Origin of the sequence: Pseudomonas sp. DrBHI1, from assembly GCF_002205115.1 — a bacterium.
Lineage (GTDB): Bacteria > Pseudomonadota > Gammaproteobacteria > Pseudomonadales > Pseudomonadaceae > Aquipseudomonas > Aquipseudomonas mosselii.
In genome coordinates, this window is record NZ_NIBE01000052.1 from 1 (window position 1) to 44,773 (window position 44,773).

A 44,773-nucleotide genomic window follows, 5' to 3' on the forward strand; every position below is an offset into this window, starting at 1 on the left:
GGGTAGGGCTTGTAGCGAGGGGTGGAGGCGGGGGCGTTGTCTGGCAGTTTTTCGTAGGAGGTCACGGCTGTTGCTACTCCGCCGCTGGGCTGAACACCCGCGGTGCGCTGTGTTTGGGCAGATGGATGAGGTTGAGGTTGTGCTTGCGCGCCCATTGCAGGGCCAGGCCCGTGGGTGCCGAGAGGCTGACCAGGGTCTGGATGCCGGCGCGAAGGACTTTCTGGATCAGCTCCAGGCTGCAGCGGCTGGTGACGATGGCCAGGCCGCCTGCGGTGTCGATGCGCTGGCGCAGCAGGGCGCCGATCAGTTTGTCCAGGGCGTTGTGCCGGCCGATGTCTTCGCGGCCCAGCAGCAACTGGCCTTCGCGGTCCATGAACAGCGCAGCGTGTACCGCGCCACAATGCTGGCCAAGGGGCTGGAAGGCATCGATGCGCTGGCGCAAGTCTTTCAGCCAGTGCGCGGGCGGCAGCGGCGCCCCGGGCAGCGCGTCCAGCTCGGGCAAAGCCTGCTCCAGGGCCTCGACGCCGCACAGGCCGCAGCCGCTGGTGCCGGCCAGTTGACGGCGCTGGTTCTTCAGGTTCCAGAAGGCACGGCTGGAGATCTCCAGGTCGGCATACAGCGCTGAACCGCTGCCGGAGAGCTTCACATCGTAGATTTCCTCGGTACCGGCGACGATGCCGCTGCCCACGCTGAAACCGACGGCGAAGTCTTCCAGGTCGGTCGGGCTGACCAGCATCACCGCCTGGTTCAGGCCGTTGTAGACGATGGCCAGCGCTACTTCCTCGGCCAGCGGGGTGCTGTCGTGGGCCGTGTCGGTTAGCTGGACGTAGTCATAGGTGTTGCTGGCGGCGGGCAGGGCAAGAGGCGTGGACGCCGCGCAGACCGGTGGCTTGCTGTTCATCGGGGCGAATACCGGCTGGCAGTTTGACCCCACAAGCCTAGGCCCCTGTGCCGATGGCGTCTAATCGCTAGCGTCTATGTCGTGATAGAGCGCGTCGATTGGTCGCAGCGGGGCGGGATGGATGATCCTGGCCTAGACTCCTGCTTCCATGGATTCACCATCAAAGGAGCGCCACATGAGCCTGTTCAGTTTCGTGAAGGAAGCCGGCGAGAAGTTGATCGACCTGCTGACGCCGGGCAATGCCAATGCCGAGGAACAGTTGAAGAAGCATGTCCAGGACGTGGGTCTGGGCAACCCGAACATCTCGGCCACTGTAGAGGGTGACAAGGTCATTCTCAAGGGTGAGGTTGCCAGCCAGGAGGAGAAGGAGAAGATCATCCTGGCTGCCGGCAATATCGCAGGGGTGGCCTCGGTGGATGACCAGATCACCGTCACCGGCCCGGTGGCCCAGGCTGCCCGGTTCGTTGAGGTCGAGAAAGGTGACACCCTCAGTGCCATTTCCAAGCGGGTCTATGGTGATGCCAACAAGTACCAGAAGATCTTCGAGGCGAACAAACCGATGCTGAAGGACCCCAACAAGATCTATCCGGGGCAGGTGCTGCGTATTCCTGATTGATCACATCTTGGGGCAAGCCCGCTCCCACGCTGGTGGGCGCGGGCCTATAGCCCCGCCAGCAACGCCCGATAGTCCTCAACAGCGGCAAACTCCTGTGTGTCCCTCGGCCCGGCCTGACTGTCAGGCTGGCGTACAGCCAGCAGGTGCCCAACACCAAATCGCCGGGCACTGCGCAGAATCGCCAAAGTGTCATCGATGAACAGGCTGCGCGCCGGTTCAAAACCGATGTCCGCCTGCAAGGCATCCCAGAACTGCGGACTCTCCTTCGGATAGCCGTAGTCATGTGAGCTGATCAGCCGTTCGAAATACGGCGCCAGTTCCACCCGCTCCAGTTTCAGCGACAGCGAGTCGCGGTGCGCATTGGTGATCATCACCACCCGCTTGCCCGCCTTGCGCACGGCTGCCAGGAAAGTGTCGGCATCCGGCTTGAGGGCGATGAGGTCGGCGATCTCCTGTTTCAGCTCGCGGATCGGCAGGCGCAGTTCACGGCTCCAGAAATCCAGGCAGTACCAGTTGAGCGTGCCGGCATGCCGCTCGAACAGCGGGTGCAGCTCGAGCTCGGCTATGGCCCGGCTCACGCCATGCAGCTCGGCGTAGCGCTGGGGCAGGTGGTCCAGCCAAAAGCGGTTGTCGTAGTGCAGGTCGAGCAGAGTACCGTCCATGTCCAGCAGGACGGTATCGATGGCGGACCAGGGAAGAACGGGCATGGGAAATTCTCGATCAGTCGGCTAGCCACGGTATAGTAACCCGTTCACGCCAAGGAGCCGCCCCATGCGCCAGAAACCCACCGTTCTCAGCCGCGAGATCGTCGCCAGCAGCCGCCTGTTCCGGGTCGAAGCCGTGCAGTTGCGCTTTTCCAACGGCACCGAGCGCACCTACGAGCGATTGGTCGGCCGTGGCAACGGTTATGGCGCGGTGATGATCGTGGCCATGCTCGATACCGAGCACGCGGTGCTGGTCGAGGAATATTGCGGCGGCACCGATGAGTACGAGCTGTCCCTGCCCAAGGGCCTGATCGAGCCGGGCGAGGACGTGCTGGCTGCCGCCGACCGGGAGCTCAAGGAAGAGGCTGGGTTCGGCGCGCGCCAGCTGGAGCACCTCACCGAGCTGTCGCTGTCGCCCGGCTACATGAGCCAGAAGATCCAGGTGGTGCTGGCCTCGGACCTGTACGAAGAGCGCCTGGAGGGCGACGAGCCCGAGCCGATGCGGGTCGACAAGGTCAACCTGCGTGAGCTTTCGGCGTTGGCCATGCACCCGCAGTTCACCGAAGGTCGGGCGCTGGCGGCGTTGTACCTGGCCCGCGACCTGCTGATCCAGCGTGGGGTATTGAGCGTATGAACGATCGGCAGTTGATGCAGGACGTGGTGGCGCTCGCCCGCTTGGCCGGCGAGGCGATCCTGCCGTTCTGGCGCGCCGATGTGGCGGTGACCAGCAAGGCCGACGATTCGCCGGTGACCGCTGCCGACCTGGCGGCTCATCGGGTGATCGCGGATGGTTTGCAAGCGCTGGCACCGCAGATACCGGTGCTGTCCGAGGAAGACTGCGAGATCCCGCTGGCCACCCGCCAAGGCTGGCAGCGCTGGTGGCTGGTCGACCCGCTGGATGGCACCAAGGAGTTCATCGCCGGTAGCGAGGAGTTCACCGTCAATATCGCGTTGATCGAGAACGGTGAGGTGGTATTCGGGGTGGTGGCAATGCCGACCAATGGCCGCTGCTATTTCGGTGGCCGCGACCTGGGGGCCTGGCGTATGGAGCGTGAGGGTGTCGCGCAGCCGATCCAGGTGCGCAACGCGCCGGCGCAGGGGGCGAAGTTCACCGTCGTCGCCAGCCGCCGGCATTCCAGCCCGCAACAGGAGGCCCTGCTGGCCGGGCTGAGTGGCGCAGTGGGTGAGCTGGAACTGGCCAATATCGGCAGTTCACTGAAGTTCTGCCTGCTGGCCGAAGGCAGCGCCGACTGTTATCCGCGCTTGGCGCCGACTTCTCAGTGGGATACCGCAGCTGCGCAGGGCGTGCTGGAAGGGGCCGGGGGCGAGGTGATCGGGCTGGATGGGTTGCCGTTCCGGTATCCGGCGCGGGAGTCGTTGCTCAATCCGTTTTTCCTGGCGTTGCCCAAGGCTGCCGGCTGGCGGCAGGCGCTGGTCGAGCTGGCAGGCGCGATCCGAGTTTGAGATAGCCGCGGGCTGCTTTGCAGCCCATCGCGACACAAGGCCGCTCCTACAGGGGATCACGTTTCCCTGTACGAGCGGCCTTGCCGAGGCGTCGGACCGGTCGGAAAGGGGTGTGAAGCGCTCCCAAGCCTTCAGCGATGCAAAACGTACTGGCCACTGAATTTCACGGCAGGCTCGTCGTTCCCCTCGTTGCTCACCACCGTCTCCAGTGTCAGCCGCGCCCGCCCGCGACGCTGGTACATCGTCAGGAACCGCGCCCAGGTTTTCTCGTCCGGCGCCGGGCACTGTGCCACCGCTGTGCCGGTCACCGGCAGCGGATAACTGATCTGCCCTTCCTGGATGACGATATGCCCGTCATCGATCCCCAGCTCGCGCAGGCGCAGGTGCAGCCAGCCCCAGCCGACCAGCACCGCGCCGCAGTACAAGCTGCCGCCGAACATGGTGCTCTTGTGGTTGACGTTGGGCGCCAGCGGCAGCTTCAGGCGCAGGCGGTGCTGTTGCCAATCGAGGACTTCCATCCCCATGTCGCGGGTCAACGGAATATCACTGTGCAATACCGTTTGCAGGTACTGGCTGTCGGTGCTCATGGACGGTTTTCCTCCTGGTCGTCGTGCCCGCCACCGCCGTCGAAGCTCAGGCCGTGCTTGCGCAGTTTGTCATGCAGGGTCTTGCGCGGGATGCCGAGGGCCTCGGCGAGGCTGCGCATCGAGTTGTGCGGTTGGCCCAGTTCGGCGGCGATCAGCGAGCGTTCGAACTGCTCGACCTGTTCGCTGAGATTGCCGGTCGGCACGGCCACCTGGATGTCAGGGGGCGCCATGGGCACCTGGCCATCGAGGGCCAGCTCCAGGCCCAGGGCGAAGCGTTCGGCGGCGTTCTGCAGTTCGCGCACATTGCCCGGCCAGTCGTGGCGCAGGAGCATGGCGCGCTGCGCCGGTTGCAGGCTGTGGGGCGGCAGGCCGTGGCGCTCGCTGGCGGCGTCGGCGAAGTGCTGGAACAGCACGAGGATGTCGTCGCCGCGCTCGCGCAACGCGGGGATGCGCAGCGGCGCGACATTGAGGCGGTAGTACAGGTCGGCGCGGAAGCGGCCCTGGTCGGCGGCCTGGCGCAGGTCTTCCTTGGTCGCGGCGATGATGCGGATATCCAGCGGGATCAGTTGGTTGCCGCCCAGGCGTTCGACCACCCGTTCCTGCAGCAGGCGCAGCAGCTTGACCTGCACGTCCAGGCTCATGCTCTCTATCTCGTCGAGGAACAGCGTGCCGCCGTTGGCGAACTCGAACTTGCCGATCCGGCGTTTCTGCGCGCCGGTGAACGCCCCGGGCTCGTGGCCGAACAGCTCGCTCTCGACCACAGACTCGGCCAGGGCGCCGGCGTTGATCGCCACGAACGGGCCGTCGCGGCGGCTCGACAGGTCGTGCAGGGCACGGGCCACCACCTCCTTGCCGGCGCCGGTCTCACCGAGGATCAACACGTCGGCGCGGGTGCCGGCGAGGGCGCCGATCTGCTCGCGCAGGCGCTGCATGCCCGGCGACTGGCCGACCAGGCGCGTGGCCAATTGCTGGCGGTCGCTCAGGGCCAGGCGCAGGCTGCGGTTGTCCAGCACCAGGCGGCGCAGGGCCAGGGCGCGGCGCACGCTGTCGAGCAGGGCGTCGCTGGCGAAGGGTTTTTCGAGGAAGTCGTAGGCCCCGGCGCGCATGGCCTGCACCGCCAGCGGCACATCGCCGTGGCCGGTGATCAGCAGCACCGGCAGTTCGCTGTCGCGGGCATGCAGTTGTTCCAGCAGTTGCAGGCCATCGATGCCGGGCATGCGGATATCGCTGACCACCACTCCCGGCCAGTCTTCCTCGATGCGCCCGGCCAGACCCTGGGCGTCGGCCAGGGCCACCACCTTGAGCCCGGCCAGGTCCAGGGTCTGGCTCAGCGCCTGGCGCAGGTGCGGGTCGTCGTCGACCAGGAGCACCTGGGCGCGGCTGTCGATCAGTGTCTCGGTCATGCCGAGGTGTCCTCCGAAGATTGCAGGTTGGCGCCAGGCTTGGCCACGCGCAGTTTCAGCGTCAGCAGGGCACCGCCTTCCGGGTGGTTGCCCAGCAGCAGCTCACCGCCCAGTGCATGCATCAGGCTTTCGCAGATGGCCAGCCCCAGCCCCAGGCCCTGGGTGCGGGTCTTGGTGGTGAAGAACGGCTCCTTGGCATGCTCCAGGGCCTGGCGGCTGAAACCGGGGCCGTTGTCGCGGATGTACAGGTAGACGCAGTCATCCTGGCGTGCGGCACTCAGCCACAGCCGGCGTGGGTTGGCCTTCTCGGTGAGGGCATCGAGGGCGTTGGCCAGCAGGTTGCCCAGCACCTGGCGCAGGCGTGTTTCGCCCGCTTGCACCCACAGAGTGGCTTCCGGCAGGTCGCGCACCAGCTCGACGGCCATGGCCCGGCGGCGCTTGGCCAGCAGCGCGAGGGCGTCGTCCAGGGCCGGTTGCAGGGCCACGCTTTCCGGTGCGTGCTGGTCGCGGCGGGCGAAGGCGCGCAGGTGGGCGATGATCGAGGCCATGCGCCCGGTCAGCTCGCCGATCAGCTTGAGGTTGCCGCGTACGTCCTCGGTGCGCTGATGATCGAGGAGGATCTCGGCATTCTCGGCGTAGCTGCGGATGGCCGCCAGCGGCTGGTTGAGCTCGTGGCTGATGCTCGCCGACATGGTGCCGAGCACCGACAGCTTACCGGCCTGGACCAGCTCGTCCTGGGCGCGTACCAGCTCCTGCTGGGCGTTTTCGCGTTCGAGCACCGCGCTCTTGAGCCGGGTGTTGAGGCCTTCGAGGTCGGCGGTACGTTCGATTACGCGGTGCTCCAGTTCCTGGCGGGCACGGGCCTCGAAGTCGATGCGGTCGATGTAGTGGCGGCGGCGCTGCATCACCAGGCCGGCCAGGAGCATGGTCACCAGCAGCGCGCCGCCGCCGATGGCCATGACCGTCTGCACCGAGCGATCGACCAGCAGGCGCGGGGCAAGGATGCTCACCTGCCAGCCGGTTTCCTTGATGTCGCGGGTCTGGATCAGCCAGGCGGCCTGGTCGAGGGTCAGCGGCTGTGGCGCCTGGGTCGGGTAGGGCTGGATGGCGACGATGGCCTGGCGCTCGGCCGCGGTCAGCTCGCGGGTGGCGCGGAACCGCCAGTCCGGGCGCGAGGTGAGCACCACCACGCCGTTCTGGTCGGTCAGCAGCAATTGTTCCGGGGTGCGGCCCCAGAGGGTCTCGGTGTGGTCGAGGTCGACCTTGACCACCAGCACGCCGATCACCTTGTCGCGGTCGTGCACGGCGGCAGCGAAGAAGTAGCCGCGCTTGGCCGAGGTGGTGCCCTGGCCGAAGAAGCGTCCCAGGTGGCCTTCCATTGCTTCGATGAAGTAGGGGCGGAACGAGAAATTGCGGCCGACGAAACTGTCCTGCTTGTCCCAGTTGGAGGCGGCCAGGGTGTTGCCGCTGACATCCATCAGGTACATCACCTCGGCGCCGGTCTGCTGGGTGATGTGCTTGAGCAGGCGGTTGGCGTTGGTCACCGCCTCGAGACGAAACGGGTCGGCCAGCACGCCACGCAGCGCTGGCAGGTCACCGAGGATTTGCGGCAGGGTCTCGTAGCGGTGCAGGGTGCCCAGCAGGTTGGCGACGTAGAGGTCGAGGGTCTGGCGGTTCTGCGACGCCAGTTCGTCCTGGTAGTAGCGCTCGGCCAGGTGGTGCAATGGCCACAGCAGCGGGGCCAGGCACAGCGCCAGCAGGGCCAGGCTGCGCCAGCGGGGGCGGCGGGGAGGCGTGGGTCTTGGGATCATTACGATAAGGGCGCCAGTAGGGTCTGGCGCAATTATGCGCTACTTGAGGCAGTCGATGAGTGCATCGTGCCAGTGCGGTTGGCTGACCTGCCATTCGCGGGCCAGACGCGAACAGTCCAGGCGTGAGTTGAGCGGTCGCTTTGCCGGTGTAGGGTAGTCGCGGGAAGGGATCGGCAGCAGTTCGGCGCAGGGCAGGCCGCGGGCCTTGAGCTGTTCGCCGATGGCCTGGGCGAAGCCGAACCAGGAGGTTTCACCCTGGGCGGTCAGGTGGTAAGTGCCCCAGGCGCCGGCCTGGCCGCTCTGCCAGCGCTCGATCAATGCACGCGTACTGGCGGCAATGGTGGCTGCCCAGGTCGGGGCGCCGACCTGGTCGTCCACCACTTTCAGTTGAGCGCGTTGCTGAAGCAGGCGCTGCATGGTCAGCAGGAAATTACGCCCATGCAGCGAATAGATCCAGCTGGTGCGCAGGATCAGGTGCTCCCCGGCGACAGCGGTGATGGCCAGTTCACCTGCCAGCTTGCTGCGGCCATAGACACTCAGCGGGCTGGGGGTGTCGTCTTCGTCGTAGGGGGCTGACTTGCTGCCGTCGAAGACATAGTCGGTGGAGTAGTGGATTAGCGGTGCGCCGAGCCGTGCGGCTTCTTCGGCCAGCACCCGGGGTGCTTCGGCGTTGATGGTGTAGGCTTGCCGCGTCTCGCTTTCAGCCTGGTCGACCGCGGTGTAGGCGGCGGCGTTGATGATCAGCGCCGGGGCAATCTGGCGCAGCGTGGCGCGCAGTTGTTCCGGGTGAGCCAGGTCGAGCCCGTCGCGACCGACCCGCTGCACATCACCCAGGCCGCTCAGGGCGTCCTGGAGTGCCAGCGCGACCTGGCCATGGCGGCCACAGACGAGGATCCTCATGGGAACAGCTGCGCATCGGCAAATGATGTGGCGGCCTGGTCCTTGGCCGACAGCAATGGTTGCAGGCCGTCCAGCTGCCAGTCGATGGCCAGTTGAGGGTCGTCCCAGCGAATGCTCTGCTCGGCGTCGGGGTTGTAGTAGTCGGTGGTCTTGTAGAGCACCTCGGCCGACTCGCCCAGAACCCGGAAGCCATGGGCGAAACCGGGTGGCAGCCACAGCTGGCGGTGGTTGTCGGCGGACAGCCTCACCGCTACCCACTGCCCTAGGGTCGGCGAGCGGCCGCGGATGTCCACCGCAACGTCCAGGATCTCGCCCTGCAGCACGCGGACCAGCTTGCCCTGGGCATTTTGCAACTGGTAGTGCAGGCCGCGCAGCACACCTTGACCTGAGCGGGAGTGGTTGTCCTGGACGAACGGCGTGTCGATGCCGGTTTGCAGGGCGAAGTCGCGGGCGTTGTAGCTTTCGTAGAAGAACCCTCGGCTGTCACCGAACACCTTGGGTTCGATGATCAGGACCTCCGGGAGCGCGGTGGCAATGATGTTCATGGGTACTCTTCGGCCAGCTGGCTCAGGTATTGGCCGTAGCCGGTTTTTTGTAGTTCGCAGGCCTTGGCCAGCACCTGCTCGCGGCTGATCCAGCCCTTCTGGAAAGCGATTTCTTCGAGGCAGGCCACCTTCAGCCCTTGGCGATGTTCGAGGGTCTGCACATACTGCGAGGCCTCAAGCAGGCTGTCGTGGGTGCCGGTGTCGAGCCAGGCGAAGCCACGACCAAAGCGTTCGACGCGCAGGTCGCCGCGTGCCAGGTAGGCATTGTTGATGTCGGTGATCTCCAGTTCGCCGCGGGCTGATGGACGAATGCCCTTGGCGATGTTCACCACGTCGTTGTCATAGAAGTACAGGCCGGTCACGACGTAGCTGGACTTGGGGTGTAGGGGTTTCTCCTCGATCGACAGCGCTCGGCCATCGGCGTCGAACTCAATCACGCCGAAGCGCTCCGGGTCCTTGACCCAATAGCCGAACACCGTGGCGCCCGAGGGCTGTTGCACCGCGCGCTGCAATTGTTCGCTGAAGCCCTGGCCGTGGAAGATGTTGTCACCGAGGATCAGGCACACGGCATCGTCGCCGATGAACGATTCACCGATCAGGAACGCCTGTGCCAGCCCGTCGGGTGAGGGTTGTTCGGCATAGCTGATGCGGATCCCGAACGGGTTGCCGTCGCCGAACAACTGGCGGTACTGCGGCAGGTCCTGAGGCGTGGAGATCAGCAGGATGTCGCGGATGCCGGCGAGCATCAGCACAGAGATCGGGTAGTAGATCATCGGCTTGTCGTAGATTGGCAGCAGCTGCTTGGAGACGCCGAGGGTGATGGGGTGCAGGCGGGTGCCGGTGCCGCCGGCCAGGACGATACCCTTGGTCATGCGATCAGGCCCTTGAAGTCGGCGTTGCCCAGGCGCTGGCCCCGATAGCTGCCGTCCTGGACCTGGCGGCACCACTCGAGGTTGGCCAGGTACCACTGCACGGTCTTGCGCAGACCCGAAGCGAAAGTCTCTTGGGGCATCCAGCCGAGATCGCGCTCGATCCTGCCGGCATCGATGGCGTAGCGCAGGTCATGGCCCGGGCGATCGCGGACGTGGGTGATCAGGTCGGCGTAGCGGGTCACGCCGGCCGGATGGTCGGGCGCCAACTCTTCCAGGAGGGTGCACAGGGCATGCACCACGTCGATGTTGCGCTGCTCGTTGTGGCCGCCGACGGTGTAGGTCTGGCCGACTTCACCCAGGGTCACGACCTGAAGCAGGGCGCGCACGTGATCCTCGACATACAGCCAGTCGCGGACCTGCCGGCCATCGCCGTACACCGCAAGCGGTTTTCCGGCCAGGGCATTGAGGATGGTCAACGGGATCAGCTTTTCGGGGAAGTGATACGGGCCGTAGTTGTTGGAACAGTTGCTGATCACTGTCGGCAGGCCATAGGTGCGGTGCCAGGCGCGCACCAGATGATCGGCTGCCGCCTTGCTCGCTGAGTAGGGGGAGCTGGGCGCGTACGGGGTGTTTTCATCGAACAGGTCGTGGGTGCCTTGCAGGTCGCCGAAGACCTCGTCGGTGGAGACATGATGGAAGCGGAACGCTCCGCGGGCCTGTTCGTTCAGTGTGCTCCAGTAGACGCGGGTGGCCTCCAGCAGGCTGTAGGTGCCGACGATGTTGGTCTGGATGAAGTCCGCAGAGTCGTAGATGGAGCGGTCGACATGCGACTCCGCGGCCAGGTGCATGATTGCGTCTGGCTGGAACCTGGCAAGCACGGCGCTGACACTCGCCTGGTCGGCGATATCGGCCTGGACGAATTCATAGCGGCTGTTGCCGGCGACTCGCAGCAGCGATTGCAAGTTGCCCGCGTAGGTCAACTTGTCGAGGTTGAGCACCTCATGATCGGTGTGATCGATCAGGTGACGAACCAGGGCCGAGCCGATGAAACCGGCGCCGCCGGTGACGAGAATGCGCATGTGCGGGTGCCTGTTTGGAAAGCGTAGTGCCAGGAGCGTAGCTTGTTGGCTGGCATCGCTTGTGGCAAGTCGTGAATGCAGGACGGCCTGTCGTCTGTGCAGGGATGCCACTTGCTTATCGGCAGCCGCGATGGCGATATAGGCGACAAAAAACGAGGTTCCCGTCCATGCCCCTGAGTACCCTGATCCAGCGTTCCAGCCAGCCCGGCCCCTCCCTCGGCGAGGCCCATGCTCATGCCTTGTTGCGCTCGCATTACGATCTGCAAGGCAGCCTGCAGGCGCTAGGCAGCCAGCAGGACCTCAATTTTCGCGTGGACAGCGATCAGGGGCGGTTCGTGCTCAAGGTCTGTCATGGCAGCTATGCGGCGATCGAACTGCAGGCGCAGCATGCGGCCCTGGCTTTTCTGCGCGGGCAAGGCGTGCCGGTGCCGGTGGTGCGCCCGGCGAACACGGGCGAGCTGCTGCTGGAACTCGAGATCGATGGCCAGCCATTGCGCGCCCGTCTGCTCGATTACATCGATGGTCAGCCTCTGACCCGCCTGGGACACCTGCCGGCGCGGGTGATGGCCGAGCTCGGCACGCTCTGCGCCGAGGTCGACAAGGCGCTGGCCGGCTTCGACCACCCGGGCCTTGAGCGTACCCTGCAGTGGGATCCACGGCACGCCTCGGTGCTGATCGAGCACCTGTTGCCGGTGTTGCAGGATATCCAGCGTCGCGAGCAGGTGGTACAGGTCGCACGGTTGGCGGCCGCTCGCCTGCAACCGCTGGTCGGGCAATTGCCGGTCCAGGCCGTGCACTTGGACATCACCGACGACAACGTGGTCTGGGCCCGCGACGACCAGCGCCAATGGCAGGTGCAGGGCGTCATCGACTTCGGCGACCTGCTGCGGACTTGGCGTATCGCCGATCTGTCGGTGACCTGCGCGGCCCTGCTGCACCACGCCGAGGGCGACCCGTTGCGCATCCTGCCGGCGATCAGCGCCTACCACGCGGCGAATCCGCTGCAGGAGGCGGAGCTGCGTGCCTTGTGGCCGCTGGTGCTGAACCGCGCCGCGGTGCTGGTGCTCAGCAGCGAACAGCAGCTGGCGGTCGATCCGGACAACCAGTACACCCGCGACAACATCGCCCATGAATGGGAGATCTTCGATACCGCCTGCTCCGTACCCGCCGCGTTGATGGAGGCGGCGATCCTGAACGCGGCGGGCCAGGTACCCGTGACGCCGGACATGAGCGGTTGCGTCGCGTTGCTGCCGAGCCTTGCCGGGCAGCCGGTCGCCCGGGTCGACCTGGGCGTGCTCAGCCCCCTCTGCGAAGCGGGCAACTGGGAGCAACCGGGCTTCGACCAGCGTATGCTCGCCGCCCAGCCGGGCCCTGCGTGCAGCCTCCATGGACAGTACCGCCTGTCTCAAACCCATATCGATCAGCCTGAAGAGCCGGCCACCTGTGCCCTGGGCGTGGAGCTGAACCTGTTGCCCGGCAGCCCGCTGCAAGCTCCCGAGGCCGGGGTCTGGCAACGCATCGGAGATGGCCGCGGTTGCCTGCGGACCGCGCACTGGAGCCTGTGGCTCGCCGGCCTGGAAGAGGCGCCGGCCGATGGCCAGGCGCTGCTCAAGGGGCAGGCGCTGGGTGCGACCTGCGGCTTCCTCAGTGTGCAGCTGTGCCTGGATGCCGATACCCGCCCACCGTTCTTTGCCACGCCGTCCCACGCCGCAGCCTGGCTGGCCTTGTGCCCGTCACCGCGCTCCCTGCTGGGCTTTGACTGCGATGCCGAACCACTGGCCGACCCACAGGCCCTGCTGGCCCGACGCGATGCCAGTTTCGCCCGCTCGCAGAAGCATTACTACGCCCAGCCGCCGCACATCGAGCGCGGCTGGCGCAACTACCTGATCGACATGCAGGGCCGTTCGTACCTGGATATGCTCAACAACGTCGCGGTGCTCGGCCATGGCCATCCGCGCATGGTCGCCGAGTCGGCGCGCCAGTGGTCGCTGGTCAACACCAACTCGCGCTTCCACTACGCGGCCATTGCCGAGTTCTCCGAGCGTCTGCTGGAAGTGGCTCCGGAAGGCTTCGACCGGGTATTCCTGGTCAACAGCGGCACCGAAGCCAACGACTTGGCGATCCGCCTGGCCTGGGCCTACAGCGGCGGGCGCGACCTGCTCAGCGTGCTGGAGGCCTACCACGGCTGGTCGGTGGCCACCGACGCGATCTCCACCTCCATCGCCGATAACCCCCAGGCCCTGGAGACCCGCCCGGACTGGGTGCACCCGGTGGAGGCGCCGAACACCTTCCGCGGGCGTTACCGGGGCGCTGGCAGTGCCGCTGACTACTTGCGCGATGTCGATGCCAAGCTGGCCGACCTCGACACCCGTGGCCGCCAGCTGGCCGGGATGATCTGTGAGCCGGTGTACGGCAACGCCGGGGGCATCTCGTTGCCGCCGGGCTACTTGCGCGAGGCCTATGCCAAAGTGCGACAGCGCGGCGGGGTGTGCATCGCCGACGAGGTGCAGGTCGGCTATGGGCGCCTGGGCGAGTACTTCTGGGGTTTCGAGGAGCAGGGCGTGGTACCGGATATCATCACCATGGCCAAGGGCATGGGCAACGGCCAGCCGCTGGGCGCGGTGATCACCCGGCGCGAGATCGCCGAGGCGTTGGAGGCCGAGGGCTACTTCTTCTCCTCGGCCGGGGGCAGCCCGGTCAGTTGCCGCATCGGCATGGCGGTGCTGGATGTGATGCGCGACGAAGGACTGTGGGACAACGCCCGTGACGTCGGCCGCCACTTCAAGGCACGCCTGCAGGCGTTGGTCGATAAATATCCGCTAGCTGGCGCCGCCCACGGTTCCGGGTTCTACCTGGGGCTGGAACTGGTGCGCGATCGCCAGACCCTGGAGCCGGCGACCGAGGAGACCATGATCCTGTGCGATCGCCTGCGCGACCTGGGGATCTTCATGCAGCCGACCGGCGACTACCTGAACATCCTCAAGATCAAGCCGCCGATGTGCACCACGCGGGCGAGCGTGGACTACTTTGTCGACTGCGTGGAGCGGATTCTAGGTGAGGGCTTATAAAATCGATTCTTATCGATTTTCAATGGCGCCTTATGCGAAAACGGTCTCGTGACTTGCTTTAAAAGTCGATATTTATCGGATATAAGTGTTCGCCATTGAACAGCCGGGACCGCTTTGCGGTCCTTTCGCGACGCAAGGCCGCTTCTACAGGGATAGCGTTCGACCTGTGGGAGCGGCCTTGCGTCGCGAAAGGCGCGCGTAGCGGGCCCCGGACCACCGACAGTTGCCATTAGAGGTCATCGATGAAAACGCTCAACTCGACCCCCCGCGCCGACGGTTTCCACATGCCCGCCGAGTGGGCCCCGCAAACCCAGGTGTGGATGGTCTGGCCGGAGCGCCCGGACAACTGGCGCCTGGGTGGCAAGCCGGCGCAGGCCGCGCACGTGACCCTGGCCAAGGCTATCGCCCGTTTCGAGCCGGTTACCGTGGCGGTGTCCGCCGGCCAGTACGCGAACGCCCGTCGCCAGCTCGACCTGCCGAACATCCGTGTGGTCGAGATCAGCAACGACGATGCTTGGGTGCGTGACACCGGTCCGACCTTCGTCATCAACGACCACGGCGAAGTGCGTGGCGTGGACTGGGGCTTCAACGCCTGGGGCGGCTTCGACGGTGGCCTGTACGCCCCCTGGAACCGCGACGAGGAGTTGGCTGCCAAGGTCATGGAAATGGAGCGTGTGCAGCGCTACCACACCGAGGGCTTCGTGCTCGAGGGCGGTTCGATCCATGTCGACGGCGAAGGCACCCTGATCACCACCGAGGAATGCCTGCTCAACCGCAACCGCAACCCGCACCTGAACCGCGAGCAGATCGAGGAGATCCTGCGCGAGCACCTGGCGGTGGAGACCATCGTCTGGCTGCCGGATGGCCTGTACAACGACGAAACCGATGGCCACGTCGACAACTTCTGCTGTTACGTCAGCCCCGGCGAAGTGTTACTGGCCTGGACCGATGATTCCAATGACCCCAACTACGCGCGTTGCCACGCCGCCTACGAGGTGCTGAAAAACACCCGTGACGCCAAGGGGCGCGAGTTCGTGGTGCACAAGATGCCGATCCCGGGCCCGCTGTATGCCACCCAGGCAGAATGCGACGGCGTCGATCACGTGGTGGGCAGCCAGGAGCGCGATCCTTCGGTACGCCTGGCCGGTTCCTATGTGAACTTCCTGATCGTCAACGGCGGCATCATCGCCCCGAGCTTCGACGACCCGGCCGATGCGCAGGCCAGAGCGATCCTGGCCAAGGTCTTCCCGGATCACGAAGTGGTGATGATCCCGGGGCGTGAGCTGCTGCTTGGCGGTGGCAATATCCACTGCCTGACCCAGCAGCAGCCGGCGCCGGTAAAACGTTGACCGGCCAATGAATGAAAAACCCGTCGAGCGACGGGTTTTTTTATGCTCGCGATAGTCGGTCGTGCGGCATGGCACAGCAATTGTATTGATTTTTCCTCGTGCTTCAGACGAATGGGCCTACGCCAATCTGTAACGCGTCTGAAGTAACTTAGCCGCTCACTAGGCCCGGGGAGTACGTGAGGAAATGAACGCAGCAAGTGAGTCGGCTTTGCCCGCAACGGCAGCCTGTCACCAATCGCTCAGAATCCTGGCTCAGTGGTTGAAACGTCATGGAGACAATCGGGTCAGGACGACCGACCCACGACGCCTGCTGGATGGGCGATACCCTCAAGGTCTGATCAGCGAGGAAGAGCTCGAAGCTCTGCTGGCTGTCTGGCATTGATCGGGAAGGAACCCGCCGCAGAAAAAAACGCCACCGCTTTTGCGGTGGCGTTTTCGTTTTGGGGCCCGAATGGCCTGATGGGCGCTGACGATCAGAAACTGTAGGTCCCGGTCACCACCAGGCTGCGCGGATCGCCCACCTGGATCTGCGCCGCGCTCGTGGCCGAGCTGTAGTAGGTCTTGTCGGTGATGTTGCTCAGCGCCGCACGCACGTCCCAGTCGTGGGTGCGATAGCCCGCCAGCGCGTCCCAACGGCCGTAGCCCGGCAGGATCACGGTGTTCTGGTTGTCGGCGTAGCGGTCGCCGACCAGGGTCAGGCCGGTTTCGGCGTACCAGCCAAGCTCCGGCTTCCAGGTGACGAACAGGCTGGCGTTGCGCTTGGCCACATCGTTGATGCGGTTGCCTTGCTGGCCGTTGTTGTCCTTGACGATGGTCGCGTCCTGCAGGCCGATGCCGCCGCGTACATACCAGTTGCCCACGACGTTGCCGGTGGCGGTCAGCTCGATGCCGCGCGAGCGTTGCAGGCCGCTGAGCTGGATCAGGTCCGGGATGATCGGGTCGCGGGTACGGCGGTTATACAGCTCCAGTTCGTAGATCGCGAGGGTGGTGCTCAGGCGCTGGTCGAACCATTCGCTCTTGACCCCGATCTCCTTCTGCCGGGTCTGTTCCGGGTCGGTCTGGTTGGTGTTGCCGGCAGCGCCTGGGGTGATGCCGATCAGGCCACCACCGACTGGAGAGTAGGTCTTGCTCCAGGAGGCATAGAAGGAGTGATCCTGCCAGGGCGTGTAGACCACGCCGATGCGTGGACTGAAGCTGTTGTCCTTCTGTTTTTCCGAGATGCCGCGCAGCTTGTTGGTGGTGTCCACTTCGAACTGGTCGAAGCGCACGCCGGCCAGCAGTTGCCACTGGTCGTTGAGGCGGATCTGGTCCTGCAGGTAGATACCGGTGCTCTCGACGTCGGTGTGGTTGTCGCTGAATACCCGCATCGTGCCGTTGTGCTGCTGGCTGGCTGTCGAGCCTTGCAGTGGCACCGAAGGCACACCAACGCCCTGGTGCAGCAGCGAGTTGCGGCGCTGCTCGCCCATTTCCAGGCCAACCAGCAGGGTGTGCTCAAGGCCGAAGGTCTCGACGTGGCCTTCCAGTTCGACGGTGTTGTACAGGTTACGGGTGCTCAGGTCCTGCTGCCAGCGCTGGCGGTCCACCAGCCCCGCGGCGGGGCGGTAGGCGGTCAGGTAGGTATTGTCGAAGTCGCTCTCCAGCGTGAACAGGCTGAAGGTATGGCGCAGTTGCCACTGGTCGTTCAGCTCGTAGTTCAGGCGCGAGCGCAGCGACTCGGCGCGGTCGTTGATGTAGTCGCGCTGGGTGTCGCCGTAAGTGGTCTTGCGGCTGACATCGGCCGGGCGCCCGGTCAGCGGATTGCCGGGGATGCCGCGATCGGGGGTACGGTCATAGCGGCTGTACTCGTACTGCACCAGCCAGTTCAGTTCGGGGGTGATCTGCCAGCTCATGGACGGGGCGAACAGCTGGCGGTGGTTGCCGTCGATGCCGTCGCGGAAGCTGTTCTTGTCCTCGTTGCCCAGGTTCAGGCGCAGGCTGAGGGTGTCGCTGGGGTCGGCGCTGAGGTCGGCGTACAGGCTGCGCAGGTCCTGGCTGCCGCCCTGGGCCTCGATGGTCGAGCGGCGGCCGTGCTCCGGCGCCTTGCTCACCCGGTTGACGATGCCGCCCTGGCTGCCACGGCCATAGAGCACCGCCGCCGGGCCCTTGAGCACCTCGACCCGCTCGATGTTGTGCAGGTCGCGGGTGTACTGGCTGTCGTCGCGGATGCCGTCCAGGTAGAAGTCGTTGCTGGCGTCGAAGCCGCGGATGCGCAGGCTGTCGAAGCGGGTGTCGGCGCCGCTGCTGACGTTGGGGATGCCTTCCAGTGCCTTGCCCAGGTTGCTGCTGCCGTAGTCCAGCACGTTGCGGGTCTTCACCGAATCGATGGCCTGCGGCACATAGCGCGCCGGGGTCGAGGTACGGGTCGCGGTGGTCACGTCCTTGACCCGCGGGTTGTCCTCTTCGCGGGTGCTGTCGGCGGTCACCGAGGTTTCCGGCAGGGTCGTGGTAGTGGCACTGGCCAGGCCGGCGCTGAACAGCAGCGACAGGCCCAGGGTCAGGGGGGAAAGGCGGCAGGGGGCAGGCATCGAAGGCGTCCAATGAATGGAGTGAGAAATTGGGCGCGAATGGTAATGCTTGCTATTTGCTATTGCATCGACATTTGTAAAGGGTTGTCTTTACAAATGTTTCAAAGTGTTGCCATTCATTTGAGTGTGTTGACTTCTGGATCGGCTGTCGCACGGATGTGTCAGGTGACGGGAAGCGGGAAGGGGCATGGGCGTATGACGTTTTTATGGATTTCGCCCGCTTTCCACAAAAGAGACAAATTTGCGCTGACCCACGGCATATATGCATGGAAATGCACCGGCGCCGACCTTGTTTTTGGTTATATCAACCTGTATTTCACGTTTTTTTGACATGTCTAAGCAGGCAGGGCTAGGATTCGGGCTCTACGCCTGCTGGCCATGATCTGGCCATGCGGCTGCAAGGCCCGTTGCAGACCATTGGCGGGCCTTTCGGCTTGGATCCGCATAGCGTCGAACCTACGAAGGGGCGTTGGTTCCTGGCGTTCTAATGCAGAGCGTTTTTGAATACGAAATAAGGAAAACAACATGTTGAAAACCAGGATCAGCCTGGTCGCCCTGGCGATGATCGCCGCGACCCAGGCACAGGCCAATGAGCAGGCCGAAAGCAAGGGCTTCATTGAGGACAGCCACGCCAACGTCCTGCTGCGCAACGCCTTCATCAACCGTGACAAAAAGCACGGCACCAACGACCAGTCCCAGTGGGGCCAGGGCGTCATTGCCAACTTCTCCTCCGGCTTCACCCAGGGCACCGTCGGTGTCGGTGTCGACGCGTTCGGTCTGTACGCCCTGCGCCTGGATGGCGGCAAAGGCCGCAACCAGGGTGGCGGTGTCGACTTCTTCAAGCGCTCGGACCCCTCCCGTCCTGATGAAAAAACCAACGCTTCGCACAACCTTGCCCGTGGTGGCGCTGCGGTGAAGTTCCGTGTTTCGAACACCGTGCTCAAGTACGGTGACCAGATGCCGGCTCTGCCGGTCCTGCAATACGACGACGGCCGCCTGCTGCCAGAAAGCTTCACCGGCACCATGATCACCTCCAAGGAGATCAAGGGCCTGGAAATCAACGCCGGCCGCTTCACCCAGGAAGCGCGCAAGAGCGCCGAGCGCCGAGATGGCGGCGGCCTGAAGTCGATCAACGTGCTCGGCGGCAGCTACAAGTTCACCGACAACTTCACCGCGTCGCTGTACACCGCCGACAACGAAGACGTGATGAAGAAGCACTACCTGGGCCTGAACTACGTCTTCCCGATCGCCAGCGACCAGTCCCTGACCCTGGACTTCAACGGCTACAAGTCGGATATCGACAACAAGTACGTGCGTGCCGCCAAGCTCAACGGCGACTCCAATACCATCTGGAGCCTGGCCGCCACCTACGCCTACGGCCCGCACTCGTTCACCCTGGCGCACCAGCGCAGCACCGGCAGCACCGGCTACAATTACGGCTGGTACCAGAACGAAGGTGGCGTGGGTGACGGTGGCTCGACCATCTACCTGGCCAACTCCTACTGGTCCGACTTCAACGCCGAGGACGAGCGCTCCTGGCAGCTGGGCTATGGTCTGGACTTTGGCGCCTTCGGCGTGCCGGGCCTGACCTACAAGTTCGCCTATGTGGTGGGTGACAACATCAATACCCGTACCGCCGGCAAACCGGAAGGATACGGTGAAGGTAAAGAGCGCGAGATCTTCAACCAGATCCGTTATGTGGTTCAGGAAGGTCCGGCCAAGGACCTGTCCGTCAAACTGCGTAGCTCGTTCGTGCGCACCAACACCGCTACCCGCCAGAGCGAATACAACGACGACGGCAACGAAGTCCGCGTATTCGTCGAGTACCCGATCAGCATCTTCTGATCCTGATCCCGCGTCACCCGCAGCCCCGGCCTATGCCGGGGCTGTTTCTTTCCGGCGCACGTTGACCGCCGCCGCCACCTCGATTTCACCCGTCTGCGGCGCGAAGCTGTCGCTGCGCGCCATCCGCCACATCCGTGCATAGAACTCGCTGTCGATCGCGCCGCTGAGCAGTTCGCCCGGCTTGAGGAAAGTGTGCAACTGCGAAAACAGGCTGATCTCGCTGGCGCTGATACGCCGCGCCAGGTGCTTGGGCTTGAGTTCAGAGGGGTGGTCCAGGCCGGCGGCGGCAAGCATCTCGGCCAGGGCATGCAAGGTATTGCGGTGGAAGCTGGCGACCCGCTCGGCTTTCTCCGGCACCACCAGCGCGCGCTGGCGCAGCGGGTCCTGGGTCGCCACCCCGGTCGGGCACTTGTTGGTGTGGCAGCTCTGCGACTGGATGCAGCCGATGGCGAACATGAAGCCCCGCGCCGAGTTCACCCAGTCCGCGCCGATGGCCAGCACGCTGGCGATGTCGAAGGCGCTGACCAGCTTGCCCGCCGCACCGATGCGGATGCGCTCGCGCAGGTTCAGCCCCACCAGGGTGTTGTGCACGAACATCAGGCCCTCGCGCAGGGGCACGCCCATGTTGTCGGAGAACTCCCGGGGCGCCGCGCCGGTGCCGCCCTCCTTGCCGTCGACGACGATGAAGTCCGGGGTGATGCCGGTGGCCAGCATGGCCTTGGCGATGCCCATGAATTCCCACGGGTGGCCCAGGCAGAACTTGAAACCCACCGGCTTGCCGCCAGACAGCTCGCGCAGCCGGGCGACGAACTGCAGCAACTCCCGTGGCGTGCTGAAGGCACTGTGGGCGGCCGGCGAGATGCAGTCCTCGCCTTCGCGCACGCCCCGGGTGGCGGCGATCTCGGCGCTGACCTTGTGCCCCGGCAGGATCCCGCCATGGCCCGGCTTTGCGCCCTGGCTGAGCTTGATCTCGATCATCTTCACCTGAGGCGAGCGTGCCTGTTCGGCGAAGCGATCAGGGTCGAAGTGGCCGTCTTCGGTACGGCAGCCGAAATAACCGCTGCCGATTTCCCAGATCAGGTCGCCGCCGTGTTCGCGGTGGTAGGGGCTGATGCTGCCCTCACCGGTGTCATGGGCGAAGCGGCCCAGGCGCGCGCCCTTGTTCAGCGCGGCGATGGCGTTGGCGCTGAGGGCGCCGAAGCTCATGGCCGAGATATTGAAGATCGACGCCGAGTACGGCTGACGGCACTGCGGGCCGCCGATGCGGATGCGGAACGAGGCCGGGTCGGGCATCGGCACTGGCAGCATCGAATGGCTGATGAACTCGAAGCCTGGTTTATAGGCGTCGTTGAGGGTGCCGAAGGCTTTCTCGGCGCTTTCGTTCTTGGCCCGGGCGTAGACCAGCGAACGCTGGGCGCGGGAGAACGGCAGCTTGTCGTCGTCGCCTTCGATCAGGTACTGGCGGATCTCCGGGCGGACGGTTTCGATCAGGTAGCGGATGTTGCCCAGGATCGGATAGTTGCGGCGCACCGCGTGGTGGCGTTGGCGCAGGTCGTTGAGGCCGACCAGGCTGAGCAGGGCGCTGATGACGGTGAAGGGCCAGAGCCCGTCGTGCCGGGCGAGGAAGGGTAGGCTGGCGAGGGTGAACAGCAGGCACAGGGTCAGGCAGGCGTAGCGGCTGGGGAGTGCGTCTTTCATGGGGCCATCGCAGACAGGGTGACCGGCCTAGGATAGGCAAAGCGCAGCACCGGAAAACCAGGGCGATTGGTAAAACACTATTACCTGGGTGGGACCAAAAGCTTGTCGGTTTCGGGCCCATCGCGGGGCAACTCCGCGATGAGGCCCTCGGTGTTACTGTTTGAACACCTGCTTCACCCGGCCGTCGATTTCGCCCTTGTCGCCCTGGCCCGAAGCCTTGGCCTGCGGACCGCCGCCCAGGTTCAGGTCGAGCTTGCCATCGGTATTGATGATCCCGTCCGCCGTTGCATGGATATTGAACTTGGCGCAGCTGATATTGATGGTGCCGTCGGACTTCAATTCGATCACGCTGTCGCCACAGACCAGGCGGATCTGGTCGCCGGCATCCATCACATAGTTGCCGTGCACACTGTCGCGCTTGTCGCCACCGACCAGCAGGATGTCGCGATGGCGCACCGAGCGCAGGCGGTCCTGGCCGATGGTCACGGTCTCGATCATGCCCACGGTCTTGACCCGGCTGATGCCCACCGACAACGTCTGGTTCTGCTCCACCACCGTGTCCATGTTGCGTTCGGCATGCACGTACAACTGCTCGGCGCCCTTCTTGTCCTCCATGCGGATTTCATTGAAGTTGGCCGGGCTGCCGCCCTTGCTCGAACGGCTCTTCATGCCGCTTTGCGTGGCGCTGCCGGGCAGGTCGTAGGGCACCGTCTGCTCGGCGTTGTAGACCCGCCCGGTGATGATCGGCCGGTCGGGGTCGCCTTCGAGAAAACTGACGATCACCTCCTGGCCGATCCGCGGCACCTGGATCGAGCCCCAGTTCTTGCCCGCCGTGGCTTGCGACACGCGGATCCAGCACGAGCTGTTCTCGTTGGACTGATCGTGGCGGTCCCAGTGGAAGTGCACCTTGACCCGGCCATACTGGTCGGTCCAGATCTCCTCGCCGGCAGGGCCGACCACCACGGCCGTCTGCGGGCCCTTGACGATCGGCCGCAGGGTGCTGCCCACCGGGCGGTAGCTTTGCTGCGCGTCGATGCAGCTGAGGTTGCTCTCGAACTGCGCCGCACCGCTGCCGCCACCGCTTTCCAGGCGCTCCTGATGCACGTAGTAGCGGGCGGCGACGATCAGGTACTCGCGGTTCTGGTCCTGGCGGCTGAAGTTGCTCAGGCTGAACAGATGGCCGCTGCCCAGGCCCCGGGCATTGCCGCGCAGCTCGATCCGCTCGTGCAGGCTCTGCAGCGACTCCAGGCGGGTGCGGGCGTAGTGCTCGCCGTCCTGGGTCTGCTCGTAGGCGCCGGGGTAGTCGTACAACGGGTAGTCGCCGGCCTGGTGCGGGCGCGGCATCGCCGAGCGCACGTCGATGCGCGCGCTGGGGCGCTGGAAGTCGTAGTCGTTGAGCTCCAGGGAGCCGGGCTGGACCTCCTGGGCCAGGTGCCAGTCGTTGATATGGTCGCGCTCGCGGTGCTGGCCGTCCGGCGGGTAGTAGGGCACGGTCTCGTAGCCGGGGGCCTTCTGGTGCGCGCCGTAGGCGTCGGCCAGCACCAGCACGTGGCGTTCCTGCTCGTGGCGGAAGAAGTAGTAGATGCCTTCCTCCTCCATCAGGCGGCTGACGAAGTCGAAGCTGGTCTCGCGGTACTGCACGCAGTACTCGCGCTCGCGGTAGTTGCGGCTGAGCAGGTCCTCGAAATCCGAGAAGCCCAGGTCGCGGAACACCTGCTTGATGATCTGCGGCGCGCTCAGGTGCTGGAAGATCCGGCAGTCGCTGGTGCGTGTCAGCAGCCACAGCCACGGACGCAAGGTGACGCGGTAGCTGGCGAACTGGCCCTGGTCCACCGACTGGCTGCAACGGGCGACGATGCCGTGGAAATGCCGCGAGCTGCCGACGCTCTGCTGCACGCTCAGGCTCATGGGCTTGCCCAGCAGCTGGTTGAGGTCGATGGCCGGGTCGTCGCTGGTCAGCTGCAGCTCGAAGTCGAACAGGCGGCCGAGTTCCTCGCTGCCGCCCATTTCGGCAAGGATCAGCTTGTCCGGCCCCAGGGGGCTGTTGATCTGCGCCAGGCGCGTGAACTGCTTGAACAGCATGGTCGGTCCTGTCAGTCGGCGGCGCCGAAGTCATAGTGCAAGTCGTTGTCACGACGGCTGATGCTGACGCTGGCCAGCGGCTTGCCCTCGAGCAGGCGGGTCAGGAACTCGCGGCTCATGTCCGGCAGCAGGCCGTTGGTGAGGATGGCGTCGATCATGCGGCCTCCGCTTTCGGTCTCGGTGCAGCGCGAGACGATCAGCTCGACCACGCCGTCGTCGTAGGCGAAGCCGACCTTGTGGGTGCCTTCCACGCGCTTGCGGATGCGCTCCAGCTGCAGGCGGGTGATGGCCTTGAGCATGGCGTCGCTGAGTGGGTAGTAGGGGATGGTCACCAGGCGGCCGAGCAGCGCCGGCGGGAAGATCTCCAGCAGCGGCTTGCGCAGCGAGGTGGCCACGGCCTCCGGGTCGGGCAGGGCCTGTGGGTCCTTGCAGATGTTGGCGATCAGCTCGGTGCCAGCGTTGGTGGTGAGCAGGATCAGGGTGTTGCGAAAATCGATCTGGCGGCCTTCGCCGTCTTCCATCACGCCCTTGTCGAACACCTGGAAGAAGATCTCGTGCACGTCGGGGTGGGCTTTCTCCACCTCGTCCAGCAGCACCACGCTGTACGGGCGACGGCGCACCGCCTCGGTCAGCACGCCGCCCTCGCCGTAGCCGACATAGCCGGGTGGGGCGCCCTTGAGGGTGGAGACGGTGTGGGCCTCCTGGAACTCGCTCATGTTGATGGTGATCAGGTTCTGCTCGCCGCCGTACATGGCCTCGGCCAGGGCCAGCGCGGTCTCGGTCTTGCCCACCCCGGAGGTGCCGGCGAGCATGAACACGCCGATGGGCTTGTTCGGGTTGTCGAGGCCGGCGCGGGAGGTCTGGATGCGCTTGGCGATCATCTTCAGCGCGTGGTCCTGGCCGATGATGCGCTTGGCCAGGTGGCTGTCGAGGTTGAGCACGGTCTCGATCTCGTTGCGCGCCATGCGGCCCACCGGGATGCCGGTCCAGTCGGCGACCACCGAGGCCACCGCCTGGTAGTCCACGGTCGGCAGGATCAGCGGGCTCTCGCCTTGCAGCTGGCTCAGACGCTGCTGCAGGTCGACGAGTTTTTCGCGCAGTTCATGGCTGCCCTGCACGTCCACTTCCTGATCGACCACGCCGACCTGTTCACGTAGTTGCGCGCGGGTGGCCAGCAGCTCGTCAACCAGGGCTTTCTCCTCCGCCCAGCGGCTTTCCAAGGCGGCCAGGCGCTCGCGCTCCTCGGCCAGCAGGCTGTCGGCCTGGGCTTGGCGCTGCTCGGTGCTGACGCCGATGGCGGCTTCGCGGGCAATGATCTGCAGTTCCACCTCCAGCGCCTCGATGCGCCGGCGGCTGTCGTCCACCTCGGCCGGCACCGCGTGCAGGCTGATGGCGACGCGGGCGCAGGCGGTGTCGAGCAGGCTCACCGACTTGTCCGGCAGCTGGCGTGCCGGAATGTAGCGGTGCGACAGCCTCACGGCGGCTTCCAGCGCTTCGTCGAGGATCTGCACCTGATGGTGCTTCTCCATGGTCGAGGCCACGCCGCGCATCATCAGCAGCGCCTTGGCTTCGCTTGGCTCGTCCACCTGGACCACCTGGAAACGCCGGGTCAAGGCCGGGTCCTTCTCGATATGCTTTTTGTATTCGGCCCAGGTGGTCGCGGCCACGGTGCGCAGGCTGCCACGGGCCAGGGCCGGCTTGAGCAGATTGGCGGCATCACCGGTGCCGGCCGCGCCGCCGGCACCGACCAGGGTATGGGCTTCGTCGATGAACAGGATGATCGGCTTGGGCGAGGCCTGCACGTCCTCGATCACCTGGCGCAGGCGCTGTTCGAACTCGCCCTTCATGCTGGCGCCGGCCTGCAGCAGGCCGACGTCCAGGCTGCGCAGTTCGACGTCCTTGAGTGCCGGCGGCACGTCGCCGGCGACGATGCGCAGGGCGAAGCCTTCGACCACCGCGGTCTTGCCGACGCCGGCCTCGCCGGTGAGGATCGGGTTGTTCTGGCGGCGGCGCATGAGGATGTCGACCAGCTGGCGGATCTCCTCGTCACGGCCGACGATGGGGTCGAGCTTGCCGCTGCGGGCCTGCTCGGTGAGGTCGACGGTGAAGCGCTTGAGCGCTTCCTGCTTGCCCATCGCCGCCGGGGCCACGGCGCCGCTGGCCTCGCCCGGCGCCGCGGCGCTGAAGCCGTCGCTGGCGGCCAGGTTGTTTTCCGGCGAGTCGCCGACGTACTCGTCGAAACGCTCGCTCAGCGCCTCGACCTTCAGTTTGGCGAACTCGCTGGACAGCCCCAGCAGCGCATTGCGCAGGCTCGGGGTCTTGAGGATGCCGACCAGCAGGTAGCCGGTGCGCACCTGGCTTTCGCCGAACATCAGGCTGCCGTAGACCCAGCCGCGCTCGACGGCCTCTTCCACCTGGGAGGACAGGTCGGTGATCGAGGTCGAGCCCCGTGGCAGGCGGTCCAGGGCATCGGTCAGGTCGCGGGCCAGGCGTGCCGGCTCGACGTTGAACTGGCGGATGATGCGGTGCAGGTCGCTGTCCTGCAGCTGCAGCAATTGGTGCAGCCAGTGCGCCAGCTCGACATAGGGGTTGCCCCGCAGCTTGCAGAACACCGTGGCGGCCTCGATGGCCTTGTAGGCGACGCTGTTGAGTTTGCCGAACAGCGCGGCGCGGCTGATTTCACCCATGGTCCTGACTCCTTGTGAGGGGCGCGGCGACCGGCTGGTCGGCGTAGTACCGGGCCAGCTTCAGGTCGCGTGCATCGTGCGAGGGGCGGCCGAGCCAGGTGTCGAACCCCAGGCGCTGACCGGCATTGAGTTGCAGCGCGGGCACCTGGCCCTGCGCGAGGATGAGGTTGAGGTCCCAGTCCAGTTCCTGGCCCAGGTACTCGGCGACCCAGGCCGCCAGCTCGACGAACGCCTGCCCACCGGGGAGCAGCGCGTGGTACTGGTCGAGGGTCAGCGGGCCCAGGCACAGGCGGAACTTGTGCTGGCGGTCCCAGACGTAGCGGCCCAGGCACAGGTCCATGCCCAGGCGGTTGGCGCGCACGCCGAGCTGGCTGCGCTCGGGCAGCTCCAGCCACTGGCCGACGTACTCCTCGAGCTGCACCGGCACGCCGAAATAGCTCGACAGGATGCTGCACAGGCCGTCCGGGTAGCGGGTCTGCGCCGCCAGGTGGCCGGACCAGTGCAGCTTGGCGGTGTCGGCCAGCGGCCCCTGGTCTTGCAGTTCCGGCTGGCCGCGGCCGCTGAGGGCGGCCAGGCGCGCGGCCCAGTAGTCGTCACCGGGGCGGTCGTGGCTGACGGTCGGCCGGGCCTCGGCCCAGGCGCGGTAGAACAGGCTCAGCAAGCGGTGGTGGAAGATGTCGAGGAAGCGTTTGCTGGTCGGGTCGGCGTGGTTGCGCTGGCGTTCGCGCATGTACTCGGTCAGGTGCAGCGGCAGCGGGCCGTTGGGGCCGCCGAGGCCGAAGAAGAACTGCTCCAGGCGCGCCGGCTGATCGTCGTTGGCCGTGACCGAGGCCAGCGTCGCCGGGGCGAAGCCGCAGTCCAGGCGCTGCCCCAGGCGCACCGGCTCGTCGGCCAGGCGCAGCGAATGGCCGAAGCGCGGCAGCTCGGGGTTTTCCGCCTCGAGGCGGCGCAGCGCCTGGAAGAAGTCGTACTCCCAGGGCTGCGCCTGCATGGCCTGTAGCGTGCTCACAGGGTCGGCCTGCGCCCGGGCTTGGCGTTCCAGCGCATGATCTCGCCACGTTCGCTGGTGCGCAGCACGGTTTCGGTGAAACTGTTGATCGACACGTAGCGGGTCAGGAAGCGCTCGAACACCGCGCCCAGGAGGAACACGCCGGTGCCGCGGAAGGCGTTTTCGTCGAACGTCAGGGTGATCTCCAGGCCGCGTCCGAAGACGATCGGCCCGGGCATCGGCAGGCGCCGGGTGCAGGGCTTGCAACTGACCTCGCGCAGGCCGTCGATCTGCAGTTGCAGGGCACTGTCCTGCTGGTCGCCGTACAGGCGCAGCAGTTCGCGCAGGGCGGCGGCGCCCTGGCCCTGTTCGGCCAGGGACAGGTAGTTCAGCGACAGTTGGCTGATCAGGCGCCAGGCCCGGTTGTCGTGGGCATGGCTGGCCTTCGGTCGGCTGGGGCCGGCCAGGCAGCGCACGGCGGACACCGGGGCGCTGTCGGCCAGGCTGAAGTCGCTGCGGCCGTCGCCGACGTTCATGAACAGCGGCAGGTCGCGGTTGCTGCACAGCGCGCTGATGCCCAGCTGGCGCAGGTCGTGGCGGTACGGTGCCTGGTGGCCGTCGACCAGGCTGACGAAGGTCTCGCTGCCCATGTAGCTGGAGCGCGTGCCGTTGCGTCGCTGCTCGCTGGACAGCACCCGAGGCTCGCGACGGACGATGTAGTAGGCCTGGTCACGGCCGTAGCGCGACGGGTCGCGCACGGCGTAGAACGGCAAAAACGCCTGGTCCGGCCCGGTGCCGTGGCCGGCGACCTGCTGCAGCGAGTGGATCTCGAAATCAGTGGGCCGGGTGCGGTCGGCGATCACATGGTGCTCGTGGACCCGGTCGGTCAGGTGGATGCGGTCGACCCGGCGCGGGAACAGGTTGATCGCCGGGGTGCAGAACGGCACGAACTGCGCGCTGCCCACGCTGCTCTCCAGCGTGGGGTCGAAGCGCTCGAACAGGACCAGCAGCTCCAGTTCCTGGCCGTCGCAACGTTTGACCGCGCGCTCCAGCCCGGCGAAATCGACGAACAGGAAACGCTGCGGCAGGGCGAAGTATTCCTGCAACAGGCGATAGCCCTGGAACGCCTGGGGCACCACCGGCAACGCCGCTTCGCGATCGTCGAAGCCGCACGGCAGCAAGGCCTGCTCGACCGGGATGCGCTCGACCCAGTCGGCCCCCGGCTGGCGCACGAACACCGCGCAGGCGCTGCCCAGCAGTTGCTCGTACAGGCGATAGGGCGTTTCATCGGCGCCATTGAGGTACAGCGGCAGGTGCGTCAGCGGCAGGCTGTTGAACGGGATTTCCGCGCCGCTGCGCAAGGTCAGGCGCAGGCCGGCACGGGCCTTCGGCTCGCTGGCGGCCAGGCGCCCGAGCACGGCGCCGGGGTTGCCGAAGTATTCGGCGCGGGCCACCTGCAGCGGCCACAGGGTGACGTCCTGGGTGCTGCGGAATTCGCACGGCGTCTGCGAGTTGCGGCCGAGGTTGGCGCGCAGCACGCTGTCGCGGGGCAGCTGGAAACCGGCGGCCAGCGAGCCCTCGTCGGGGTCGGTCTGCAGTTGCACCACGGTCATCGACGGGGTCGGCGCCAGGTAATGCGGGTAGGCGATTTCCAGCAGGTTGTGGGTGAAGGTCGGGTACTCGGCGTCGAGCTTGAGCTGCACCCGCGCGGTGAGGTAGGCGAAGCCTTCCAGCAGGCGCTCGACATAGGGGTCGGCGCATTCGATCCCGGACAGCGTCAGGCGCCCGGCGATCTTCGGGTATTCCTTGGCGAACTCGGCGGCACCCTCGCGGATATGCTGCAGTTCCTGGTTGTACAGTTCGAGCAGGCGCGGGTTCATGCGCGTCTCCGGCGGTCGGCGGGGGCCACGCGCACGTGCCCGGACTCCAGGTCCACGTCGGTCTGCAACAGCAGCGGCAGGGCCGCCGGCTGGGCCCACAGGTCGCCTTCGATTTCGAAGCTCAGGGCGTTGGCGTTCATCTCGCCGGGGGCGGCCTGGGCGCGCACCTTCAGGGTATGGGCAAGGATGCGCGGCTCGTAGGTGGCGATGGCCTGGTGGATGATACGTTCGAGCGCGTTGAGGTCGATGTTCGACGCGCTGTTGCCGGCCAGGGCCGGCAGGCCGTAGTTGATCACCGAGGCGCCTGCCGGGGAATTCAGCGTGGCGCCGGTGTCGAGCAGCGAGGTGGTGTTGAGCAGCCAGGCCAGGTCGCGCAGCACCGAGGCCTTGAGCTGCTGCAGGCTGAGCACGCGCTTGTCGGGGGCTTCCTGCGGGTTGCCCGGCTCGTCGTCGGTCAGGCGATCCAGCAGCGAGGGCTGCAGGCGGTCGCGGGTGGCGATCTCGGCTACCACTGGAACATCCCTGTGAACATTTTCTGGTCTTCGAAGCCGGTGTCGCAGGACGCGCTCGGCGTGGGCGTTGAGGCTTCCAGGCCGGCCGGGGTCAGGCGCACGGCGCGCGAGGTTTTCAGGCATTCGCCCTTGAGCGTCGGGTGGGGTTGCACGTGGGTCACCAGCACGATCGGCACGCCGTCGAACTGCTCGACCCGGGCCTTGCCGGCGCGGTCGGGGCTCAGGCCGCAGGGCCATGGCATGTCCAGCGCCAGGCGTTGTTCGCCGCGATCGAGCACGCACTGGCCGGCGTTATCGGTCAGCTTCACGGTCTGCCCGCCCAGGTTCGCCTGGCTCAGCAGTTCGGCGTCGGCGCAGGCGCTCAGGGCCAGCAGCAAGGCACCGACCAGGGCCACGCGCTTCATGTCAGCTCCCAGAACCAGACCTGTTTCGACTGGTAGTTCTGATCGGAGAAGCCCTTGGTCAGGCCGCGGTTCCACAGGTCGATATGGTCGCCCGTGCGGTTTTCCTGGCTTTGCCCGGTGCGGGCGAAGCAGTCCTTGTAGAAGATGATCCCGGTCTTGGCTTTGAGCTTGTCGCGCTCCTGGGCGCTGCCGCCGATGCGCTGCGGGCGTCCCAGCTGGCGCTCCAGCCAGTTGGCCAGGGATTCGGCGCCACGGGCATGGCCATGGGCGCACTTGGGTTCGGTATAAGTCGATTTGTTGCCCTTGAGGCTCATCTCGCCGTTGAGCGCGATGCTCATGCGGATGGCGCACTGATTGTCCCACGGGCCATCGCAGGGCGAGGACACCTTCGGATAGGCATTCCACAAGTTGATGAAAGAAGGCTTGGCCATGATGTTCACCGTGGGCGGGTGAGGCGTGGGGAAGAGCCCCCGCGCCGCCTGGGGCGGCACGGGCGCGGTCGGTCAGATCTTGACGTTGGAGCGGATGTTCCAGCCGTACTTGATCGGGCCGCCTTCCTTGGTGCCGTCGGCCTTCTGCGGCTGATAGTCGACGGTGACCTTGGCGAAGTTCAGGGTCACGTTCTCGGTCAGGCGGTCGTCGCTGCCCGAGCCGCCGGTGCTCAGCGAGCTGACGATCACCTCTTCGAGGTTGATGATCAGGTACTCGACCTGGCTTTCACCGCCGGCCTTGCGCACGGTCAGCTTGACCTTGTCGATGTGCTTGCCGCTGGAGCAGTGGGCCATCAGGTTGGGGCTGGACTTGTCGATGTACTTGGTGATCGACAGGTCCTGGATGTTGACCTTGCCCGAACCGCCGCCGCTGCCCATGTGCATGTTGCCGGACTGGGACATGCCCCAGCTCCAGTTCAGGACGTCGATTTCGTCCTTGTGGGCCTTGTCGTGGGACTCGCCCTTGATGTCGCCGATCTTGATGAAAATATCTACAGCCATGATGTCCTCGGGATTTCGCGTCGGTTAGCGGTAGTAGTGGCTAATCGCGGGCAAGCCCTCTCCCACTGTGGGAGCGGGCTTGCCCGCGATGATCAGGCCCCTTTGGCCGAAGGCAGCTTCGACACCAGGCGCAGCGACACGGTCAGCCCTTCGAGCTGGTAGTGCGGGCGCAGGTAGAAGCGCGAGTTGTAGTAACCCGGGTTGCCTTCGACTTCCTCGACCACCACCTCGGCGGCCGCCAGCGGGTGCTGGGCCTTGGTGGTCTCGGTGGAGTGCGCCGGGTCGCCGTCGACGTAGTTGAGGATCCAGTCCTGCAGCCAGCGCTGCATCTCGTCCTTTTCCTTGAACGAGCCGATCTTGTCGCGAACGATGCACTTCAGGTAATGGGCGAAGCGGCAGGTGGCGAACAGGTACGGCAGGCGCGCGGCCAGGTTGGCGTTGGCGGTGGCGTCCGGGTCGTCGTATTCGGCCGGCTTCTGCAGCGACTGCGCACCGATGAAGGCGGCGAAGTCGGTGTTCTTCTTGTGCAGCAGCGGCATGAAGCCGTTCTTGGCCAGCTCCGCCTCGCGGCGATCGGAGATGGCGATCTCGGTCGGGCACTTCATGTCCACGCCACCGTCGTCGGTGGGGAAGGTGTGCGCCGGCAGGCCTTCGACTTCGCCGCCGGATTCCACGCCGCGGATGCGCGAGCACCAGCCGTAGTACTTGAACGAGCGGTTGATGTTCACCGCCATGGCATAGGCGGCGTTGGCCCAGGTGTACTTGCTGCTGTCGGCGCCGTCGGTGTCTTCCTCGAAGGCGAACGCTTCCACCGGGTCGGTCTTGGCGCCGTAGGGCAGGCGCGCCAGGAAGCGCGGCATGGTCAGGCCGATGTAGCGCGAGTCTTCCGATTCACGCAGCGAACGCCAGCCGGCGTATTCCGGGGTGGTGAAGATCTTGGTCAGGTCGCGCGGGTTGGACAGCTCCTGCCACGAGCCCATGCCCATCACCGTCGGCGAAGCGGCGGAGATGAATGGCGCGTGCATCGAGGCGCAAACTTTGGATACCTCGCCCAGTAGCTCGACATCGGGTGGCGACTGGTCGAAGTAGTAGTCGCCCACCAGGCAGCCGTAGGGTTCGCCACCGAACTGGCCGTATTCCTCTTCGTAGAGCTTCTTGAAGATCGGGCTCTGGTCCCAGGCGGTGCCCTTGAACTTTTTCAGGGTCTTGTGCAGGTCGTTCTTCGAGATGTTGAGCACGCGGATCTTCAGCTGCTCGTCGCTCTCGGTGTTGTTGACCAGATAGTGCAAGCCGCGCCAGGCGCTTTCCAGCTTCTGGAAGTCATCGTGGTGGATGATCTGGTTGACCTGGGCGGTGAGCTTGGCGTCGATGGCGGCGATGATCTGCTCGATCGAACCGATGGCATCGTTGGACACCAGGCTGGTCTGCGCCAGGGCCTGTTCGGCGAGGGTGCGCACGGCGCTCTCGACGGCTTCCTTGGCCCGCTCGGTCTTGGGCTTGAATTCCTGCAGCAGCAGGCTGGCGAACTCGCTCGGGTCCTGGGTGGCCGCCTGGGGGGCCTGGCTGTCGCGCAACGGATCGTTCATGGTCGGTCTCCTCAGGCCTTCGGCTCGGTGTCGGCAGGTTTCGGCGCGCTGGCCAGGGCCTGGAGCAGGGCCGGGTCCTTGATGGCCTTGAGGATGATGTCCTCGGCGCCGGTCTTGCCGTCCATGTAGGTCAGCAGGTTGGCCAGCTGGGTGCGGGCCTCGAGCAGCTGGTTCAGGGCATCGACCTTGCGCGCCACGGCGGCGGGGCTGAAGTCGTCCATGCTCTCGAAGGTGATGTCCAGGCTCAGGTTGCCTTCACCGGTCAGCTCGTTGGGCACATTGAACGCCACGCGGGGCTTCATGGCCTTCAGGCGCGAGTCGAAGTTGTCGACGTCGATCTCCAGGAACTTGCGGTCGGCCACGGCCGGCAGCGGCTCGGCGGGCTTGCCGGCGAGGTCCGAGAGCACGCCCATGACGAAGGGCAGCTGGACCTTCTTCTCGGCGCCGTACAGCTCGACGTCATATTCGATCTGTACCCGCGGCGCACGGTTGCGCGCGATGAATTTCTGGGAGCTGTCTTTCGCCACGTTGTTCCTCCTGGTCGCCGGTACGGCGGCTCTGCTTGTTGCGGGCGTCGGTGTTTAGGCGGCCGGAACGACGTCAGTCGTGTTCCGGACCACGCAGGTTCTCGAATTGCGACATGCCATCGGGGATCAGGTCGCGGACGATGGTCGCGAAGTCGGCATTGACCAGGTTCTTCGCCCGGCGCAGCAGCACCGGCAGCGGGCTGGAGGGCTCGTGGCGGGCGTAGTACTGGAGCAGGCGCTCGAGGCTCTGCAGCACGTCGTCGCGGCTGTTCACCTCGCCGGGGCGTGCTGCGGGGCGTGGCGCGGCGACGGGCTGTGGGTTGTCATGGGCGCCGGGCGCTGTCGCTTCGTCCAGGCTCGCGCTGACGGGCGCCGAGCCTTCCGGGCTGTAGTCGGCCAGCACCTGCTGCACCTGACGCAGCGGCTGGCGCAGGGCGGATAGGTCGACGCCGCTGGCCGAACCGACCTGGTCGTTGACCCGGTTCTCGATAGTGTCCAGGGCTTCGCGGGCCAGCTGTAGGGCCTGGCGGCATTGCGCAAGCTGCTCGGAGTCGGCGTCGCGCAGGGCGGCGGCCAGTTCCTCGGCGCTCAACTGCTCACTGGCGAAGTGCTGCACGCCTGCCGCATGCAGGGCGGCGCGCAGGGTGACCGGGCCGAAGGCGCGCGAACGCACAAGCACGGCGTCGCGCAGCAGGGCGATGTTGGTATCGCAGGTGAGGCCGGCCAGGGCGTTGACGCGCACGGTGGGGTCGTTGTCGTCGGCAGCATCCAGTTGCGGGTGCAGGTGCAACCAGTATTCGCCCAGCAGGTCGCGGATCAGTTCAAGACTCGCGGCCAGGCCCGGCAAGCCGTGCAGGGCCAGGTTGGCCTGAACCAGGAAATGGGTGATGCGCAGATCCTTGCTGCGTTGCAGCAGGCCGGTGCAGGCCTGTTCGATGTCACGCCACTGCGGCGGCTCGGCCGGCTGCACGGCGTCGCCCATCACGCGCTCGGGGCGCCCCTGGGCATCACGTTCCAGTTGCAGGAAATCGGCATCGTATTCGAGGTCGTCGCCGCACGGGAAGTCTGCGGAAACAGCGGCGAGCAGCTGCGGTGAGTTCACCAGAAATCGATCTCCATATCGGCCCTTGGTGAGGGCTTTGTTCGCGACAAGTTGCAAATGTGAAGTGGCGCACAAACTTGTCAAAGAATGCGAAGTTGATATCACTGTGATATCACTTTGGCACTCTTAAGTTGCGCATTTATGGTTTATTTCCAAATTGCTGTCAAGGTAAGCTACGCGCCGCGAAGGGTGACTGTGAACCAGTTGGCAGGTAGTCGTGTCCATTGGTCAGGTGCCATCAAAGTGCCTTGCCGATAGGGTTTAATACGACCTTTCCGGGAAGCGAATTTCGGTGTGATGCCCAGTATTTACAAGGGTTTAGCCGGAAAGCGGGGTCGGGCTCGCGAATCCACTCAAATGGATGTGTGAGTGTTTCATATATATGCAAGGAGGCGTGATGGCACTTTGCCTGACCATTACCAGTTATCACAAGATAACCCCTGGGCAATGCCCGGAGAAGTTGCTGGAAAACGGTGCCATCAGCGTAGGTCGTGCGGCGGATAATGACTGGGTACTGCCCGATCCCGAACGCCTAGTTTCTTCGAAACATTGTGTGATCCAGTTCAAGGACGGCCGCTACTACTTGACCGATAACAGCACCAACGGCGTGGAACTGGTGCATGCCGGTATTCGCCTGCGTCGCGGTAACAGCGAACCGTTGATGGACGGTGAAGTTATTCGAATTGGCGATTACGAGATCCAGGCGCGCATCGATGCCGGCCTGTCGATCCCGGTTGCCGGGCAGCCGCAGGCCCATAGTTTCGAAGCCTTGATGGCCAACCAGGCGGCCGCCCCGAGCGCGCCCATCGTCGGCGCGCCGGCCGCGTTTCTGCAGGGGGCCTCGAGCCACGACACCCTGCCGGACCTGTTCGACTTTCTCGGCCCTTCCAGCGTGCCGCCGGCCAGCCAGCCGGATCATGTCCCCGCCCAGCAGCATGACTTTCGCCCACCCACGCCAGTGGCGCCGCCGCCCGCGCCGGTGCCGGCCGCCATGCCCGCCGCGCCGGGCATGATCCCCGACGACTGGAACCTGCTCGACGAAACGCCCGCCGTTGCTCCCCAGCCTGCGCCTGTCATCGCGCCGCCCCTGCCAGAGCCGGTAGCGCAGGTGGCACCGGTCGTCACGCCTGCGCCGCCCACTGCCGTGTCGGCACCTGCGCCTGGCCCGGCTGACGCCAGCGATGCGTTGCTGCAGGCCTTCCTGCGTGGCGCAGGTATCGAGCACCTGCGCATTGATGCGGCCGATGCCGCCGCGCAGATGGAGGCGGTCGGGCGTAGCTACCGCCTGATGGTCGAAGGCCTGATCGATGTGCTGCGCGCGCGCAGCAGCCTGAAGGGCGAGTTCCGCATGCAGCAGACCACCATCGCCCCGGTGCGCAACAACCCGCTGAAATTCGCCCCCAACGCCGACGAAGCGCTGCTGTTGCTGCTGCGCGAGGGCAACCAGGCGTTCATGGCCCCGGACCAGGCGGTGCGCGACAGTTTCGACGACCTGCGCGCCCACCAGCTGGCGGTGATGGCGGGTGTCGAGGCGGCCATCAAGCACTTGCTCAAACGCTTCGAACCCGCTCGCCTGGAGCAGCGCCTGGCGCCCGCCGCCGGGCTGGCCAAGCTGTTCGGCGGCTCGCGCCAGGCCCACTGCTGGCAGCAGTTCACCGAGCTCTATAGCCAGATTTCCCGGGAAGCCGAAGACGACTTCCAGGACCTGTTCGGCCGCGAGTTCAGCCGCGCCTACGAGGCCCATAGCCAACGCATGCAACGCTCCTGAGGCCAACGCCCGGAGCACAGGAAGAACACAGAACGTCATGAGGACGAGGATGAGTGCAACGAGACTGATCGCAGCTCTGGCCATGGTGCTGCTCAGTGCCTGCAGCAAGGACAGCCCGGTCGAGCCCGCCGTTACCGACGCGGCGCCGCCGGCCACGGGGATCACCCTGTACTTCAGCGCCGCGGCCGGGCTCAACCCCGGCGCCAGCGGCACGCCCGCGCCGGTGCGGGTGCGCATCTACGAGTTGAAGAACAGCGCCGCCTTCGCCCGCGCCGACTATTTCGCATTGGCAGAACGCGCCCAGGCGACCCTGGCCGCCGACCTGATCGACCAGGACGAGGTCCTGCTCCAGCCGGGCGAGCAACTGCGCCTTGAGCGTCCGCTCGACCCGGCCACGCGCCAGGTCGGCCTGGTGGTGGGCTACCGCGAGGTTGACCAGGCCCAGTGGCGCAGCGTGCTGCCGGTGCCGCCCCGCGACTATCAGATCAGCCTCGATGTGCGCGCCGTGCGCAGCGCCGTGGCCACCCCACAACCTGAGCCTGTCCGCTAGGCAATCGGAGAACCCATGTCCTGGAACAATCGCGTGGTCTGGTCGGAAGGGATGTTCATCACCACCCAGCACTTCCAGCAACACGACCGCTACCTGGAGAACTTCGTCGATGCTCGCAGCCGGCCGCTCCACGCCGCCGCCTGGGGCTTTTCCGAGCTGCTGGTCGACCAAGGCCTGCTGGCCCAGGGCAAGCTGGCGATCCTCAGCGCCCGTGGCCTGCTGCCGGACGGTACGCCGTTCGACATCCCGCGTGACGACCTGCCGCCCGCGCCGCTGGAGATACCCGATGACCTGCGCAATGGCGTGATCTACCTGGGCCTGCCGCTCAAGCGCGCCGGTGCCCGCGATACCGTCGACGACGGTGAAGCGCCTGACGGTGCGCGCTATGTCAGCCGTATCAGTGAGGTCCGCGACGACAACGCCCCGTTCGAGAACCGCGCGCCGTTGGCCCTGGGCAGCCGCGCCCTGCGCCTGCTGCGCGCCGAGGACGGCCTGAGCGACTATGCCGCGTTGGGTGTGGTGCGCATCCGGGAAAAGCGCGCCGACCGCGCCCTGGTGCTGGATGACGGCTACATCCCGCCGCTGCTCGACGTAACCGCCAGCAACCTGCTGTCGGGGTTCCGTGGCGAGCTGCTCGGCCTGCTGCACCAGCGCGGCGAGGCCCTGGCCGGGCGCGTGGTGGCCTCGGCCAACGGCGGTGCCTCGGAGATCGCCGATTTCATGCTGCTGCAACTGGTCAACCGCGCCCAACCGCTGGTCGAGCACCTTAACCAACTGACGCCGCTGCACCCCGAGCGGTTGTACAGCGAGCTGGTGGCCCTGGCCGGCGAGTTCGCCACCTTCACCCGCGAAGGTCGTCGCCCCGAGGCATACCCGGTGTATCAACACGACGACCTGGCGGCCACCTTTGCACCCGTGCTGGCCGCCCTGCGCGAGGCCCTGTCGATGCTGATCGACAGCAAGGCCGTGGCCATCCCGCTGGTCGAGAAGGCCTACGGCATCCATGTCGGCATGCTGGCCGACCGCAGCCTGCTCGACAGCGCCAGCTTCGTCCTGGTAGTGCGCGCCGATGTGCCCAGCGAGACCCTGCGCAGCCGCTTCGGCCAGCAAAGCAAGATCGGCGCGGTGGAGCACATCCGCGACCTGGTCAACCTGCAGTTGCCGGGCATCGGCCTGTTGCCGCTGCCGGTGGCGCCACGGCAGATTCCGTTCCATGCCGGCTCCACCTATTTCGAGCTCGACCGAGGCAGCGAACACTGGAAGCAGCTGCAGCATTCCGGTGGTTTCGCCTTCTACGTCGCCGGCGAGTTCCCCGGCCTGAACCTGGCCTTCTGGGCCATTCGAGGATAAGCCGCGATGCAATCGGACGATCCGTTGGCCAATGACCGCACTCAGTTCATGCCGCGCCCCGGTGGCCGTGGCCCGCAGCCGGCAACGCCAGCATCGGCGCCGCCAGCGCCGCCACTGAACGTGCCGGCCGAACCACTGGCGCCGGGCCAGGCGGTGGGCTTGAACCCGCTGGAGCAGGCGGCCGGCCCGCTGCTGGCGTTGCTCACCCGCTTGCGCAACACCATCGCCCACCCGGCACCTGCCAGCCTGCGAGCGCAGCTGCTGGCCTACCTGCGTCAGTTCGAGGAGCGCGCCGAGGCCGCCGGGGTCGCGCGCAACGAGGTGCTGCTGGCGCGCTACGCCCTGTGCACCGCGCTCGACGAGGCCGTGCTCAGCACGCCGTGGGGCAGCGCCAGCGACTGGGGCAAGCAGAGCCTGCTGATCACCGTGCACAACGAGGCCTGGGGCGGCGAGAAGGTGTTCCAACTGATGGAGCACTGCCTGCAGAGTCCGCGTGAGCGCTTGCACCTGCTGGAGCTGTTGTACCTGTGCACCAGCCTTGGTTTCGAAGGCCGCTACCGGGTGATGAACGGTGGCCGAGCTCAGCTCGAGGCCCTGCGCGAGCGCACCGCCGCGACCATCCGCAGCGCCCGTGGCGATATCGAGCGCGAGCTGTCGCCGCACTGGCGCGGCGTTACCGTGACCCGTGATCGCCTGGCGCAGTTCGTGCCGCCCTGGGTCGGCCTGGCCCTGGCCCTGGCGTTGCTGTTGCTGGTGCTGTTCGGCCTGCGCCTGAAACTGGCCGCCGACGCCGAGCCGGTGTTCCGTGGCATCCATGCCCTGGGCGAGATCCCGGTGCAGGCCATGGACCGTCCGGTGGTGCAGCCCAAACCTGTCGAGCGACCGCGCCTGGCCGGTTTCCTGGCCGAGGACATCAAGGCCGGGCGGGTCGCCGTGGAGGACGCGGTGGACCGCTCGGTGGTGACCATCCGCGGCGACGAGCTGTTCGCCTCGGCCAGCGCCAGCATCAAGGGTGACTTCGAGCCGTTGATGCTGCGCATTGCCGACGCCGTCGCCAAGGTCAAGGGCAACGTCAAAGTCACTGGCCACAGCGACAACCAGCGCATCGCCACGCTGCGTTTCCCGTCCAACTGGGCGTTGTCCCAGGCCCGTGCCGAGGAGGTGAAGAACCTGCTCGCCGCCCGCACCGGCCAGCCTGGGCGTTTCAGTGCCCAGGGCCTGAGCGACACCGAGCCGCTGGCGTCGAACGACAGCGCGCAGGGCCGGGCGAAGAATCGCCGGGTTGAAATCACCGTTCTGGCGGAGGGCGTCGAGTGAAGGCGTTTTTCAGTTTTGTCATTCGCTGGGTGGTCCCGGTGCTGGGCCTGCTCGCCCTCAGCCTGATCATCTGGTTCCTCGGTCCGCTGCTCGATGCGCTGGTGCCGGCCGCGCCGCGCCTGGTGCTGATCGTCCTGCTGTTCGCGGTGTGGATCGCCTACCGCGTGTGGCGCATCGTCCAGGCCCGGCGCCAGGCGGCCAAGGTGATGCAGAGCCTGGCTGCCGAGACCGCGCCGGACCCTGCCGGCGTTGCCACCGCCGAAGAGCTGGCGACCCTGCGCCAGCGCATGGACGAGGCCCTGGTGCTGCTGAAGAAGGCGCGCCTGGGCGGTGACGAGCGACGCAACCTGTACGAATTGCCGTGGTACGTGATCATCGGCCCACCCGGCTCGGGCAAGACCACCGCGCTGGTCAACTCCGGCCTGCACTTCCCGCTGGCGGCGCAGCTGGGTGAGGGCGCCATCCGTGGCGTGGGCGGCACGCGCAACTGCGACTGGTGGTTCACCGACCAGGCCGTGCTGCTGGACACCGCCGGCCGCTACACCACCCAGGACAGCCATGCCCAGGTGGACAAGGCGGCCTGGCTGGGCTTCCTCGACCTGCTCAAGAGCCAGCGTTCACGCCGGCCCATCGATGGCGCCTTCATCGCCATCAGCCTGTCCGACCTGCTGCTGGGCAGCGACGCCGAGCGCGCCGCCCACGCGGCGGCGATCCGCACCCGCATCCAGGAGTTGTACAGCCAGCTGGGCGTGCGTTTCCCGATCTACCTGATGCTGACCAAGCTCGATCTGGTGCCGGGCTTCATGGAGTTCTTCGACAACCTGAGCAAGGAAGAGCGCGCCCAGGTGTGGGGCATGACCTTCCCCCTGGATGACGGCCAGCACGGCGATGGCCCGCTGGCCCAGTTCGGCAGCGAGTTCGCCCTGTTGGAACAGCGCCTCAACCAGCGTTTGGTCGAACGCCTGCAGCAGGAACGCGACCCGGCGCGGCGCGATCTGGTCTACGGCTTCGTCCAGCAGTTCGCTGCCTTGCGCGGCAATCTCAAGACCTTCCTCGACGGCATCTTCAAGCCCAACGCGTTCGAAGCCCGCGCGCTGCTGCGCGGCGTGTACTTCACCAGCGGCACCCAGGAAGGCAGCCCCATCGACCGTCTGATCGGCAGCATGGCCCAGAGCATGGGCCTGGACCGTGCCCACCTGGCGCGGCAGAACGGCACCGGGCGCAGCTACTTCATCGAGAAGCTGTTCAGCGCCGTGGCCTTCGCCGAACGCGGCCTGGTTGGCAGCAACCCCAAGGTCGAGCAGCGGCGCAAGTGGATCGCCCGCGGTGCCCTGGCCCTGAGCGTGGCCCTGGTGTTGGTGGTCGGCACCTTGTGGACCCTGAGCTACCGCGCCAACCAGCAATACATCGCCGAGGTCGACGGCCGCCTCAAGCCACTGGGCAAGAGCGTGCAGGAACTGAGCCCGGCCCAGCGCAACGTGGTCGACGTCCTGCCGTTGCTCAACGGCGTGCGCCGCCTGGCCGAGGATCCACCCGGCTGGGCCGAAGGCCTCGGGTTGTACCAGGGCGACATGCTCGAAGGCGAGTCGGACAGCGTCTACCGCAAGCTGCTGATCGCTATCTTCGCCCCGCGCCTGGTCACCCGCATCGAAGAGCAGCTGTATGCCGGCGGCCCGTCCGACTACCTCTACGAGGGGCTCAAGGCCTACCTGATGCTGGCCGACGGCGAACACTACGACGCCGAGTTCATCAAGGCCTGGGTCACCCTCGACTGGGAACGCAGCCTGCCCCGCGACCTGGCGCCGGACCTGCGCCAGGCTCTGGAGCAGCACCTGGCGGCGCTGTTCGACAAGCGCCCGCCCAATGCCCGTCTCGACCAGCGCCTGATCGACGACACCCGTCGCCAGCTGCAACAGCTGCCGGTGGCCCAGCGCGTCTACGACCGGGTCAAACGCCAGAAACTGCCGACCGGGGTCGGCGACTTCCGGGTCAGCGACGCCGCCGGCCGCGATGCCGCGCTGGTGTTCCGCTTCAAGAATGGCAAGCCGCTGAGCGAGCCGCTGCCGGGCATCTTCACCGTCGAGGGCTACCGCAAGGCATTCCTCGCCGCCAGCCTGGCCCACAGCGAGACCTTGGCCGAGGAGCGCTGGGTGCTGGGCCGCGAGGCCAGCGAATCGGGCGATGCCAAGCGCCTGGCCGACGATGTGCTGCAACTGTACTACCAGGACTACATCCGCCATTGGGATGCGCTGCTGACTGACCTGGACTTCGTGCCGATCACCAGCGTCGGCCAGGCCGCCGATGTGCTGCGGGTGCTGTCCGGGCCGACCTCGCCGATGAAGAAACTGCTGCAGGCGGTCGCCAAGGAGACCAACCTGGCGCAGCCGAGCACCCTCGACAAGGTCCAGGCCAAGGCCGAGCAGGCCGGTGTCGACCAGCTGCGCCAGCGCCTCGGCGGCCTGCTCGGTGATGCGCCGCTGCCCAGCGACAATCCGGCTGCCCGTGAGGTGGACCCGGTGACCGCGCACTTCGCCGAGCTGGCCGCGCTGGTGGAAACCGGCGAAGGACAACCTGCGGCCATCGATGGCCTGCTCACCGACCTCAATGCCCTGTACGTGCAGGTCAGCGCCATGGTCGGCGCCAGCGGTGACGCGCTGTTGGGCGAGGCCAAGAACCAGGCCCAGGCCGCCGCGCAGCGTGTCGCCCTGGGGGCGGCGCGCCAGCCCAAGGTGGTGCAGAACCTGGTGGGGTCGGTGCTTGGGTCGACCCACAACATCGTCATGGGCGGCGTGCGCAACCAGCTCAATGCCGCCTGGACCAGCGAGGTGGTGAACGTCTACCGCCAGTCCCTCAGCGGCCGCTACCCGCTGGTGGCCGGCAGCACGCGGGACGCCACCCTGGAGGACTTCGGCCTGTTCTTCGGCGTCGGCGGGGTGATGGACAACTACTTCCGCAAGTACCTGCAACCCTACGTCAACACCTCGAGCACGCCGTGGAGCTGGCAGCCGGGCGCGGCGCAGAAGCTGGGGATCAACAGCAATGTGCTGTACACCTTCCAGCGCGCGGCGAGCATTCGTGATGCGTTCTTCCGCAACAGCAACGGCGTGCAGCCGGGCGTGCGCTTCGAACTCAAGCCGGTGGCGATGGACGCGACCATCACCCAGTTCCTGCTCGACCTCGATGGCCAGCAGGTCAGCTACGACCACGGTCCGAGCCGGCCGGTGGCGTTGCAGTGGCCGAACCCCAACAGCATCGGCGTGGTGCGCCTGTCGATCTCGCCGCCCTCGGCCACCGGCCGTTCCGGCCTGACCGTGGAAGGCCCCTGGGCCTGGTTCCGCCTGCTCGACCAGTCCGACCTGGTGGCCGGCAGCTCGCCGGAACGCTTCAACCTGCGCCTGCGCGTCGATGGCGCCAGCGTGTCCTACGAGCTGCGTGCCAGCAGCGCTTTCAACCCGTTCCGCAGCCGAGTGCTCAGCGGTTTCAGCCTGCCGGAGCACCTGTGAACGACGTGGGTTTCTACGGAAAACTGGCCAGCCGAGGCGACTTCGTCAGCCGCGGCCTTCCAAACAGCTTCATCCAGCCCTGGGACCAGTGGCTGGCGGCGGGGATGCAGGCCAGCCAGCAGGCGCTGGCCGAGCGATGGCTCGAGGCCTACCTGGTCAGCCCCTTGTGGCGATTCGCCCTGGCGCCGGGGCTGTGCGGGCCCGAGGCGGTCATCGGCGTGCTGATGCCAAGCATCGACCGGGTCGGGCGGTATTTTCCGCTGACCGTGGCCCAGGTGCTGGAGCCGGGGCAGCCATTGGCGCCTGTGGTGGCCGGGGCCGAGGAGTGGTTCGAGGCGGTCGAGGAGGCATTGCTGGCGACGCTTGAACCGAGTGCTGCCTTTGAAGAGTTCGAGGCTGTTTTGCAGCCTTTTCGCGACGCGAGGCCGCTCCTACAGGGACCTCAAGTGACTGTCGGTGGGTTGCAGCGCTTGGATGCGACCACGCCGCAGGGGCGCGCACTGGCCTTGGCCGAATGCGCCTGCGAGGGCATGAGCCTGTGGTGGGGCAGGGGTTCCGAACGTATCGCCCCGGGTCTGATGCGCTGCGCGGGCCTGCCGCGCAGCGAGGACTTCGCCGGGTTTCTCTTGGGTAGCGAGGCGCGCAGCGAATGACCGACCTGCAGTACACCGCGGCCAGCTACAGCCATGTCGGCATGGTGCGCAAGATCAACGAGGATGCCTGCCTGGAGTTGACCTGGGCAGGCCTGTGGGCAGTGGCCGACGGCATGGGCGGCCATGCGGCGGGCGACTATGTCAGCAGCCTGGCCATGGACAGCCTGCGCAGCCTGCCGAGGCTCGACTCGCTCGACGACTTCAGCGGCGAGGTGCGCGACGGCCTGGCCTGGGTCAACGGCATGGTGCGCGAGGAAACCGTGCGCCGTGGCGTGGCGATGATGGGCAGCACCGTGGTGGTGCTGGCGGCGCGTGGCGACCAGGCTATCGGCCTGTGGGCCGGCGACAGTCGTCTGTACCGCTTGCGCGATGGCCGCATCGAGCGCCTCAGCCACGACCACAGCTACGTCCAGGAGCTGCAGGACAGCGGCCTGCTCAGCGAGGCCGAGGCGCGGGTGCATCCGCGCGGCAACATCGTCACCCGCGCCATCGGCGTCGAGGATGACCTCGACCTGCAGGCCGTGGCCCTGCAGGTGCGGCCTGGCGACACCTACCTGCTGTGCAGCGATGGCCTGAACAAGACCGCCGAGGACCACGAGATCGCCGAGGTGCTCGGCCACGCCGACCCCTACGAGGTGGTCCGCAGCCTGGTGCACCTGGGGCTGACCCGGGGCGCGCCGGACAACATCACCGCAGTGGTCGTCAAGGTGAACTGAAGACATCATGGACATGCAGATCCCCGGATTCGATATCGAGCGCGAGCTTGGCCAAGGCGCCATGGCCAGCGTGTACCTCGCCACCCAGCGTTCCCTGCAGCGCAAGGTGGCGCTGAAGATCATGGCGGCGAGCCTGGCCGCCGACCCGACCTTCTGCGAGCGCTTCCTGCGTGAAGGGCGCACCCTGGCGCGGCTGGCGCACCCGAACATCGCCACCATCCACGACATCGGCAATGTCGGCGAGCTGTACTACATGGCCATGGAGTACCTGCCCAGCGGCACGCTCAAGGAGCGCATCGCCGATGGGCTGACGCCCGGGCAGGGCCTCGCCTACGTGCGCCAGATCGCCCAGGCGCTGGGTTATGCCCATGCCGAGGGCCTGGTGCACCGCGACGTCAAGCCGGCCAACATCCTGTTCCGCGCCGACGGCACCGCGGTGCTGTCGGACTTCGGCATCGCCAAGTCGCTGGATGACCGCACCCAGTTCACCCAGGCTGGCTTCGCCGTCGGCACGCCGAGCTACATGAGCCCGGAGCAGGCGCGCGGCATGGAGATCGACGGCCGCGCCGACCTGTATGCGCTGGGCGTGGTGCTCTACGAGATCCTGGTCGGCAAGCTGCCTTATAGCGGCACCGACGCGCTGTCCACGGCGTTGGCGCACCTGACCGAGCCGCTGCCTGAGTTGCCCATCGAGCACGGCCGCTACCAGGACATCCTGCGTGGCCTGCTGGCCAAGGACCCCAATGAGCG

The 44,773-nt window shown here is 66.3% G+C and carries 36 protein-coding genes; 14 read left to right on the forward strand and 22 right to left on the reverse strand.

Annotated elements, in window-relative coordinates:
• Window positions 1–73: 73 nt before the first annotated feature.
• Window positions 74–901, reverse strand: a complete 828-nt coding sequence (gene fdhD / locus CC207_RS09350) for a formate dehydrogenase accessory sulfurtransferase FdhD (protein ID WP_028689197.1) — start codon at window positions 899–901, stop codon at window positions 74–76.
• A gap of 175 nt (window positions 902–1,076) precedes the next feature.
• Here fdhD and lysM point away from each other — a divergent pair, with 175 nt between their 5' ends.
• Window positions 1,077–1,517, forward strand: coding sequence for a peptidoglycan-binding protein LysM (gene lysM, locus CC207_RS09355; protein ID WP_028689196.1), 441 nt, complete (start codon window positions 1,077–1,079; stop codon window positions 1,515–1,517).
• Between the two features lie 44 nt (window positions 1,518–1,561).
• Here the strand turns inward: lysM and yrfG are convergent, their stop codons facing one another.
• Entirely contained in the window at window positions 1,562–2,224 is a 663-nt protein-coding gene (gene yrfG / locus CC207_RS09360; RefSeq protein ID WP_088851995.1) for a GMP/IMP nucleotidase, read from the reverse strand.
• Window positions 2,225–2,288: 64 nt separating this feature from the next.
• On the opposite strand from yrfG, the gene nudE reads away from it, so the two are divergent.
• Together nudE and cysQ are read left to right on the forward strand one after the other, a co-directional pair.
• Complete coding sequence (gene nudE, locus CC207_RS09365) at window positions 2,289–2,855, forward strand: ADP compounds hydrolase NudE (RefSeq protein ID WP_028689194.1); 567 nt, start codon at window positions 2,289–2,291, stop codon at window positions 2,853–2,855.
• Window positions 2,852–3,685 carry a 3'(2'),5'-bisphosphate nucleotidase CysQ gene (gene cysQ, locus CC207_RS09370; protein ID WP_028689193.1) on the forward strand — a complete coding sequence of 278 codons (834 nt, stop codon included), beginning with the start codon at window positions 2,852–2,854 and terminating at the stop codon, window positions 3,683–3,685. The genes nudE and cysQ overlap by 4 nt, the downstream gene beginning before the upstream one ends.
• 131 nt (window positions 3,686–3,816) lie before the next feature.
• On the opposite strand, the gene CC207_RS09375 is transcribed toward cysQ, so the two are convergent.
• Genes CC207_RS09375 through rfbB form a run of 7 tightly spaced genes read right to left on the reverse strand, consistent with a single transcriptional unit; the run spans window position 3,817 to window position 10,882 of the window.
• Entirely contained in the window at window positions 3,817–4,272 is a 456-nt protein-coding gene (locus tag CC207_RS09375) for a YiiD C-terminal domain-containing protein (RefSeq protein WP_088851996.1), read from the reverse strand.
• Complete coding sequence (locus tag CC207_RS09380; protein WP_028689191.1) at window positions 4,269–5,675, reverse strand: sigma-54 dependent transcriptional regulator; 1,407 nt, start codon at window positions 5,673–5,675, stop codon at window positions 4,269–4,271. Before CC207_RS09380 ends, CC207_RS09375 begins: the two co-directional genes overlap by 4 nt.
• Entirely contained in the window at window positions 5,672–7,486 is a 1,815-nt protein-coding gene (locus CC207_RS09385) for an ATP-binding protein (protein ID WP_088851997.1), read from the reverse strand. The genes CC207_RS09380 and CC207_RS09385 overlap by 4 nt, the downstream gene beginning before the upstream one ends.
• Before the next feature lie 39 nt (window positions 7,487–7,525).
• A complete protein-coding gene (gene rfbD / locus CC207_RS09390; RefSeq protein WP_028689189.1) occupies window positions 7,526–8,386 on the reverse strand; it encodes a dTDP-4-dehydrorhamnose reductase in 861 nt (286 codons plus the stop codon).
• Complete coding sequence (rfbC, locus tag CC207_RS09395; protein ID WP_088851998.1) at window positions 8,383–8,931, reverse strand: dTDP-4-dehydrorhamnose 3,5-epimerase; 549 nt, start codon at window positions 8,929–8,931, stop codon at window positions 8,383–8,385. The genes rfbD and rfbC overlap by 4 nt, the downstream gene beginning before the upstream one ends.
• A complete protein-coding gene (rfbA, locus tag CC207_RS09400) occupies window positions 8,928–9,803 on the reverse strand; it encodes a glucose-1-phosphate thymidylyltransferase RfbA (protein WP_028689187.1) in 876 nt (291 codons plus the stop codon). The genes rfbC and rfbA overlap by 4 nt, the downstream gene beginning before the upstream one ends.
• A complete protein-coding gene (gene rfbB, locus CC207_RS09405) occupies window positions 9,800–10,882 on the reverse strand; it encodes a dTDP-glucose 4,6-dehydratase (RefSeq protein ID WP_088851999.1) in 1,083 nt (360 codons plus the stop codon). Before rfbB ends, rfbA begins: the two co-directional genes overlap by 4 nt.
• 167 nt (window positions 10,883–11,049) lie before the next feature.
• On the opposite strand from rfbB, the gene CC207_RS09410 reads away from it, so the two are divergent.
• Window positions 11,050–13,950 carry an aminotransferase gene (locus tag CC207_RS09410; RefSeq protein ID WP_088852000.1) on the forward strand — a complete coding sequence of 967 codons (2,901 nt, stop codon included), beginning with the start codon at window positions 11,050–11,052 and terminating at the stop codon, window positions 13,948–13,950.
• A gap of 242 nt (window positions 13,951–14,192) precedes the next feature.
• The gene (gene aguA / locus CC207_RS09415; RefSeq protein ID WP_028689184.1) at window positions 14,193–15,299 is read left to right on the forward strand and encodes an agmatine deiminase; all 1,107 of its coding nucleotides are present in this window, start codon (window positions 14,193–14,195) and stop codon (window positions 15,297–15,299) included.
• A 473-nt stretch (window positions 15,300–15,772) separates the two neighbouring features.
• Here aguA and CC207_RS09425 read toward each other — a convergent pair whose 3' ends face one another.
• Window positions 15,773–17,863: a TonB-dependent siderophore receptor gene (locus CC207_RS09425; protein ID WP_088852001.1), complete on the reverse strand. Its 2,091-nt coding sequence runs from the start codon at window positions 17,861–17,863 to the stop codon at window positions 15,773–15,775.
• Between the two features lie 525 nt (window positions 17,864–18,388).
• Here CC207_RS09425 and CC207_RS09430 point away from each other — a divergent pair.
• Entirely contained in the window at window positions 18,389–19,708 is a 1,320-nt protein-coding gene (locus tag CC207_RS09430) for an OprD family porin (RefSeq protein ID WP_088852002.1), read from the forward strand.
• Between the two features lie 30 nt (window positions 19,709–19,738).
• On the opposite strand, the gene CC207_RS09435 is transcribed toward CC207_RS09430, so the two are convergent.
• The 12 genes from CC207_RS09435 to tssA form a co-directional block, all read right to left on the reverse strand.
• Window positions 19,739–21,406: an FMN-binding glutamate synthase family protein gene (locus tag CC207_RS09435; RefSeq protein ID WP_069016507.1), complete on the reverse strand. Its 1,668-nt coding sequence runs from the start codon at window positions 21,404–21,406 to the stop codon at window positions 19,739–19,741.
• 153 nt (window positions 21,407–21,559) lie between these two features.
• Entirely contained in the window at window positions 21,560–23,488 is a 1,929-nt protein-coding gene (locus CC207_RS09440; protein ID WP_088852003.1) for a type VI secretion system tip protein VgrG, read from the reverse strand.
• Window positions 23,489–23,499: 11 nt separating this feature from the next.
• The gene (gene tssH / locus CC207_RS09445; protein ID WP_028689179.1) at window positions 23,500–26,175 is read right to left on the reverse strand and encodes a type VI secretion system ATPase TssH; all 2,676 of its coding nucleotides are present in this window, start codon (window positions 26,173–26,175) and stop codon (window positions 23,500–23,502) included.
• Complete coding sequence (gene tssG, locus CC207_RS09450) at window positions 26,168–27,217, reverse strand: type VI secretion system baseplate subunit TssG (protein WP_051555627.1); 1,050 nt, start codon at window positions 27,215–27,217, stop codon at window positions 26,168–26,170. Before tssG ends, tssH begins: the two co-directional genes overlap by 8 nt.
• Window positions 27,181–29,043: a type VI secretion system baseplate subunit TssF gene (gene tssF, locus CC207_RS09455; protein ID WP_028689177.1), complete on the reverse strand. Its 1,863-nt coding sequence runs from the start codon at window positions 29,041–29,043 to the stop codon at window positions 27,181–27,183. The genes tssG and tssF overlap by 37 nt, the downstream gene beginning before the upstream one ends.
• Window positions 29,040–29,555: a type VI secretion system baseplate subunit TssE gene (gene tssE / locus CC207_RS09460; protein ID WP_028689176.1), complete on the reverse strand. Its 516-nt coding sequence runs from the start codon at window positions 29,553–29,555 to the stop codon at window positions 29,040–29,042. The genes tssF and tssE overlap by 4 nt, the downstream gene beginning before the upstream one ends.
• A complete protein-coding gene (locus tag CC207_RS09465; RefSeq protein WP_028689175.1) occupies window positions 29,549–29,959 on the reverse strand; it encodes a hypothetical protein in 411 nt (136 codons plus the stop codon). The genes tssE and CC207_RS09465 overlap by 7 nt, the downstream gene beginning before the upstream one ends.
• Complete coding sequence (locus CC207_RS09470) at window positions 29,956–30,390, reverse strand: type VI secretion system amidase effector protein Tae4 (RefSeq protein WP_088852004.1); 435 nt, start codon at window positions 30,388–30,390, stop codon at window positions 29,956–29,958. Before CC207_RS09470 ends, CC207_RS09465 begins: the two co-directional genes overlap by 4 nt.
• Window positions 30,391–30,462: 72 nt before the next feature.
• Entirely contained in the window at window positions 30,463–30,951 is a 489-nt protein-coding gene (locus CC207_RS09475) for a type VI secretion system tube protein Hcp (protein ID WP_028689173.1), read from the reverse strand.
• 92 nt (window positions 30,952–31,043) lie between these two features.
• Window positions 31,044–32,537 carry a type VI secretion system contractile sheath large subunit gene (gene tssC / locus CC207_RS09480; protein ID WP_028689172.1) on the reverse strand — a complete coding sequence of 498 codons (1,494 nt, stop codon included), beginning with the start codon at window positions 32,535–32,537 and terminating at the stop codon, window positions 31,044–31,046.
• Window positions 32,538–32,548: 11 nt separating this feature from the next.
• On the reverse strand, window positions 32,549–33,064 hold the full coding sequence (gene tssB, locus CC207_RS09485; RefSeq protein WP_023632506.1) for a type VI secretion system contractile sheath small subunit: 516 nt from the start codon (window positions 33,062–33,064) through the stop codon (window positions 32,549–32,551).
• Window positions 33,065–33,137: 73 nt separating this feature from the next.
• Window positions 33,138–34,166: a type VI secretion system protein TssA gene (tssA, locus tag CC207_RS09490; protein ID WP_088852005.1), complete on the reverse strand. Its 1,029-nt coding sequence runs from the start codon at window positions 34,164–34,166 to the stop codon at window positions 33,138–33,140.
• A gap of 397 nt (window positions 34,167–34,563) precedes the next feature.
• Here tssA and tagH point away from each other — a divergent pair, with 397 nt between their 5' ends.
• From tagH to CC207_RS09530, 8 genes are all read left to right on the forward strand, one after another.
• Window positions 34,564–35,934 (forward strand): type VI secretion system-associated FHA domain protein TagH, encoded by a 1,371-nt coding sequence (gene tagH / locus CC207_RS09495; protein WP_062362757.1) that lies wholly within the window; start codon window positions 34,564–34,566, stop codon window positions 35,932–35,934.
• A gap of 49 nt (window positions 35,935–35,983) precedes the next feature.
• Complete coding sequence (gene tssJ, locus CC207_RS09500; RefSeq protein ID WP_088852006.1) at window positions 35,984–36,484, forward strand: type VI secretion system lipoprotein TssJ; 501 nt, start codon at window positions 35,984–35,986, stop codon at window positions 36,482–36,484.
• A 15-nt stretch (window positions 36,485–36,499) separates the two neighbouring features.
• Window positions 36,500–37,834, forward strand: coding sequence for a type VI secretion system baseplate subunit TssK (tssK, locus tag CC207_RS09505; RefSeq protein WP_028689168.1), 1,335 nt, complete (start codon window positions 36,500–36,502; stop codon window positions 37,832–37,834).
• 6 nt (window positions 37,835–37,840) lie between these two features.
• Window positions 37,841–39,151 carry a DotU family type VI secretion system protein gene (locus tag CC207_RS09510; protein WP_028689167.1) on the forward strand — a complete coding sequence of 437 codons (1,311 nt, stop codon included), beginning with the start codon at window positions 37,841–37,843 and terminating at the stop codon, window positions 39,149–39,151.
• A complete protein-coding gene (gene tssM, locus CC207_RS09515; protein ID WP_088852007.1) occupies window positions 39,148–42,654 on the forward strand; it encodes a type VI secretion system membrane subunit TssM in 3,507 nt (1,168 codons plus the stop codon). Before CC207_RS09510 ends, tssM begins: the two co-directional genes overlap by 4 nt.
• Window positions 42,651–43,307 carry a type VI secretion system-associated protein TagF gene (tagF, locus tag CC207_RS09520; RefSeq protein ID WP_028689165.1) on the forward strand — a complete coding sequence of 219 codons (657 nt, stop codon included), beginning with the start codon at window positions 42,651–42,653 and terminating at the stop codon, window positions 43,305–43,307. Before tssM ends, tagF begins: the two co-directional genes overlap by 4 nt.
• Complete coding sequence (locus CC207_RS09525) at window positions 43,304–44,023, forward strand: PP2C family serine/threonine-protein phosphatase (protein WP_028689164.1); 720 nt, start codon at window positions 43,304–43,306, stop codon at window positions 44,021–44,023. Before tagF ends, CC207_RS09525 begins: the two co-directional genes overlap by 4 nt.
• A 7-nt stretch (window positions 44,024–44,030) precedes the next feature.
• Window positions 44,031–44,773: serine/threonine-protein kinase (locus tag CC207_RS09530; RefSeq protein WP_143496104.1), on the forward strand; the 743-nt coding region annotated here is incomplete at its 3' end.

Coding starts and splice junctions, on each gene's coding strand:
- CC207_RS09475 (WP_028689173.1), bottom strand. CDS start 30,951: ATGGCTGTAGATATTTTCATCAAGATCGGCGACATCAAGGGCGAGTCC.
- CC207_RS09435 (WP_069016507.1), bottom strand. CDS start 21,406: ATGAAAGACGCACTCCCCAGCCGCTACGCCTGCCTGACCCTGTGCCTG.
- tssF (WP_028689177.1), bottom strand. CDS start 29,043: ATGAACCCGCGCCTGCTCGAACTGTACAACCAGGAACTGCAGCATATC.
- yrfG (WP_088851995.1), bottom strand. CDS start 2,224: ATGCCCGTTCTTCCCTGGTCCGCCATCGATACCGTCCTGCTGGACATG.
- tssC (WP_028689172.1), bottom strand. CDS start 32,537: ATGAACGATCCGTTGCGCGACAGCCAGGCCCCCCAGGCGGCCACCCAG.
- CC207_RS09375 (WP_088851996.1), bottom strand. CDS start 4,272: ATGAGCACCGACAGCCAGTACCTGCAAACGGTATTGCACAGTGATATT.
- tssJ (WP_088852006.1), top strand. CDS start 35,984: ATGAGTGCAACGAGACTGATCGCAGCTCTGGCCATGGTGCTGCTCAGT.
- nudE (WP_028689194.1), top strand. CDS start 2,289: ATGCGCCAGAAACCCACCGTTCTCAGCCGCGAGATCGTCGCCAGCAGC.
- CC207_RS09470 (WP_088852004.1), bottom strand. CDS start 30,390: ATGGCCAAGCCTTCTTTCATCAACTTGTGGAATGCCTATCCGAAGGTG.
- CC207_RS09525 (WP_028689164.1), top strand. CDS start 43,304: ATGACCGACCTGCAGTACACCGCGGCCAGCTACAGCCATGTCGGCATG.
- CC207_RS09410 (WP_088852000.1), top strand. CDS start 11,050: ATGCCCCTGAGTACCCTGATCCAGCGTTCCAGCCAGCCCGGCCCCTCC.
- CC207_RS09465 (WP_028689175.1), bottom strand. CDS start 29,959: ATGAAGCGCGTGGCCCTGGTCGGTGCCTTGCTGCTGGCCCTGAGCGCC.
- CC207_RS09380 (WP_028689191.1), bottom strand. CDS start 5,675: ATGACCGAGACACTGATCGACAGCCGCGCCCAGGTGCTCCTGGTCGAC.
- rfbC (WP_088851998.1), bottom strand. CDS start 8,931: ATGAACATCATTGCCACCGCGCTCCCGGAGGTCCTGATCATCGAACCC.
- rfbA (WP_028689187.1), bottom strand. CDS start 9,803: ATGACCAAGGGTATCGTCCTGGCCGGCGGCACCGGCACCCGCCTGCAC.
- CC207_RS09440 (WP_088852003.1), bottom strand. CDS start 23,488: ATGCTGTTCAAGCAGTTCACGCGCCTGGCGCAGATCAACAGCCCCCTG.
- rfbD (WP_028689189.1), bottom strand. CDS start 8,386: ATGAGGATCCTCGTCTGTGGCCGCCATGGCCAGGTCGCGCTGGCACTC.
- CC207_RS09385 (WP_088851997.1), bottom strand. CDS start 7,486: ATGATCCCAAGACCCACGCCTCCCCGCCGCCCCCGCTGGCGCAGCCTG.
- CC207_RS09430 (WP_088852002.1), top strand. CDS start 18,389: ATGTTGAAAACCAGGATCAGCCTGGTCGCCCTGGCGATGATCGCCGCG.
- fdhD (WP_028689197.1), bottom strand. CDS start 901: ATGAACAGCAAGCCACCGGTCTGCGCGGCGTCCACGCCTCTTGCCCTG.
- lysM (WP_028689196.1), top strand. CDS start 1,077: ATGAGCCTGTTCAGTTTCGTGAAGGAAGCCGGCGAGAAGTTGATCGAC.
- tssK (WP_028689168.1), top strand. CDS start 36,500: ATGTCCTGGAACAATCGCGTGGTCTGGTCGGAAGGGATGTTCATCACC.
- cysQ (WP_028689193.1), top strand. CDS start 2,852: ATGAACGATCGGCAGTTGATGCAGGACGTGGTGGCGCTCGCCCGCTTG.
- CC207_RS09510 (WP_028689167.1), top strand. CDS start 37,841: ATGCAATCGGACGATCCGTTGGCCAATGACCGCACTCAGTTCATGCCG.
- tssH (WP_028689179.1), bottom strand. CDS start 26,175: ATGGGTGAAATCAGCCGCGCCGCGCTGTTCGGCAAACTCAACAGCGTC.
- aguA (WP_028689184.1), top strand. CDS start 14,193: ATGAAAACGCTCAACTCGACCCCCCGCGCCGACGGTTTCCACATGCCC.
- tagH (WP_062362757.1), top strand. CDS start 34,564: ATGGCACTTTGCCTGACCATTACCAGTTATCACAAGATAACCCCTGGG.
- CC207_RS09425 (WP_088852001.1), bottom strand. CDS start 17,863: ATGCCTGCCCCCTGCCGCCTTTCCCCCCTGACCCTGGGCCTGTCGCTG.
- rfbB (WP_088851999.1), bottom strand. CDS start 10,882: ATGCGCATTCTCGTCACCGGCGGCGCCGGTTTCATCGGCTCGGCCCTG.